The 55,132-nt window shown below is 64.9% G+C and carries 55 protein-coding genes and 1 riboswitch (2 of these 56 only partly in view); of the genes, 41 read left to right on the plus strand and 14 right to left on the minus strand.

Translation table 11 applies throughout. The features are described 5' to 3' along the window. Nucleotides 1-2,012: the 3' portion of a bifunctional diguanylate cyclase/phosphodiesterase gene (locus KW832_RS07495; RefSeq protein ID WP_218299412.1), read on the plus strand. It extends 433 nt beyond the left edge of the window; only the last 2,012 of its 2,445 coding nucleotides appear in the window; its start codon lies off the left edge, out of view; its stop codon occupies nt 2,010-2,012. Between the two features lie 53 nt (nt 2,013-2,065). Here the strand turns inward: KW832_RS07495 and KW832_RS07500 are convergent, their stop codons facing one another. From KW832_RS07500 to KW832_RS07510, 3 genes are all read right to left on the minus strand, one after another. Continuing rightward, nucleotides 2,066-2,881 carry a sulfite exporter TauE/SafE family protein gene (locus tag KW832_RS07500; protein WP_055395215.1) on the minus strand — a complete coding sequence of 272 codons (816 nt, stop codon included), beginning with the start codon at nt 2,879-2,881 and terminating at the stop codon, nt 2,066-2,068. Between the two features lie 399 nt (nt 2,882-3,280). After that, entirely contained in the window at nt 3,281-3,652 is a 372-nt protein-coding gene (locus KW832_RS07505; RefSeq protein ID WP_055395217.1) for a cell division protein ZapA, read from the minus strand. Beyond that, a complete protein-coding gene (locus tag KW832_RS07510) occupies nt 3,649-3,879 on the minus strand; it encodes a DUF904 domain-containing protein (RefSeq protein WP_218299413.1) in 231 nt (76 codons plus the stop codon). Before KW832_RS07510 ends, KW832_RS07505 begins: the two co-directional genes overlap by 4 nt. Nucleotides 3,880-3,915: 36 nt before the next feature. Then, nucleotides 3,916-4,154, plus strand: a riboswitch (cobalamin riboswitch). A gap of 81 nt (nt 4,155-4,235) precedes the next feature. Between KW832_RS07510 and KW832_RS07515 the strand changes: the two genes are divergently transcribed. The 16 genes from KW832_RS07515 (at nt 4,236) to cobT (ending at nt 22,512) form a co-directional block, all read left to right on the plus strand. Next, nucleotides 4,236-6,119 (plus strand): TonB-dependent receptor domain-containing protein, encoded by a 1,884-nt coding sequence (locus tag KW832_RS07515; RefSeq protein WP_218299414.1) that lies wholly within the window; start codon nt 4,236-4,238, stop codon nt 6,117-6,119. Nucleotides 6,120-6,261: 142 nt separating this feature from the next. After that, a complete protein-coding gene (locus KW832_RS07520; protein WP_218299415.1) occupies nt 6,262-7,620 on the plus strand; it encodes a cobyrinate a,c-diamide synthase in 1,359 nt (452 codons plus the stop codon). Beyond that, entirely contained in the window at nt 7,617-8,204 is a 588-nt protein-coding gene (locus tag KW832_RS07525; protein ID WP_218299416.1) for a bifunctional adenosylcobinamide kinase/adenosylcobinamide-phosphate guanylyltransferase, read from the plus strand. Before KW832_RS07520 ends, KW832_RS07525 begins: the two co-directional genes overlap by 4 nt. Next, complete coding sequence (locus KW832_RS07530; RefSeq protein WP_218299417.1) at nt 8,204-9,106, plus strand: ABC transporter substrate-binding protein; 903 nt, start codon at nt 8,204-8,206, stop codon at nt 9,104-9,106. The genes KW832_RS07525 and KW832_RS07530 overlap by 1 nt, the downstream gene beginning before the upstream one ends. Beyond that, on the plus strand, nt 9,103-10,137 hold the full coding sequence (locus KW832_RS07535; RefSeq protein WP_218299418.1) for an iron ABC transporter permease: 1,035 nt from the start codon (nt 9,103-9,105) through the stop codon (nt 10,135-10,137). The genes KW832_RS07530 and KW832_RS07535 overlap by 4 nt, the downstream gene beginning before the upstream one ends. After that, entirely contained in the window at nt 10,134-10,952 is an 819-nt protein-coding gene (locus tag KW832_RS07540) for an ABC transporter ATP-binding protein (protein ID WP_218299419.1), read from the plus strand. Before KW832_RS07535 ends, KW832_RS07540 begins: the two co-directional genes overlap by 4 nt. After that, entirely contained in the window at nt 10,949-11,416 is a 468-nt protein-coding gene (locus tag KW832_RS07545) for a hypothetical protein (RefSeq protein ID WP_008906167.1), read from the plus strand. Before KW832_RS07540 ends, KW832_RS07545 begins: the two co-directional genes overlap by 4 nt. Then, complete coding sequence (locus tag KW832_RS07550) at nt 11,413-11,799, plus strand: DUF2149 domain-containing protein (RefSeq protein WP_218299420.1); 387 nt, start codon at nt 11,413-11,415, stop codon at nt 11,797-11,799. Before KW832_RS07545 ends, KW832_RS07550 begins: the two co-directional genes overlap by 4 nt. Continuing rightward, complete coding sequence (cobN, locus tag KW832_RS07555) at nt 11,796-16,013, plus strand: cobaltochelatase subunit CobN (RefSeq protein ID WP_218299421.1); 4,218 nt, start codon at nt 11,796-11,798, stop codon at nt 16,011-16,013. Before KW832_RS07550 ends, cobN begins: the two co-directional genes overlap by 4 nt. A 29-nt stretch (nt 16,014-16,042) precedes the next feature. Beyond that, on the plus strand, nt 16,043-16,612 hold the full coding sequence (gene cobO, locus KW832_RS07560) for a cob(I)yrinic acid a,c-diamide adenosyltransferase (RefSeq protein WP_121508745.1): 570 nt from the start codon (nt 16,043-16,045) through the stop codon (nt 16,610-16,612). A gap of 58 nt (nt 16,613-16,670) precedes the next feature. Then, complete coding sequence (cbiB, locus tag KW832_RS07565) at nt 16,671-17,627, plus strand: adenosylcobinamide-phosphate synthase CbiB (RefSeq protein WP_218299755.1); 957 nt, start codon at nt 16,671-16,673, stop codon at nt 17,625-17,627. Beyond that, nucleotides 17,624-18,691 (plus strand): aminotransferase class I/II-fold pyridoxal phosphate-dependent enzyme, encoded by a 1,068-nt coding sequence (locus KW832_RS07570; RefSeq protein WP_218299422.1) that lies wholly within the window; start codon nt 17,624-17,626, stop codon nt 18,689-18,691. The genes cbiB and KW832_RS07570 overlap by 4 nt, the downstream gene beginning before the upstream one ends. Then, nucleotides 18,688-19,482 (plus strand): HipA family kinase, encoded by a 795-nt coding sequence (locus KW832_RS07575; RefSeq protein WP_218299423.1) that lies wholly within the window; start codon nt 18,688-18,690, stop codon nt 19,480-19,482. Before KW832_RS07570 ends, KW832_RS07575 begins: the two co-directional genes overlap by 4 nt. Next, nucleotides 19,469-19,861, plus strand: coding sequence for a DUF3037 domain-containing protein (locus tag KW832_RS07580; protein ID WP_055395250.1), 393 nt, complete (start codon nt 19,469-19,471; stop codon nt 19,859-19,861). The genes KW832_RS07575 and KW832_RS07580 overlap by 14 nt, the downstream gene beginning before the upstream one ends. 35 nt (nt 19,862-19,896) lie before the next feature. Next, a complete protein-coding gene (locus KW832_RS07585; RefSeq protein ID WP_218299756.1) occupies nt 19,897-21,378 on the plus strand; it encodes a cobyric acid synthase in 1,482 nt (493 codons plus the stop codon). 63 nt (nt 21,379-21,441) lie between these two features. Further along, on the plus strand, nt 21,442-22,512 hold the full coding sequence (cobT, locus tag KW832_RS07590) for a nicotinate-nucleotide--dimethylbenzimidazole phosphoribosyltransferase (RefSeq protein ID WP_218299424.1): 1,071 nt from the start codon (nt 21,442-21,444) through the stop codon (nt 22,510-22,512). Nucleotides 22,513-22,537: 25 nt separating this feature from the next. Here cobT and KW832_RS07595 read toward each other — a convergent pair whose 3' ends face one another. Next, nucleotides 22,538-23,647: a GGDEF domain-containing protein gene (locus KW832_RS07595; protein WP_218299757.1), complete on the minus strand. Its 1,110-nt coding sequence runs from the start codon at nt 23,645-23,647 to the stop codon at nt 22,538-22,540. A 284-nt stretch (nt 23,648-23,931) separates the two neighbouring features. On the opposite strand from KW832_RS07595, the gene KW832_RS07600 reads away from it, so the two are divergent. The 8 genes from KW832_RS07600 to KW832_RS07635 all read left to right on the plus strand — a co-directional run bounded on the left by KW832_RS07600 (nt 23,932) and on the right by KW832_RS07635 (nt 30,545). Further along, nucleotides 23,932-25,002 carry an ABC transporter ATP-binding protein gene (locus KW832_RS07600; RefSeq protein ID WP_218299425.1) on the plus strand — a complete coding sequence of 357 codons (1,071 nt, stop codon included), beginning with the start codon at nt 23,932-23,934 and terminating at the stop codon, nt 25,000-25,002. A 60-nt stretch (nt 25,003-25,062) separates the two neighbouring features. Then, complete coding sequence (locus tag KW832_RS07605; protein WP_176885539.1) at nt 25,063-26,355, plus strand: PotD/PotF family extracellular solute-binding protein; 1,293 nt, start codon at nt 25,063-25,065, stop codon at nt 26,353-26,355. A gap of 184 nt (nt 26,356-26,539) precedes the next feature. Beyond that, nucleotides 26,540-27,451 (plus strand): ABC transporter permease, encoded by a 912-nt coding sequence (locus tag KW832_RS07610; protein ID WP_218299426.1) that lies wholly within the window; start codon nt 26,540-26,542, stop codon nt 27,449-27,451. 1 nt (nt 27,452) lies between these two features. Then, nucleotides 27,453-28,340: an ABC transporter permease gene (locus KW832_RS07615; RefSeq protein WP_218299427.1), complete on the plus strand. Its 888-nt coding sequence runs from the start codon at nt 27,453-27,455 to the stop codon at nt 28,338-28,340. Between the two features lie 13 nt (nt 28,341-28,353). After that, entirely contained in the window at nt 28,354-29,115 is a 762-nt protein-coding gene (locus tag KW832_RS07620; RefSeq protein ID WP_218299428.1) for a GntR family transcriptional regulator, read from the plus strand. 16 nt (nt 29,116-29,131) lie between these two features. Beyond that, nucleotides 29,132-29,878: an aspartate/glutamate racemase family protein gene (locus KW832_RS07625; RefSeq protein WP_218299429.1), complete on the plus strand. Its 747-nt coding sequence runs from the start codon at nt 29,132-29,134 to the stop codon at nt 29,876-29,878. Between the two features lie 53 nt (nt 29,879-29,931). After that, nucleotides 29,932-30,156: an AbrB/MazE/SpoVT family DNA-binding domain-containing protein gene (locus KW832_RS07630; protein ID WP_056169497.1), complete on the plus strand. Its 225-nt coding sequence runs from the start codon at nt 29,932-29,934 to the stop codon at nt 30,154-30,156. Next, complete coding sequence (locus tag KW832_RS07635; RefSeq protein ID WP_121419644.1) at nt 30,153-30,545, plus strand: type II toxin-antitoxin system death-on-curing family toxin; 393 nt, start codon at nt 30,153-30,155, stop codon at nt 30,543-30,545. Before KW832_RS07630 ends, KW832_RS07635 begins: the two co-directional genes overlap by 4 nt. 87 nt (nt 30,546-30,632) lie before the next feature. Here KW832_RS07635 and nth read toward each other — a convergent pair whose 3' ends face one another. After that, the gene (nth, locus tag KW832_RS07640; RefSeq protein ID WP_055395271.1) at nt 30,633-31,271 is read right to left on the minus strand and encodes an endonuclease III; all 639 of its coding nucleotides are present in this window, start codon (nt 31,269-31,271) and stop codon (nt 30,633-30,635) included. Between the two features lie 87 nt (nt 31,272-31,358). Then, entirely contained in the window at nt 31,359-31,835 is a 477-nt protein-coding gene (locus tag KW832_RS07645) for a GyrI-like domain-containing protein (protein WP_218299430.1), read from the minus strand. A gap of 120 nt (nt 31,836-31,955) precedes the next feature. Between KW832_RS07645 and KW832_RS07650 the strand changes: the two genes are divergently transcribed. Both KW832_RS07650 and KW832_RS07655 read left to right on the plus strand, forming a co-directional pair. Next, on the plus strand, nt 31,956-33,146 hold the full coding sequence (locus KW832_RS07650; protein WP_218299431.1) for a PLP-dependent aminotransferase family protein: 1,191 nt from the start codon (nt 31,956-31,958) through the stop codon (nt 33,144-33,146). A gap of 7 nt (nt 33,147-33,153) precedes the next feature. Further along, a complete protein-coding gene (locus tag KW832_RS07655) occupies nt 33,154-33,381 on the plus strand; it encodes a SlyX family protein (RefSeq protein WP_015014770.1) in 228 nt (75 codons plus the stop codon). Between the two features lie 14 nt (nt 33,382-33,395). Here the strand turns inward: KW832_RS07655 and KW832_RS07660 are convergent, their stop codons facing one another. Beyond that, nucleotides 33,396-34,028 (minus strand): TetR/AcrR family transcriptional regulator, encoded by a 633-nt coding sequence (locus KW832_RS07660; RefSeq protein WP_218299432.1) that lies wholly within the window; start codon nt 34,026-34,028, stop codon nt 33,396-33,398. A gap of 97 nt (nt 34,029-34,125) precedes the next feature. Here KW832_RS07660 and KW832_RS07665 point away from each other — a divergent pair, with 97 nt between their 5' ends. Further along, a complete protein-coding gene (locus tag KW832_RS07665; RefSeq protein WP_218299758.1) occupies nt 34,126-36,180 on the plus strand; it encodes an NADPH-dependent 2,4-dienoyl-CoA reductase in 2,055 nt (684 codons plus the stop codon). Nucleotides 36,181-36,276: 96 nt separating this feature from the next. Here the strand turns inward: KW832_RS07665 and KW832_RS07670 are convergent, their stop codons facing one another. Continuing rightward, nucleotides 36,277-36,933, minus strand: coding sequence for a 3'-5' exonuclease (locus KW832_RS07670; RefSeq protein ID WP_218299433.1), 657 nt, complete (start codon nt 36,931-36,933; stop codon nt 36,277-36,279). A gap of 723 nt (nt 36,934-37,656) precedes the next feature. Here KW832_RS07670 and KW832_RS07675 point away from each other — a divergent pair. Genes KW832_RS07675 through KW832_RS07695 form a run of 5 tightly spaced genes read left to right on the plus strand, consistent with a single transcriptional unit; the run spans nt 37,657 to nt 43,517 of the window. Beyond that, nucleotides 37,657-38,928 (plus strand): KamA family radical SAM protein, encoded by a 1,272-nt coding sequence (locus KW832_RS07675; RefSeq protein ID WP_255577630.1) that lies wholly within the window; start codon nt 37,657-37,659, stop codon nt 38,926-38,928. Then, nucleotides 38,925-39,806 carry an N-acyl homoserine lactonase family protein gene (locus tag KW832_RS07680; protein WP_218299435.1) on the plus strand — a complete coding sequence of 294 codons (882 nt, stop codon included), beginning with the start codon at nt 38,925-38,927 and terminating at the stop codon, nt 39,804-39,806. The genes KW832_RS07675 and KW832_RS07680 overlap by 4 nt, the downstream gene beginning before the upstream one ends. Further along, nucleotides 39,803-41,662, plus strand: a complete 1,860-nt coding sequence (locus KW832_RS07685) for an FAD/NAD(P)-binding protein (RefSeq protein WP_218299436.1) — start codon at nt 39,803-39,805, stop codon at nt 41,660-41,662. Before KW832_RS07680 ends, KW832_RS07685 begins: the two co-directional genes overlap by 4 nt. Then, nucleotides 41,659-42,264, plus strand: a complete 606-nt coding sequence (locus KW832_RS07690; protein WP_218299437.1) for a cupin domain-containing protein — start codon at nt 41,659-41,661, stop codon at nt 42,262-42,264. Before KW832_RS07685 ends, KW832_RS07690 begins: the two co-directional genes overlap by 4 nt. Further along, a complete protein-coding gene (locus KW832_RS07695) occupies nt 42,261-43,517 on the plus strand; it encodes an MFS transporter (protein ID WP_218299438.1) in 1,257 nt (418 codons plus the stop codon). Before KW832_RS07690 ends, KW832_RS07695 begins: the two co-directional genes overlap by 4 nt. Before the next feature lie 21 nt (nt 43,518-43,538). On the opposite strand, the gene KW832_RS07700 is transcribed toward KW832_RS07695, so the two are convergent. The 3 genes from KW832_RS07700 to pstS all read right to left on the minus strand — a co-directional run bounded on the left by KW832_RS07700 (nt 43,539) and on the right by pstS (nt 47,394). Further along, nucleotides 43,539-44,390 (minus strand): LysR family transcriptional regulator, encoded by an 852-nt coding sequence (locus KW832_RS07700; RefSeq protein WP_218299439.1) that lies wholly within the window; start codon nt 44,388-44,390, stop codon nt 43,539-43,541. A 346-nt stretch (nt 44,391-44,736) separates the two neighbouring features. Beyond that, nucleotides 44,737-46,248: a CYTH and CHAD domain-containing protein gene (locus KW832_RS07705; RefSeq protein WP_218299440.1), complete on the minus strand. Its 1,512-nt coding sequence runs from the start codon at nt 46,246-46,248 to the stop codon at nt 44,737-44,739. 99 nt (nt 46,249-46,347) lie between these two features. Then, nucleotides 46,348-47,394: a phosphate ABC transporter substrate-binding protein PstS gene (gene pstS / locus KW832_RS07710; RefSeq protein ID WP_255577569.1), complete on the minus strand. Its 1,047-nt coding sequence runs from the start codon at nt 47,392-47,394 to the stop codon at nt 46,348-46,350. A 320-nt stretch (nt 47,395-47,714) separates the two neighbouring features. Between pstS and KW832_RS07715 the strand changes: the two genes are divergently transcribed. After that, the gene (locus tag KW832_RS07715) at nt 47,715-49,367 is read left to right on the plus strand and encodes a methyl-accepting chemotaxis protein (protein WP_218299442.1); all 1,653 of its coding nucleotides are present in this window, start codon (nt 47,715-47,717) and stop codon (nt 49,365-49,367) included. Nucleotides 49,368-49,430: 63 nt separating this feature from the next. Further along, nucleotides 49,431-49,634: a hypothetical protein gene (locus KW832_RS07720; RefSeq protein ID WP_055402288.1), complete on the plus strand. Its 204-nt coding sequence runs from the start codon at nt 49,431-49,433 to the stop codon at nt 49,632-49,634. A gap of 18 nt (nt 49,635-49,652) precedes the next feature. On the opposite strand, the gene KW832_RS07725 is transcribed toward KW832_RS07720, so the two are convergent. Then, on the minus strand, nt 49,653-50,939 hold the full coding sequence (locus tag KW832_RS07725) for a sensor domain-containing diguanylate cyclase (RefSeq protein ID WP_121506893.1): 1,287 nt from the start codon (nt 50,937-50,939) through the stop codon (nt 49,653-49,655). Between the two features lie 91 nt (nt 50,940-51,030). Here KW832_RS07725 and KW832_RS07730 point away from each other — a divergent pair, with 91 nt between their 5' ends. Beyond that, nucleotides 51,031-51,375, plus strand: coding sequence for a DUF6172 family protein (locus KW832_RS07730; protein ID WP_218299443.1), 345 nt, complete (start codon nt 51,031-51,033; stop codon nt 51,373-51,375). 51 nt (nt 51,376-51,426) lie between these two features. On the opposite strand, the gene KW832_RS07735 is transcribed toward KW832_RS07730, so the two are convergent. Then, nucleotides 51,427-52,707 carry a DEAD/DEAH box helicase gene (locus KW832_RS07735; protein ID WP_218299444.1) on the minus strand — a complete coding sequence of 427 codons (1,281 nt, stop codon included), beginning with the start codon at nt 52,705-52,707 and terminating at the stop codon, nt 51,427-51,429. A 214-nt stretch (nt 52,708-52,921) separates the two neighbouring features. Between KW832_RS07735 and KW832_RS07740 the strand changes: the two genes are divergently transcribed. From KW832_RS07740 to KW832_RS07760, 5 genes are all read left to right on the plus strand, one after another. Further along, entirely contained in the window at nt 52,922-53,392 is a 471-nt protein-coding gene (locus KW832_RS07740; RefSeq protein ID WP_121419656.1) for a DUF2721 domain-containing protein, read from the plus strand. Next, nucleotides 53,389-53,751, plus strand: a complete 363-nt coding sequence (locus KW832_RS07745) for a translation initiation factor Sui1 (RefSeq protein ID WP_218299445.1) — start codon at nt 53,389-53,391, stop codon at nt 53,749-53,751. Before KW832_RS07740 ends, KW832_RS07745 begins: the two co-directional genes overlap by 4 nt. Nucleotides 53,752-53,764: 13 nt before the next feature. Next, entirely contained in the window at nt 53,765-54,019 is a 255-nt protein-coding gene (locus tag KW832_RS07750; protein ID WP_218299446.1) for a DUF3820 family protein, read from the plus strand. Further along, nucleotides 54,016-54,552, plus strand: a complete 537-nt coding sequence (locus KW832_RS07755; RefSeq protein WP_218299447.1) for a hypothetical protein — start codon at nt 54,016-54,018, stop codon at nt 54,550-54,552. The genes KW832_RS07750 and KW832_RS07755 overlap by 4 nt, the downstream gene beginning before the upstream one ends. Nucleotides 54,553-54,641: 89 nt before the next feature. Continuing rightward, nucleotides 54,642-54,815, plus strand: a complete 174-nt coding sequence (locus KW832_RS07760) for a LiaI-LiaF-like domain-containing protein (protein ID WP_171012331.1) — start codon at nt 54,642-54,644, stop codon at nt 54,813-54,815. 37 nt (nt 54,816-54,852) lie between these two features. Here the strand turns inward: KW832_RS07760 and KW832_RS07765 are convergent, their stop codons facing one another. Next, on the minus strand, nt 54,853-55,132 hold the 3' portion of the coding sequence (locus KW832_RS07765) for a group III truncated hemoglobin (RefSeq protein WP_218299448.1). 170 nt of this gene lie beyond the right edge of the window; 280 of the gene's 450 nt are visible here — the last part of the coding sequence; the start codon falls outside the window, past its right edge — the gene reads right to left on this strand; the stop codon is at nt 54,853-54,855.

Here is a 55,132-nt window from a genome sequence, read left to right on the forward strand (position 1 = left end):
GCAGCCTCGATGGCCGGGTGCGGGCTTTCAATCAGCGGCTTGCGCAACTGTGGAATATTCCGCGCGATTTGCTGGTGCGGCGCGACGATGCGGCTGTCTATGCGCACATGGAGGCCCAGGTTGAGAACGCACGTGCCTATGCGGAGCGTTTGGCTGCCATCGCCCGAGAGCCGATGCAGGAGAGCACCGACATTCTGGTGTTGCGAAATGGCTTGGTGCTGGAGTTGCGCACCGTGCCGCAGTTCAGCCAGGGGCGGCCCGTGGGGCGGGTGTATTCGTACCGGGACATCACCCGCCAGACCGAGATACAGGCCAGCCTGAGACTGGCCGCACGGGTGTTCGAGTCCAGCCTGGACGCCATCTTCATCGCCGACAGCCAGCACCGGGTCTTGCGCATGAACCCAGGCTGCGAGCGGCTGGTGGGGCCGTCTGCCAAATCGTTTGAAGGGTGCCTGGCGGCGTCGTTGTTCGGTGGCGGGTCGGACGCGGCTTTCATGGAGCAGGTGCTGCAGGGGTGGGCCAAGGAGGGTTTCTGGGAAGGCGAGCTGTGGCTGCCCCGTGACAACGGCACCTATTGCGCAGTGCAGTTGTCATGGGTGGCGCTGCGCGACGACGAAGAGCGTCTGGTGCAGAGCATCGGCTTCATGCGGGATCTGACGCTGCAGCACGCCGCCCAGAAGCGCATTGAGGAGCTGGCCTACAGCGACGTACTCACGGGCCTGCCCAACCGTCTGCTGCTGTCGCAGCGTGTGGACACTGCCATCCAGGGGGCGCGCCAGAGCGACACGGGCTTTGCCATCCTGTTTCTGGATCTCGACCGCTTCAAGATCATCAATGACTCCCTCGGCCACCCTTTCGGTGACCGCGTGCTGCAACTGGTGGCCGAGCGCCTGCAGGCCTGCCTGCGCCAGACGGACATGTTGTGTCGACTGGGTGGCGATGAATTTGTCATCTACCTGCATGGCGGTGATGCCGTGGTGGCTGAGAGCGTGGCGCGCCGCATCCTGGACGACATGCTCAAGCCCTTCATGCTTGACGGCATGGGCTTCTCCATCCAGTGCAGCATTGGCATGGCGCTGTACCCACAGGATGGTGCGACGCTGGACGATCTCATCAAGCAGGCTGACACGGCCATGTACCGTGTCAAAGAGCGCGGCCGGGGCAGCTATGGCTTTTACCAGCCGCAGATGAATGCCAATCTGCTGTCGCGCATGCAGATGGAGCATGCGATGCGCCAGGCGCTGGGGCTTGACCGCATGGCGGTGCACTACCAACCGCAGGTCAACATGGTCACCGGGCGCATCACGGGGGCCGAAGCGCTGATCCGCTGGACCGACCCGGAGTTCGGTGCAGTATCACCCGGGCAGTTCATCCCCCTGGCGGAGGAGTCTGGCTACATCGTGACGCTGGGCGCGTGGGTCATGGAGCAGGCCGTGCGTGAGGCTGCGGTGTGGATGCACAGTGGCATGCCGATCATGATTTCGGTGAACGTGTCGGCGCTGGAGTTCCGGCAGCCTGATTTCGTGGACCGCATCACCCGGCTGCTGGCGGTGCACCAGCTGCCGCCCACGCTGCTGGAGCTGGAGCTGACGGAAACCATCCTGCTGCAGGATGCACAGGAAATGGAGCAGCGCCTGCGTGTGCTCGCCGGGCTTGGCATCGGACTCGCTATCGACGATTTCGGCACCGGGTATTCCAGCCTGGCGTACCTGAAGAAGCTGCCGATCCACAAGCTCAAGATTGACCAGTCCTTTGTGCGTGGCCTGCCTGACGATGATGGAGACCGGGCCATCGTGAGTGCCATCATCAGCATGGGGCGTGCCATGCACATTGAGGTGGTGGCAGAGGGGGTGGAAACAGAAACCCAGCAGGCGGTGTTGCTGCAGATGCAGTGCGACCACTACCAGGGATTTCTCTGCGCGCCAGGGCTTCCTGCCCAGGAGTTTCGCGCCATGCTTGCCAGGCCCTTGCCTTTGAAAGCGCGGGGCCGGCGCAGTTCGGTCCAGAACTAAGGCAACCTGGTGCTACGGCACCCCCCGGTAGTATGGAGGTCGACCAGAGACGCTTAAAACGCCGCGATGCCCTTCCAGAGCATGTACGCCGCCAGTCCGAACAACAGCGATGCGAATACACGCTTGAGCTGCTTGACTGGCAGGCTGTGTGCTGCTTTGGCGCCCAGTGGCGCGGTGAGCACGCTGCAGGTCGCTATCACGGCCAGGGCTGGGAGCCAGATGTAGCCCAGCGAGGCGGTTGGCAATCCCTCCACGTTCTGCCCTCCGATCACATAGCCCACCACGTTGGCCAGTGCGATGGGAAAACCCAGCGCCGCACTGGTGGCTACCGCATTGTGGATGGGCACGTTGCACCAGGTCATGAACGGCACGCTCACGAACCCGCCACCAGCACCCACCAGGCCCGACAGGAATCCGATTACGCCACCTGCCGCCACCTGGCCTGCACCACCGGGCATCTGGCGCGTGGGGGCGGGTTTTTTGTCCAGAAACATCTGTGTGGCCGAAAAACTCACGAACAAGGCGAAGAAGATGGCAAGGAACGAACCCTTGAGCAGCGCAAACACGCCCAGGCTCGCAATGAAACCACCGAGCACGATGCCAGGCGCCAGCCGCTTGACGATGTCCCAGCGCACGGCGCCGCGCTGGTGGTGGGCCCGCACACTGGAGATCGACGTGAACATGATGGTGGCCATCGAGGTGGCAATCGCCATCTTCACCGCCAGATCGGGTGCGACCTTTTGCGCGCCCAGGATGTAGGTCAAGAACGGGACCAGCAGCATCCCGCCGCCAATGCCCAGTAGGCCCGCCAGAAAACCTGTGGCCAAGCCCAGGACACCGAGTTCAACAATCAGCAGGGGATCGAGCATGGCGCGACGTCAGACAAAGTGGTGGAAAGAGGGGAGGGAAGGCGGGGAGATGCCCTGTCGGAGATGCTGCAGCGTGGGGTTGCGTGGACAGGGGCATGGAGAAGAAGGTGTCTGCGAATGCCACCGGACTCTCATCCTGAACCGGGGGTTCAGGTGGGCGAGGGCAGCCAAGCGTTGGGTTCATCTGACGCGAGATGATCACGCTCACCGGGCAATGTACCAAGCCCGAGCTCGTTGAGCATTGGTTCAAGGAAATATAAAGCCCGGCGGCTTCGCAGACACCGCCATTGTAGGCGCTGCCTGCACGGGTTGAGTGTCTGGGGCCATGTAAAGCCCGTAAGCCTTGAGGGGTGCAGATCGGGGGCAATCCGTTAGGCTTGGCGCTGTGCTGGGGGGCTGTCAAAGAAGGCGGCCGTCGTCGCCCAATGCCTGATCCAGGCGCTGCACCAGGGCATGAAGGCGCTGCTGGTCTTCGTCGGGTAGGAGGGTTTCCTGCGTACCCGTGCTGGCAGCGGTTGCGATGGTGGTGCTGGCTGTTTTGGCGGCGGCACCTGCTGCCAGGTCGGCAGCCTCGCGGTCGGCGATTTCGAAAGCCAGGTTCAAGGCCGCCAGCACCGCAATGCGTTCGCGGGCGCGGACCTTGCCCGCATCGCGGATGCGGATCATCGCGGTATCGACACGCTCCACAGCATCCAGCAGGCGGCTTTCGTGGCCCTCGGGGCAGGTCAGCAGGTAGCTTTGCTGCAGGATCTGCACCTCGATTTGCTTCATTCGACTTCCTTGGTGACAGCGGCAGGGGCTGCGGCGGGCAGGCGCTCCAGCAGTGCATCCACGCGGGCGCGGGCGGCACTGAGGCGGGATTTGAGGGAGTCCCGTTCTTGCGTCAGCGCGGCCACCTGATCGGTCAGCAGCGCGTTGGTGCGTTGCAGTTCTGCGTGGCGCAGCAGCAGGCGGTCGACGCGCTCGGCGATCTGGTCAGTGGGGGACGGTGTTGCCATACAGCCCCCGATTGTAGGGTTGCAGGCTGTAAACAGCCGTAAAATCGCGCGGTTGGTGCTCGCGGTGTGGTTCACATGCCGCAGTTCAACGGGAAGCAGGGAGGCGCAGTACCACCGGTACACGCCCAGCCTGCGCTGCCCCCGCAACGGTCAGCGGACGAGTCTTTCGACTCTCTCTCCATCCATACGCCACTGAGCGCCTTGAACAAGCGCATGGGAAGGCATTGGGGGGTGTTCCGCCAGCCCGGATACCGGCCAACACGGTGGCTGCGTGCGCCCTTTTTTGGAGCTGCGCGGCTGTATCACCCACATGCTGGCGGGAGGCCGGCCCGGGTTGTTTGTTGACGATGATCCCCATGAAAATCCGTACCCTTCGTGCGCGCCCTGTGGCGCTGCTGCGCCTGCCTGCCCACCGTGTGGCCCTGTTGACCCTGGCGGTGGGCAGCGCCTGCAGTGCGCTGGCCCAGAGTGCCCCGGCAACCGGCGAACTGCTGGCCCAGAACCTGCGCGCGCCCTCGCTCGCCGAAACCGTGGTGGCCGCCACGCGCACGCCGCAGCCGCTGTCCGACCTGGTGGCCGACATCTCCATCGTGGACCGCGAAACCATCGAAAGCAGCGGCGCCACCGGCCTGGCCGACCTGCTGGCCCGTCTGCCGGGTGTGGAGTTCTCGCGCAATGGCGGCCCGGGTGCCACCACGGGTGTATTCCTGCGCGGTGCTGAATCGCGCTTCACAGCGGTGTATATCGACGGGGTGCGCATCGATTCGCAGTCCACCGGGGGGGCGCCGTGGGAGAGCATTCCACTCGGCCTCATCGATCGCATCGAAGTGCTGCGCGGCCCCGCAGGCGCCGTATACGGATCGGATGCCATGGGCGGCGTGGTGCAGATTTTCACCAAGCGCGGCGAGAACGGCACGGCGCCGTATGTGGGCGTGGGCATTGGCAACCACAACACCACCAAGGTGGAGGCCGGCATCAGCGGGGCCAGCGGCACCGTGGACTACGCGCTGGGCTTTGCGCGCGATGACAGCAAGGGCTTCAACGCCCGCACGGTGGCCACCCAGAACCCTGACCGCGACGGCTACCGCACCACGGCAGGCCATGCCCGAGTGGGCCTGCAGGTCGATGCGGCGCACCGGCTGGAGGGAACGCTCATGGTCAATGACTCCAACAGCGGCTACGACAGCGGGCTGGGCAAGGACGACCGCAACTTGCACACCATGCACGCCCTGGGCCTCAACTGGATTGCCCAGTGGAGCAGCGCTTACAAGACGCGCTTGTCCATCACCGACTCGCGCGATGAATACGAAACCCGCCCCTCGCCCTACCTGAGCGACACGCGCCTGCGTGGCTACTACTTCCAGAACGAATGGCGCCAGGGCGCGCAGTTGGTCACGGCCGCGCTGGAGCGCCGCGAAGACCGTCTCGAAAACGCCCCCATCGATGCCAAGCGCTCGCAAGACGCGCTGGCCCTGGGCTACGGCTACAACGCTGCAGGCCACACCGTGCAGCTCAATCTGCGCCACGACTCGGACAGCGAATTCGGTGGCAAGAGCACTGGCAGCGTGGCCTACGGCTACGCCATCACCCCGCAGTGGCGCGCTACGGCGTCGGTGGGCACGGCCTTCCGTGCGCCCACGCTGTACCACCGCTTCAGCGAATATGGCGTGGCCACGCTGCGCCCCGAAAGCAGCCGCAATGCCGAAGTGGCGCTGCGCTACGCCCAGGGCAACAGCACGTTCTCGGCCACGCTGTTTCGCAACCGTGTGAGCAACCTGATTTCGTTCTCTGGCCCCGGCACCTGCCTGTCGGACTTTGGCTGCTACGCCAACACGGCCCGGGCCGAATACAAGGGCGTGACGTTTGCGGGATCGCACCGCCTGGGCGATGTGCAGCTGCACGGCTCCATCGACCTGCAGCGCCCGCGTGACCTGGACACCGGCAAGCAGCTGGCGCGCCGTGCCAAGCAGCACGCTACCTTCGGCGCGGACACCCGCCTGGCGGGGTGGACCGTGGGCGCCGAAGTGCAGGCATCCGGCCGCCGCTTCGACACCGTGGCCAACACCAATGTGCTGGGTGGCTACACGCTGGTCAACCTGTACGCCAGCACCCGCATTGCGCGCGACTACACACTGCTGGCCCGCATCGACAACCTGGCCGACAAGGACTACCAGCTGGCCCGCACCTACGCTACCGCAGGCCGCACGGTGTACGTCGGTGTGAAGTGGGCACCGCAGTGAAGCCCCCCCTGAGTCGCTGCGCGCCTTCCCCCCGGAGGGGGGACGCCACCCGTGGCCTGGCGGAGCCAGTTCCACGGTGGCACTGGCTTGGGGCGCGCCAGTTTCGTCGGCCGCTGGGTGAGTACCGCACTGGGGGTGGGGTGTGACACGCTGTCCCGCGCTGCTGATTGCAGCCCCGGCCTCCGGACAGGGCAAGACCACCGTCACCGCCGCCCTGGCGCGCCTGCACACACGCCAGGGGCGGCACGTGCGGGTTTTCAAGTGCGGGCCGGATTTTCTGGACCCGCACTGGCACCTGCTGGCCAGCGGGGCGCCGGTGCACCAGCTCGATTTGTGGATGAACGGTGAGGCCGACTGCGCGCAGCGACTGCGCGACGCCGCCGTCGAGTCGGACCTGATCCTCATCGAAGGCGTGATGGGCCTGTTTGACGGCAGCCCCAGCGCAGCCGACCTGGCCCGGCACTTTGCGGTGCCGGTGCTGGCGGTGGTCGATGCCTCTGCCATGGCGGGCACGTTTGGCGCGCTGGCCTATGGCCTGCGCCACTACCGCCCGGGCCTGCCCTGGGCGGGGGTGCTGGCCAATCGCGTAGGCAGCGCGCGCCATGCCGACATGTTGCGTGACGGCTTGCACGATGCCGACGACTGGATGGGCGCGCTGATGCGGGTGCAGCCAGGCAATGCGCCTTTAGCCGCCAAGGCCGGTGCGGCGCTGCTGCCCGAGCGCCACCTGGGCCTGGTGGCTGCGCACGAGCTGGACGACAGCCTGCAGCGGCTGGACGCAGCGGCCGATGCGCTGGCTGCTACGCCGCTGGGCCAAATGACGCTGGAGGACCTGCAGCGCTGGGGCGTGGACTTTCCGGCGCCTGCATCCACGGTTGCCGTGCCTGCGTTGCTCGCAGGCCGTACGGTGGCCGTGGGGCGTGATGCGGCGTTCTGCTTCATCTACGCTGCCAACGTGCAATGCTTGGAGCAGATGGGCGCGAGCGTGGTGTTCTTCTCGCCCTTGCACGATGCGGTGCTGCCCGATTGCGACGCGGTGTGGCTGCCCGGCGGTTACCCCGAGCTGTACACCGCGAAGATCGCGGCCAACACCGGGATGCAAGCCAGCCTGCGCGCCCATGTGGCCGCAGGTAAACCGCTGTGGGCCGAGTGCGGCGGCATGATGGCGCTGTTTGAATCCATCACCCTGGCCGATGGCAGCACGGCCACTTTGTGGGGCCTGCTGCTCGGTCACGTCACCATGCAAAAGCGCCTGGCAGCGCTGGGGCCGCAGCAACTGACCGTGGCAGGACACACGTTGCGCGGCCACACCTTCCACTATTCGACCAGCGACAGCAGCGCCGCCGTGGTGGCCCGCACGGCGCGCCCGAACGAGGCGGTTGCGCGGGATGCGGGCGAGGCGCTGTACCAGCAGGGCAGCATCCACGCGAGCTATTTCCACGCATGGTTTCCGTCCAGCCCCGAAGCCGTGGCCCACCTGCTGGGGGGCGCATCGGTATGACCATCACCACCGAACTGATTCTGGGCGGCCAGAAAAGCGGCAAGTCCCGCCGCGCCGAGCTGCTGGCGCGCGACTGGCTGGCGCAATCCAGCGACCACCGCGCCGTGCTGATCGCCACGGGCCAGGCCTGGGACGACGAAATGCGTGAGCGCATTGCCCGCCACCAGCGCGACCGTGCCGAGCGCGTGCCCGGCCTGCAGACGGTGGAAGAGCCGCACGACGTGGTCGCAGCCCTCACGCGCCTCAGCACGCCGCACACCCTGCTGGTGGTGGACTGCCTCACGCTGTGGCTCACCCGCTGGACCATGCCCGTGGGTGTGGAAGCCATGAGTTTTGAACAAAAACAGGGTCTAGCGCTTGATTGGCAAGCGCAGGCAGCTATGTTTTTGGTAGCGATTCGGAAATCCCCTGGCCCCGTTGTTCTGGTAGGCAACGAAATTGGCCTGGGGGTCATCCCGATGGGGCGCGAGGTGCGCGCCTTTGTGGATGCACTCGGCACCCTCAACCAGCAGGTGGCGCAGGTGTGCCCCCGGGTCACGCTGATGGCCGCAGGCATGCCTCTCACTTTGAAAGAACCCTGCTGATGAAACCAACCCCCGTGCGCCGCATCCTCTGGGTGATCGCCATCCTCATCGGGCTGGGTCTGCTCATGGCCGGGCTGGCCCAGGCGCAGCCCGTGCAGATCAAGGACGACAAGGGCCGCGAGATCTCGTTGCCGCGCCCGCCGCAGCGCATCGTGAGCCTGTTGCCGTCGTTGACCGAAAGCGTGTGCGAGCTGGAGCAATGCCACCGGATCGTGGGGGTGGACCGCTATTCCAACTGGCCGGAGGCCGTGATTGCCAAGCTGCCCAAGGTGGGCGGCGGGCTGGACCCGAGCATCGAGGCCATCGTAGCGCTCAAGCCGGACCTGGTGCTCATGTCCGTCAGCTCGCGTGCCAGCGACCGGCTGGAGGCGCTGGGCCTCACGGTGGTGCAGCTCGAGCCCAAGACCCACGCTGACGTGCGCCGCGTACTGGGCACCGTGAGCGACCTGCTGGGCGTGCCTCGCGCACAAGGCTCTGACCGCCTCTGGCGGGTGATCGATGCGGGCGTGCTGGCGGCGGCGCAGTCCCTGCCACCCAAGGCCAAAAATGCGCGCGTGTACTTCGAGGTGAGCCGGGGGCCCTATGCGGCGGGCGAGGCGTCGTTCATCGGCGAATCGCTCACCCGGCTGGGGGTGCGCAATGTGGTGCCCGCATCGCTGGGCCCGTTTCCGCGCCTGAACCCCGAGTTCGTCGTGCGCGCCAACCCCGACATCATCATGATCGGCAACCGCAGCATGCAGGCTATGGTGCCGTACCCCGGCTGGGCCACCATGCGCGCAATCCGCGAGAACCGGCTGTGCGTGTTTGGTCCTGGCGACTCCGATGTGGTGGTGCGCCCTGGGCCGCGCATGGCCGAAGCCGCGCGCATCATGGCACGCTGCCTGGTGGAAAAGGCCCCATGACCGGCGCTTCCATCGGTGTGCCCACCAGTTCCGCCACCCGCCGCGCTGCGTGGTGCGCTGCCTGGTTGCTGCTGGCCAGCGTCTTGCTGGCCCTGTGTGGCGCCAGCGTGGGCAGCACGGGCTTTGACAGCGTGCTGCGCATGCACGGCGATCCCGTGGCCTGGCAGATCGTGTGGGACATCCGCCTGCCGCGCACGCTGGGCGCCTGGCTGGCGGGCGCGCTGCTGGGCTTGTCGGGCGCAGTGGCGCAGGGGTTGTTTCGCAACCCGCTGGCCGACCCGTACCTGCTGGGCAGCGCCTCGGGCGCAGCGCTGGGCGGGGCTGTCGCCATGGCGCTCTTCGGGGTGTCGCCGGTGGCGGCGCAGTGGATGGCCCGCATCGGCATCACGGGCATGGCATTTTTGGGCGCGGCGGGGGCGGTAGTGCTCACGCTGCTGCTCGCCAAGGGCGTGCAGCACACGCTGCGCTTGTTGCTGGCGGGGGTTATTGTGGGCGTGGTGCTGGGTGCGCTGCGTGACCTGGTGGAACTGGCCTCGCCCGACATCCTGCAGGCCATGCAGGCCTTCACGCTGGGCAGTACGGCTTTTGTGGGCTGGGCGGCCTGCTTGCTCATGGCCGTGGCCTGGGCGCTGTGCTCGGTGGTTGCCTGGATGCTGGCACGTGCGCTGGACGGCCTCACGCTAGGCGAGGCCACGGCCGCCAGCCTGGGCCTGCCGCTCATGCCCATGCGTGTGGGGCTGGTGGCTGCCATGGCGCTGGCCACGGGCACGGCGGTGGCGCAAACGGGGCTCATCGCCTTTGTGGGGCTGGCCGCGCCGCATCTGGTGCGCTCCATCGTGCGCGTGACACACGAGCGGCACATCGTGCTGTCCAGCCTGATGGGCGCGGTGCTACTCATGGCGGCCGACATCCTCGCGCGCTGGGTGCTCGCGCCGCAGGAGCTGCCCGTGGGCGTGCTCACGGCGGCCCTGGGCGGCACCTATCTGCTGTGGCTCATGCACCGGCGCACCTCGCAAGGAGGCGCGCTATGAAATCAATAGCTATCAGCGCAAATGGAATAAGCGCCAGCATCGGGAATCGCTCAATATTGCAGGGCATTGACCTGCAATTGCCCGCCGGGCGCTGGACGAGCATCGTCGGCCCCAACGGCGCGGGCAAGTCCACCCTGCTCAAGGTGCTGGCGGGCCTGCTGCCACGTGTGGCGGTGCAGGGCGACGTGTTGCTGCTGGGCCGCCCGCTGGTACAGATTCCTGCACGCGAACGCGCCCGCCAGCTCGCCTGGCTGGGCCAGAACGAAGGCTCGGCCGACGACCTGACCAGTTATGACGTGGCCATGCTCGGCCGCCTGCCGCACCAGGCCTGGCTGGCACCGCCGGGTGCGGCCGACCACGCAGCGGTCGAGCAGGCGCTGCGCACCACGCAGGCCTGGGACTGGCGCCACCGCCCGCTGTCGCAGCTGTCGGGTGGCGAACGCCAGCGCGTGCTGCTGGCCCGCGCCCTGGCCGTGCAGGCGCAGGTGCTGCTGATGGACGAGCCCCTGGCCAACCTCGACCCGCCGCACCAGACCGACTGGCTGCACACCATGCGTGCACTGGTCGATGCGGGGGGCACGGTGGTCAGCGTGCTGCACGAGGTGTCGCTGGCGCTGCAGGCCGATGACATGGTGGTGATGGCACAGGGCCGCGTGCTGCACCAGGGCGCTTGTGATGCACCCGCCACGCATGCGGCGCTGGAAAGCGTGTTTGACCACCGCATCCACGTGCGGCATCTGGATGGCATGTGGATGGCGCTGCCCTCCCTGCAACGCAAGAACAACAACCAGGGAATGAAGGAAGTGCAAGCATGAACATCGAATCGGGTTTTTCGCAGGTTGCGCAGTCGTTGTTGTGGCCGGTGTTGGTGCTGGTGGGGCTGGCGTTTGTCTACGCGCTGTGGTCGGGCGGCGCCACGCTCATGGAGGCGTGGCAACGCTGGCGCCAGCCGCAGTACCGCTCGCTGCGCGTGGCGCCGGGCCTGTCGATGGAAGAGCTGGAGCTGCAACTGGTGCGCCAGGTGGAGCCCGTGCGCCTGCTCAGCCGCCTGTCGCCCATGCTGGGGCTGATCGCCACGATGATCCCGCTGGGCCCTGCGCTGCAGAGCGTGGCGGCGGGCAACGGCCAGCAGGCCCTCGCCGTTTTCAGCGGCGCCTTTGCGGGCGTGGTGCTGGCGCTGGCTGCCGCGTCGGTGGGCCTGGTGGTGTATTCGGTGCGCCGCCGCTGGCTGTTGGCCGAGCTGCTGGTGGTGCGCAAGGAGCGCGGGGTGGCGCAATGAGCTTGCGCCACTTGCACGTCCTGGCAGAGGACGACGACGACCCGATGCTGTCTGCCGTGAACCTGGTGGATGTGTTCCTGGTGCTGGTGGTGGCGCTGCTGACGGCCGTGGCCGTGCAGACCCAGACCAGCGCTCATGAGAGCGTCACCATCATCCGCAACGCGGGCCAGCCCGACATGGAAGTGGTCGTGCGCGAGCAGGGCAAGGAAGTGCGCTTCAAGGGCGCTGGCAGCGCAGCGCAAGGGCAGGGCGTGCGCGCGGGCGTGGCCTACAAGCTGGAAGACGGCAACATCGTCTACATCCCTGAAACGGGCGCTGCTCCTGCCAGCGCTTCGGCCGGTGGCGCGGGTGGCGCCGCCACGCCGGCACCCGCCAAGCCATGAAGGCGCTGATCTTGCGTGCGGCACTGTGGTGCCTGCTGCTGGCTGCGCCGCTCGTGCATGCCGTCCAGGCTGAGAAAGCCTTGCCAGCGGGCGGCGCTGATAAAACAGCGCCGGTGCTGCTCTGGCTCACGTCCGACATCACCACCGCCCCGCGCACGGCCATGGTGCAACGCCTGGCTGGCGAGGCGGGCCTGGGCTTTGTGCACATCGATTACCCGCTGGCCGGCCCGGCGGTACTGGACGCGGCCCAGGCCCTGAAGCTGGAGCGCGCACTGGCAGGCGCCGCCGTGGTGTGGGTGGATGCACCGCATGCCAGCGTGGAGGCACGCTTGCGCCGCATGGTCGGCGCGCAGCTCGATGCCCGCGCCACACGCGCCCCGGGCCGCGTGGTCTGGGTGCCTGCGGGCACGCCTGCTGTGGACCTGTCTGCGCTGGAGGCTCCCGCCCGCATGGTGGCTTACCTGCAGGCGGGCGGCCCGCGCAATCTCAAGAACGCCGTCGCGCTGGCGCGCGCCACGGTGGCAGGTGTTGGGATGCCGACCTTGCCCGCGCCCGATATCCTGCCCCCCCGGGGCATCTACCACCCCGACGCGCCCCGCCTGCTGCCCCATGCCGCCGCGCTGGAGGCCTGGCGCCAGGGCCAGCCCGCGCTGCGGAGCCTGCCCGCCGTGGCCGTGCTGGTGCACCGCCACCATTTTGTCGATGGCAGCACCGAATGGCTCGATGCCTGGCTGCGCACCTTCCGCCAGCAAGGCCTGTTCGCCTATGCGGCCTTTGGCCAGCAGGTCACGGTGCAGACCCTGGCCGAGGTGCTGGAGATGCCCCCCGAGAAAGGCAGCGGCCCCGGCCGCCTGAACGCCTCGGCCCTGGTGCTGCACCAGCTCGTGCCCCAGGCTGCCGCGCTGCAGCCGCTGCTGGCGCGCTGGGGCGTGCCGCTGTTGGGCACGCAGCCCTACCGCGCGGGCGATGCCGCCGCGTGGGAGGCCAGCGACATGGGCCTCTCGCTGTCCGATGTGCCGTTTTACCTAGCGCAGCCGGAGGCGGCCGGCGCCATCGACCCGGTGCTGGTGGCCGCGCACGGCGCCGATGGCAAGGATTTCCGTATCATCGAACGCCAGGCCCAGGCCGTGGCCGCCAAGGCGCGGCGCCTGATCGCGCTGCAGACGAAGCCCGCCGCCGACAAACGCCTGGTGGCCATGGTCTACAACTACCCGCCGGGCGGCACCAACTTCGGCGCGTCGTTCCTCAACGTGCCGCGCAGCCTGGAGCAGGTGTCGGGCGGCCTGGCCCAGGCGGGCTACCGCACCGAGCGCGTGCCCGAGCAGGGCTGGATCGATGGGCTCAAACCGCTGCTGGCCGCCTACTACCCCGGCGCCGATGTGCACGCGCTGCTGCAAAACGGGCAGGCCGCTGCGCTGCCGTTGGCGCGCTATGAGCAGCACCTGGCCACGCTGCCGAAGGCCGTGCGCGAGCGCATGAACGCGCACTGGGGCACGCCCGAAAAGAGCCGCTACGTGGTCGAGTGGCAGGGCGAAAAAGTGTTCGCCATCCCGCGTCTGCAGGTGGGCCAGCTCTCGGTATTGCCCCAGCCCCCGCGCGAAGAAACGCTGCGCCTGGGCCAGAACCCGTTCATGCACAAGTCCAAGGCGCCGTTGTCGCACCACTACCTGGCCGTGTACCTGTGGGCGCAGCTGGAGGCCGATGCGCTCATCCACTTCGGCACCCACGGCACGCAGGAATGGGCCGGTGGCAAGGCGCGTGCGCTGGATATGCACGACGACGCGCTGCTGCCCCTGGGCGACCTGCCCGTGGTCTATCCCTACATCGTGGACAACTTGGGCGAGGCCCTTACGGCCAAGCGCCGGGGCCGCGCTGTGCTGGTGAGCCACCGCACGCCGGTGTTCGCCCCGGCCGGGTTCGAGGCGCGCATGGCCCACATGCACGAGGTGATGCATGAGTGGGAAACCGTGGACGAAGGCCCCACGCGCCGCGCGCTCGAAAAGCAGCTGGTGGCGCAGTTTGTAGAGCACCAGTTGCACCGCGACCTGGGCTGGAGCGCCGAGCGCATCGCGGCCGATTTCCACGGCTTTCTTGAAATCCTGCACCCCTACCTGGACCAGCTCGCGCAAAGCTCGCAGCCCAAGGGCCTGGCCGTGTTCGGCCGCGTGCCCGCGCCCGAGCAGCGGCGCGAGACCATCCTGCAGGCGCTGCGCAAGCCGCTGATCGAGGCGCTGGGCGAAGACATCGACGAAGCCTTCCTGATCAAGCACGACGCGGTGCTGGCTGCACGCCCTGCACGCTGGCTGGAAGTGGCGTTGACCGACGCGCAGGCTGCCAGCGTGCTGGACCTGCGCCCCGTGCTGCCTGACGCGCCACCATCACAGGACGGCCTGGTGCGCGCCGAAGACCATGTGCCCAACCGCGCAGCGCGCCAACCCATCGACACGCCCGCGCTGCTGCAACTGGCACAGCGCGCGCAGGAGCTGGAGCGCCTGCTGGCGACCGAAGGCGAGATGCCCGGTCTGCTGGCCGCGCTGGAGGGCCGCTACCTGTCCGCAGCCTACGGCGGAGACCCCATCCGCAACCCCGACAGCCTGCCGACGGGCCGCAACCTCACAGGGCTCGACCCAAGCCGCCTGCCCACGCGCCAGGCCTATGCCGTGGCGCAGACCTTGTTCAACGACTGGTTCAAGGACTACCAGGCGCGCCACAACGGCCGGGCGCCAGAGCGCATGGCGCTGTCGCTGTGGGCGGGCGAAACGCTGCGCCACCAGGGCATCATGGAAGCGCAGGCGCTCGTGGCGCTGGGCATGCGCCCGGTGTGGGACGACGCGGGCCGCCCGGTGCGCGTGGAGACCATTGCCGCCGATGAGCTCAAGCGCCCGCGCGTCGATGTGCTCATGAGCATCACCGGCTCGTACCGTGACCAGTTCCCCGCGCTGATGGCGCTGCTCGATCGCGCCGTGGCCCAGGCCGCCACGGCCGAGCCCGGCAATGTGATTGCGCGCAATACCGAGCAGATCGGCCAGGAGCTGCGCAAACAAGGCGTGCCCCGCGCACAGGCTGAGCAACTGGCACGCGTGCGCTCGTTCGGCAATGCGGTGGGCGACTACGGCACCGGCCTGTCCGACGCGGTGCAAAGCGACGGCCTGCAAACCAACGATGCGCGCCTGGGCCAGATGTTCCTCGAGCGGATGAGCCAGCCTTATCTGGAGGGCGAGCCGGTGACGGGGGTTGCGGGCGGCACGGCGGCGAAGGCGCTGGGAGCGCACCTGCGCCGCACCGACGCAGCCATCCTGTCGCGCAGCTCGAACCTGTACGCTATGGTCAGCTCGGACGACCCGTTCCAGTACCTGGGTGGCCTGTCGGCCGCAGCCCGTGTGGCCGGCCGGCCGCAGGGGCTGGAGCTGCATGTGGCCCAGCTGCAGGATGTGAGTGAGCCCACCACCGAAACTGCACAGCGCGCCATTGCGCTGGAGATGCAGTCGCGCTACCTGCACCCGGGTTGGCTCCAGGCGCAGAAGGCCGAGGGCTATTCGGGCACGCTGCAGGTGCTCAAGGCCGTGCAGTTCGCCTGGGGCTGGCAGGCCGTGGCGCCCGACACGGTGCGCAGCGACCATTGGCAAAGCTTCTACGACGTGCTGGTGCGCGACAAGCACCAGCTGGGCCTGCCCGAGTGGCTGAAAGAACATCCACAGGCCTACGCCCAGTCGCTGGAGCGCCTGGTGCAGGCGCAGCGCCAGGGCTATTGGCAGGCCGATGCCGACACGCAAAAACAACTGGCACAGATGTACCAGGAACTGACGCGTGCCGCGCCGCTGGCGGCCGAACTGCCCAGCGTGGCCCGCTGGGTGGAGCGAGCGGCACGTGGTGAGTCCGTAGAGCTGACCCCGCCTGCTGGCATGGCCATTGCCGCGCCGCAGTCGCCAGCCCTGGCAGCGCCACAGCCTGCGCCCCCCACCGCTGACCTGCCCGCGCCGCCCGCCCAGGCAGAAGCACCACCCTCCGCGCCCGCCGTGCCTACCATGGGCGTGTTGCTGGAGCGGCAGCCCGAGCCAGCCCCTTCTGACAGCGCCACCGAGCCCAGCCCCGTGGAGCGCATGGCGGGCATCGTGGCCCTGCTGGTCATGGCCCTGGTGGCGATGGCGGGCGCCGCGTGGCAGGCGCGCCGTCCGTCCTCGTTGTCTTCCCCGTTGCAACCGGCCGGCGTGTGATGCCTGGCCTCTCTGAAAGAATCGACACCATGCAGATCGAAACCCCGCCGACCGAAAAACGCTACGAAAAGCCCGAGGGCGAACGCCGGGGCCTCATCATCGTCAACACCGGCGACGGCAAGGGCAAAAGCACGGCCGCCTTTGGCCTCGCGCTGCGCGCCCACGGCCGGGGCAAGGCTGTGAAGATCTTCCAGTTCATGAAGGTGCCCACCGCGCGTTTTGGCGAGCACCGCATGTTCGAGCAGATTGGCCTGCCCATCGAGGGGCTGGGCGACGGCTTCAGCTGGAAGAGCAAAGACCTGGAGCACTCGGCCCAGCTCGCGCGCGACGGCTGGGAAAAGGCGCGCGCCGCCATCCTGTCGGGCGAGCATTTCCTGGTGGTGCTGGACGAGATCACCTACCCGCTGATCTACGGCTGGCTGCCGCTCGACGGCGTGTTGCAGACCCTGCGCGATCGCCCCAAGGACGTGCACGTGTGCCTCACCGGCCGTCGCTGCCCGCCCGAGATCATTGAGCTGGCCGACACCGTGACCGAGATGCAGCTGATCAAGCACGCGTTCAAGGCGGGCATTCCCGCGCAGCGCGGCATCGAAGATTAGTGAGGCCGCCGTGTCCGACCACTGGCTTTTGTTGCTCACACCCGCCGGGGGCTGGCCCATGGTGGCGGTGTGGATCGGCGTGCCGCTGCTGGCGCTGGCGGTGGACTGGTGGCTGGGCGAGCCGCCCGCTGCTGGGCACCCGGTGGTCTGGATGGGGCGGGCGCTGCAGTGGTGGGGTGAGCGCCTGGCGCCCCGGATGCCAGTGGCCCGAGATTTCAAGCTATTTTGGCGCGCAGCGCTTGTCTGGTGTGCGCTGGCTGCTATTGTTTTTATACTCGGTTGGGCGGCGCAGAAGCTGGTGCTGATGCTGCACGGTTTTGTGGCGGCGGCGTTGCTGGCACTTCTGCTCAAGCCCCTGCTGGCCTGGCGCATGCTGCACGATGAAGTGCTGGCGGTGGAGGTGGCGCTAGGCCAATCGCTGCCTGCCGGGCGTGCGCAGCTGGCCCGGCTGGTGAGCCGGGATGTAAGCGCGCTCACCGCCGTTCAAGTGCGCGAATCGGCCATCGAGTCGCTGGCCGAGAACCTCAACGACTCCGTGGTGGCGCCGTTGTTCTGGTTTGCGCTGCTGGGCCTGCCGGGCGCTGCGCTGTACCGCTTTGCCAATACGGCCGATGCCATGTGGGGTTACCCGGGCATGCGCGGCGGGCGGTACTGGCAATGGGCGGGCAAGTGGGCGGCGAGGGCGGACGACGTGCTGTCGTGGGTGCCTGCACGCATCACCGCCTTGTTGTTGTCGGTGGTCGCCAAGGGCCTGCCTTTTTCCACTCTCGCCCGCCAGGCGCGCAAGACGCGATCCCCCAACAGCGGCTGGCCCATGGCGGCCATGGCACTGGCGTTGAACGTGCGCCTGGCCAAGCCGGGTGTGTACACGCTGCACAGCAAGGGCCACCGGGTTGGGCCACTCGATACGCGGCGTGCCGCGCGCCTGGGCACGCAGGTGGTGCTGGCGATGGTGCCGGTGGCGGCTGCCCTTCAGCTGCTGGTCCTGGTTGCCTTTGCCTGGGTGCATGCATGACATTCCCAGGTCCTTTTTGCTTGCCTGTGCAATTGCATGGTGGGCCGGACGCTGCGGGCATCCCGGTGTTTGATTTTTCGACCAACAGCAACGCCTGCGGGCCCAGCCCGGAGGCGCTGCGCGCCCTCCAGTCGGCCGATGCCACGCGCTACCCCGACCCGGCCTACACGGCCCTGCGCGAGGCCCTCGGCGCCTTCCATGGCGTGGTGCCGGGGCGCATCGTGCTGGCTGCGAGTGCCAGCGAGTTCATCCACCGCATCACCGCGCTGGCCGCACAGCAGGGCGCCGTGCAGGTGGCGGTGCCGCCGCACAGCTATGGCGACTATGCCCAGGCTGCGCAGGTGCGGGGGCTGGATGTGCTGCGCAGCGGCGGTGCTGCGGCGGGTTTGCAATGGGCGTGCGAGCCGTCGAGCCCTTTGGGGCAAGAAGATCCCGCGCTGGGCGCTTGGCGGCCGGGCGATGCTGCTGCCTGGCGTGTGCTCGACTGCGCGTATGTCCCTCTGAGGTTGGACCCCGAGGGCGCATGGACGGGCGCACCGCAGCCGTACCTGCCATCGGCCTGCTGGCAGCTCTGGACCCCCAACAAGGCCCTGGGGCTGACGGGCGTGCGCGCGGCCTATGCGATTGCGCCGCCAGACTCTGAAGGGCAGGCGCTGGGCCTGACGGCCCTGGCGTCTTCCTGGCCCGTGGGTGCCCACGGCGTGGCACTGCTGCAGGCGTGGACGCAGGCCACCGTGCAGCAATGGCTGGTGCACAGCCTGCGCACCCTGCGCGACTGGAAGGCTCGCCAGCAGGCTCTGTGTATCGATCTGGGCTGGGCCTTGCACGCAGGCAGCCTGGCCAACTATTTCTGCGCGCAGCCCGCCACCAACACGTTGCAAAGCGATCTGGCCGCGCTGCGAGCCAGCGGCATCAAGCTGCGGGATGCGACGTCGTTCGGCCTCCCCGGCACCGTGCGCCTGGGGGTGCTGGCGCCCGCGGCACAAGATGCGCTGCAGGCCGCATGGCAGGCGCTGCCGGGCCGTACCATCCCGCATTCCATCGGATCGAGGGAGACCTTGTGAGAACCATCACCGTCAATCGCTACGTCACGCCGCTGCGTGAAGGTGGCTCCATGCCCGCCATCGTCGAAGGCGACGACCTGGGCACCTACGTGCTCAAGTTCCGTGGCGCAGGGCAGGGCGTGCGCGCACTGCTGGCCGAGATCATTGCGGGCGGCATCGCCCGTGCGCTGGGCCTGCCCGTGCCCGAGATCGTGCTGGCCCAGCTCGACCCCGCCTTGGCGCAGACCGAGCCCGACCCCGAGATCCAGGACCTGGTGCGCGCCAGTGGTGGCCTGAACGTGGGGCTGGACTACCTCTCGGGCGCGCTCAACTTCGACCCGGCGGTGGATACGGTGTCAGATGACTTCGCCTCGCGCCTCGTGTGGTTCGATGCCTTGGTGGGCAATGTGGACCGCACTGCGCGCAACACCAATCTGCTCATGTGGCACCGCCAGCCCTGGCTCATCGACCATGGCGCGGCGCTGACCTTTCACCATGCGTGGAACGGCACCGTGGCGCAGCCCGCCAAGCCCTTCGCGCCGATTGCCGACCATGTACTGCTGGCGCGCGCCACGCTCCTCGCGCAGGTGGATGCCGAGCTGGCCGCGCGCCTCACGCCCGGGGTGGTGGCCGGCATCCTGGCCGAGGTGCCCGACGAGTTTTTGGTGCTGGCCGGTGCCGACCACGAAGAAGGCCTGCTGACCGCAGCCGCTACCCACCGCCAAGCCTATGTGGACTACTTCTGCGCGCGCATTGCCGGGCGCACCACTTGGGTGAATGCGCTGAAGGAGGCCGTCGATGCACGCGCCTGAGGTGTACGACTACGCCATCGTGCGCGTGGTACCGCGCGTGGAGCGCGAAGAGTTCATCAACGCCGGCGTGATCCTGTCGTGCCAGCGCACCGGCTTTCTCCAGGCTGCCATCGCGCTCGATGAAGCGCGCCTGCTGGCCATGGACCCGCACGCCGACATCGACACCGTGCGCCGCCATCTGGCCGCCATCGTGGCCATCTGTGCGGGCGACGAAGGCTGTGGCCCCATCGCCCGCCTGCCGTACCGCCAGCGCTTTCACTGGCTCACCGCCAAACGCAGCGCCATCATCCAGACCTCTCCCGTGCACACGGGCCGCTGCACCGATGCGGCTGCAGCACTTGAACACATCATGGACCGCATGGTCCGCCCACTGCCTTGACTGAAAACTCTGCTCCCCAATTGGCCCGTTGTGTGATGGTGCTGGGCACCACCAGCGGCGCCGGCAAAAGCTGGCTCACCACCGCGCTGTGCCGCTACTACAGCAACCTGGGCCTCAAGGTGGCGCCGTTCAAGGCGCAGAACATGAGCAACAACGCACGTGTGGTGCCTGGCCCTGCTGGTGTGATGGGTGAAATCGGCAGCGCCCAGTATTTCCAGGCCCTGGCTGCGCGCGCCGAGCCTGAGGTGCGCATGAACCCGCTGCTACTAAAGCCCGAGGCCGACACGCACAGCCAGGTCGTGCTGATGGGGCAGGTGAGTGCAGAACTCACGGCCATGCCCTGGCGCGGCCGCAGCGAAAGGGTGTGGCCGCAGATCGCTGCAGCGCTGGATGCACTGCGTGCCGAGAACGACGTGGTGGTGATCGAGGGCGCCGGTTCGCCCGCAGAGATCAACCTGCACGCCAGCGACATCGTGAACATGCGCGTGGCCCGCCATGCCGATGCACGCTGCCTGCTGGTGACGGACATAGACCGGGGCGGCGCGTTTGCCCATCTGTACGGCACCTGGGCGCTGCTGCCCGAGGACGAGCGTGCGCTGATCCAAGGTTTTGTGCTCAACAAGTTTCGCGGCGATGCCAGCCTGCTGGCGCCTGCGCCGCAGATGCTGCAAGACCTCACTGGTGTGCCCACCGTGGCCACCATCCCCATGCAATGGCGCCACGGCCTGCCCGAGGAAGACGGCGTGTTCGATGACCGCACGCTGTCAGCGGGCGCGGTGCACACCACGGTGGCCGTGGTGGCCTACCCGCGCATCAGCAACCTCGATGAGTTCCAGCCGCTCAAGAACGTGCCCGGCGTGCGCCTGCTGTGGGCGCGCAGCCCGGCCGACCTGGGCGGGCTGAAGCCCACCGATTGGGTGGTGCTGCCCGGCTCCAAGGCCACCGCCGCCGACCTGGCCTGGCTGCGCACGCAGGGTTTGGATCAGGCCATTGCCCATCACGCGGGCCAGGGTGGCACGGTGCTGGGCGTGTGTGGCGGCCTGCAGATGCTGGGCGAGGCGCTCATCGACACCGCGGGCATCGACGGCAATGCGCCGGGCCTGGGCCTGCTGCCGCTGGTCACCACCTTCGAGGTTGCCAAGACCGTGCAACGCACCCAGGCGCAGTTTGGCGCGGTGTGGGGTGCCTGGGCCGCGCTGGCGGGTGTGTCCGCCACAGGCTACGAAATCCACCACGGACAAACCGCCCAGCACCCGGCCATGGCTGCCAAGGGCGATGTGGCGCGCGAGGTTATCCCCGGCATCGCTTGGCAGAACCCGGCGGGCAACGTGCTGGGCGTGTACCTGCATGGCTTGCTGGAAGACCCCGCTGCGCTGCAGGCCCTGTTTGGCCGCGTGGGTGCGGCACCCGTGCCCACGCTCGATGCGGTGTTTGAAGGGCTGGCCCGCATGGCGGACGCCAGCTTTGCGCCCGGTGCGCTGCGAGCGTTGATCGCCCCAGATCCGGCCACCGCCTGAGTGCTGTTGCCCACGGCCTTCAGCCCTTCCTGTTTCCTTTTTCATTCTGTTGTCTCACACACCATGCACTCCCTGGCCCAGTTCACCGTCCCCGCCATCGCCGATATTTCCGACGCTCCGTTGACCGCCCGTCTGCAGCACCTGCTCGACAACAAGACCAAACCGCTCGGTTCACTGGGTCGGCTGGAGTCGCTGGCCCTGCGCATCGGCCAGGTGCTGGGCACCGAGGCTCCAGCGCTGCTGCAGCCGCAAATGCTGGTGTGCGCGGGCGACCATGGCCTGGCGGCCAAGGGGGTGTCGGCCTTCCCCAGTGACGTGACTTGGCAGATGGTGGAGAACTTTCTGGCCGGTGGCGCTGCCGTGAGCGTGCTGGCTCGCCAACACGACCTGGCCCTCACCGTGGTGGACTGCGGCGTGGCCAAGCCCATCGCGCCGCGCGATGCCGCCCCGGGCGCGCCCCAGTTGCTGCTGCGCAAGGTGGCGCCCGGCACGGCCGACGCGTCGGTCGGCCCAGCCATGACTGCGGAGCAATGCGCTCAAGCGATCACCAACGGTATAGAGGTGGTGCGCGCCTTGCCCGGCAATGCGCTGCTGCTCGGCGAGATGGGCATTGCCAACACCTCGGTCGCATCGCTGCTGCTGGCGCGCCTGGCGGGCCTGCCCCTGGCGGACGTCACGGGCGCTGGCACGGGCCTGGATGCTGCAGGCATCGAGCGCAAACGCGCCGTGTTGCAGCAGGCGCTGGACGCGAATGCCGAGGCCACCACGCCGCTGGCCGCATTGGCCGCGCTGGGCGGCTATGAGGTGGCCACGCTAGTGGGCGCTGTGTTGCAGGCAGCCCTGGAGCGGCGCGTGATTGTGGTGGATGGCTTTATCACCAGTGTTGCCGTGCTGGTAGCCAGCCGTCTGCAGCCTGCGGTGCTGCAGCGCTGCGTGTTTGCGCACCGCTCGGGCGAGCGCGGCCACAGCCTCATGCTGGCGCAAATGCAGGCCGAACCGCTGTTGGACCTGGGCCTGCGCCTGGGCGAGGGTTCGGGCGCTGCGTTGGTGTGGCCGCTGTTGCAGTCGTCCTGCGCGGTGCTGGCGGAAATGGCGAGCTTTGAATCGGCCGGTGTGGCCACGCAGACGGCTTGAACCTGCTGGACTTCCCTGCGTTGTATCAAGCGACGCAGGTCCGGTTGCGCCCCTCGTTCTTGGCGCGGTACAGCGCCGCATCGGCACGCGACAGCATGGCATCCAGCGTTTCGTGGGGGCCGGTCCAGCTGGTCAGCCCGATGCTGACCTCGCAGTCCAGGGGATGGCCGGCGGACAGCGTGGCGTGGATGCGCTGGGCCACGCCCTGGGCGGCGGCAGTGTCTGCGTCGGGTAGCAGCACCAGAAACTCCTCGCCGCCGTAGCGCCCTAGCCGGTCCGCGCGGCGCAGCACCTGGCGGGTGCATTCTGCAAAATGCACCAGCACCGCATCGCCATGCTGGTGGCCTCGGGTGTCGTTCACAGCCTTGAAGTTGTCCAGGTCCACCATCATGATGGACGGCCCGTTGCCGTAGCGCTGTGCGCGCTCCAGCTCTTCATCGCAGCGCTGCAGCAGCGCTCGGCGGTTCAGGGTGTTGGTAAGGGAGTCGTGGGTGGCCAGGTGTTCCAGCTCGGTACGCAGGCGGTCTGTGGCCATGAGCACCGCGCCGATGGACAGCATGAGCACTGTGATCACATAGGCCCCGATGTACAGCGTCTGGAACAGCGAAGGCTCCATCAGGTCGGCACCGGCATTCCCGGTCACGATCGAGATCAGCCGCACGGCCAGCACCGCCATGTGCAGGGCCAGCACCACCTCCACCAGCCGCACGGGGAAGTTGCGCCCACCGTGGCGCAGCATGAAGCGCATCTGTGCGATGTAGATCACCTCCATGACCACCGTGAAGAAGCCGACCCGCATGGCGTAGTTGGGCGCCCAGTAAGTGAGCACGATGAACACCAGGGTGGTGCCCACCATCAGCCAGTTCCATGGCCGCCAGACGGTTGGCTGCCCCATGAAGCTGCGCGTGCCCATGTAGTAAGTGACGGTGCCCAGCACCAGCAGTTGGTTGGCGAGCACTAGGCTGAGCCAGTCTGGGATGAGCCCGCGTGCGCCGAACAGCACGGTGGACACCAGCCACAGCAGCGGCGCTGCGGCCCAGGCGCCCACGCCGCGGATGGAGGGCGGGTAGTAGCGCCGCATGAACAGCAGCACGATGGCCATGATGGCGGACATGAAGCCCGCCATGGCAATCATCGAGCGTGGGTCGAGGTTCATGCGGCGAGCGCGGAAGGGCTGTACGTAAGAAATTGTTTCTTGATGCCGAGGCCAGTATAGCCACGCACCTGCGTGCGGACGTAGGGTGATTTACTAAATCCCGCAGTGCACCGTGTGCACCACAACGAGCTGCGTGTGGGCCGACTGTGGTGCACAAGCGCTTTGGTGCAGGTGCGATCGCGCACAGTGCTGGTGCATTTTGTATGCAAAACAAATAAAACATTGTGTACAAAGTTGGCACAGGCTTTGCGTACGGCAAGTTCATGCAAAGCCTCACCCCCGAGCCGACTCCGGCCGCCATCGAGATCGTCGCCCTGACCAAACGCTACGCCCAGGGCAAGCCGGCGGTGGATGCGATCAACCTGCGCATTGCCAGCGGGAGCTACTGCTGCCTGCTGGGCCCCTCGGGCTGCGGCAAGAGCACCACGCTGCGCATGATCGCAGGGCATGAGTCGGTGACCAGCGGAGATATCCTGCTGGAGAACCGCAACATCACTGACCTGCCCGCCGCCGCGCGCGGCACGGCCATGATGTTCCAGAGCTTTGCGCTGTTCCCGCACCTGTCTGCGCTGGACAACGTGGCCTTTAGCCTGAAGATGAAGGGCGTAGCCAAGGCCGAGCGCCAGGCCAAGGCGCGTGACCTGCTGGAGCGCGTCGCGATGGGCCACCTGGCCGAGCGAAAGCCCGCCGAACTCTCTGGCGGGCAGCAGCAGCGCGTAGCGCTGGCGCGGGCCCTCATCACCCAGCCGCGTGTCTTGCTGCTGGACGAACCTTTGTCGGCACTCGACCCCTTCCTGCGCATCCAGATGCGCGCCGAGCTGCGTCGCTGGCAGAAGGAACTGGGCCTGACGTTTATCCATGTGACCCACAGCCAGGAAGAAGCCATGGCCCTGGCCGACACCATGGTGGTGATGAACCACGGCGTGATCGAGCAAGTGGGCAGCCCGCATGAGGTCTACAACCGGCCCGCCAGCGAATTCGTGGCGCGCTTCATGGGGGGGCACAACGTGATCGACACGCCCGAAGGCAAGGTGGGCGTGCGCACCGACCACCTGCAGATTGCCCCCGCCAGTGCCGAATTGCCCGGGGGTGCCCAGCGCATGCAGGCCGTGGTGACCGACGTGGAGTACCAGGGCACCTATGTGCTGCTGGGCTTGCAAAAGCAGGGCGTGGCCCTATCGGCCAACGCCACGGCGGCGTATTCGGTGATGGTGTCCGAGGCCGCCTTTGCCGCGCAGCCCTACCAGGTGGGGCAGGGCGTGCAACTGCACTGGACGCTTGACCAGGCGCACCCGCTGTCTGTGCCCGCTCCCGCAATGGCCGTAGCCGCCTGACCGCGTCGCCACGCTCCTCTTTTTTCACCCGTCCCCTTCCGCAACCCAAGGAGTTTTCCCATGTCCGATGCTTCCCGTGCTGATTCCCCTGTTGTTGTCCCTGAAGCCACTGGTGTGGCGCGCCGCTCGCTGCTCAAGGGCACGGCGGGCATCCTGGCCGCTGGCATGTTCCCGGCCGTGCATGCGCAAGAGAAGATCGTGCTGCGCTACTTGGGCACGGCGGTGAACCAGGACAAGGCGATTGCCGAGAAGTTCAAGGCCGACACCGGCATCGAGATCCAGTACGTGGCCGTGACCACGGACGACGTGACCAAGCGCGCCGTCACCGCGCCCAACAGCTTTGACCTGATCGACACCGAGTACTTCTCGCTCAAGAAGATCGTGCCCACGGGCAACCTCAAGGGCATCGATACCAAGAAGATCAAGAACGCCGACAAGATCACCACGCTGTTCACCACCGGCATGGTGGCGGGCAAGGCCGTGGGCGACCAGGGCACCGCGCCCAAGAAAGTGATCTACCTGGAAGGCGAGAAGTCCAAGAAGTTCGCGACTGCGCCCACGCAGTTCATGAGCCTGATCCCCACCGTGTACAACGCCGACACCCTGGGCATCCGCCCCGACCTGATCAAGCGCCCCATCAACTCCTGGGCCGAGCTGCTCAACCCCGAGTTCAAGGGCAAGACCGCGATCCTGAACATTCCTTCGATCGGCATCATGGACGCCGCCATGGTGGTCGAGGCCATGGGCATCTACAAGTACCCCGACAAGGGCAACATGACCAAGAAGGAGATTGATCTCACGATCAAGACCCTGATCGAAGCCAAGAAGCAGGGCCAGTTCCGTGCGCTGTGGAAGGACTTCAACGAGTCGGTGAACCTGATGGCTTCGGGCGAAGTGGTGATCCAGTCGATGTGGAGCCCGGCCGTCACCGCCGTGCGCACCAAGGGCATCGCCTGCAACTTCCAGCCCCTGAAGGAAGGCTACCGCGCCTGGGCCGCAGGCTTTGGCCTGCCCGCCACGCTGAGTGGCCGCAAGCTCGATGGCGCGTACGAGTTCATCAACTGGTTCCTCGACGGCTGGGCCGGTGCCTACCTGAACCGCCAGGGCTACTACAGCGCCGTGCTGGAGACCGCCAAGTCCAAGATGGAAGCCTACGAGTGGGCCTACTGGATGGAAGGCAAGCCCGCCACGCAGGACATCAAGAGCCCCAATGGCGACGTGCTGGCCAAGGCTGGCGCGGTGCGCGACGGCGGCAGTTATGAGTCGCGCATGGGCGGCATCGCTTGCTGGAACGCGTTGATGGACGAGAACAACTACATGGTGCAGAAGTGGAATGAGTTCGTTGCGGCGTAGTAGAGGTTTCACCGCCTGAGGCGCTGCGCGCCTTCCCCCTCTCTCGACCCGCTGCGCGGGTCGGGAGGGGGACGCCCCCGGTGCGGCGGGGCGGCCCTTGCACGGGGGCACTGGCCTTGGGCAGCGCCAGTCTCAAGAGCAAGCGCCGAACGGTAGACCTTTGGATTCATTGATTGCAAACACCATGAGCACCACCACCCCGTCCTTACCTGCTGCAGCCGTCCCCGGTCGTAGCATTGCCGCCTGGTGGCAGGCCGCGCCGTTCACGCTGGTGTTCGCGCTGTTCTTCCTTGTCCCACTCGCGCTGATCGTGATGGTCAGTTTTTGGGACTTCAATGAGTACGAGCTGCTGCCCGGCTTCACGTTCAAGAACTATGTGTCGATTTTTGCGGGCTGTGGCGATGCGTCGGAGGGGCTGTGCGTCACGCTCAAGACGTATTACTCCACGCTCAAGTTCAGCTTCCTCGTGTGGCTGATCACGCTGGTGATTGGCTTCACTGTGGCCTATTTTTTGGCCTTCCATGTGCGCTCTTCGGGCATGCAGACGCTGCTGTTCGTGCTGTGCACCATTCCGTTCTGGACATCGAATGTGATCCGCATGATCTCGTGGGTGCCGCTGCTGGGGCGCAATGGGCTGGTCAACCAGACGCTGATGGGCATGAACCTGATCGAGACGCCCGTGGAGTGGCTGCTGTTCTCGGACTTCTCGGTGGTGCTGGCCTTTGTGCACCTGTACACCATGTTCATGATCGTGCCCATCTTCAACAGCATGATGCGCATCGACCGCAGCCTGATCGAGGCTGCCAGCGACAGCGGCGCCAGTGGCTGGCAGACGCTGTGGAACGTGATCGTGCCGCTCTCTCGCACCGGCATCATCATCGGCTCGATCTTTGTGATCACCATCGTCATGGGCGATTTCGTGACCATCGGCGTGATGGGCGGGCAGCAGATCGCATCGATTGGCAAGATCATCCAGGTGCAGACGTCCTACTTGCAGTTCCCGCTGGCGGCGGCCAATGCCGTGATCCTGCTGGCCGTGGTGCTGATGATCATCTGGGGCCTCACACGCCTCGTCGACATTCGCAAGGAGCTGTGAGATGAAAGTCCGAGAATCTCGTCCCGCCAGCTTCTGGCCCCTGGCCATCTTCTTTGCGCTGTTCGTGCTGTTCATGTACGGGCCGATGTTCGTCATCTTCATCCTGAGCTTCCAGGGCCCCGAGGGCGGGCTCACCTTCCCCATGCGCGGCGTGTCGCTGCACTGGTTCTCCAAGCTGGCCGAAGGGCTGGGCGTGGTGGACATCGGCGCGGCGCTGTGGCGCTCGCTGGGCCTGGGCGTGGCGGTGATGCTGTGCACGGTGGTGCTGTCGGTGCTGGCCGGTCTGGCGTTTCGCAAGCGGCTGGCGGGCGGCAACACGTTGTTCTTCATCGTCGTGGCCAGCCTCATCATGCCGTCCATCATCGTCTCGCTGGGCATCGGGCTGGAGTTCCGGCTCATCGACAACGGCATCAAGGCGGCCCTTGAATGGCTGGGCATGGAGAGCGCGCTGGAGGGCTATGGCACCTCGCTGGGCCTGTTCACCTCGGCCCTGGGCGCGCACCTGACCTGGACGCTGCCGTTCGGCCTGCTCATCATGTTTGCGGTGTTCAACCGCTTCAACCCTGCGTACGAAGAAGCCGCACGCGACCTGGGCGCCACGCCCTGGCAGGGCTTTGCGCATGTGGTGCTGCCGCTGATCGCTCCCTCGGTCGTGGGCATTGGCATGTTCGGCTTCACGCTGAGCTGGGACGAGATCGCCCGCACCTCGCAGGCCATTGGCGACGTGAACACGCTGCCGCTGGAGCTGCAGGGCCTGACCAGCACGGTGACCACGCCGTCGATCTACGCGCTGGGCACGCTGACTACGGTGGTGTCGTTCATCGTCATGGGTATCACGCTGGCGCTGGTGTGGGCCTTGGGCCGCAGGCGCAAGGGCCGCACGGGTTAAAAACGGCACCGTTATGACGACCACTATTCCCAGACCTCGGCGCGCACGCGCTGCAGCCCCCGAACCGACCGTTGCGCTCGAGGCCCCAGGCCAGCTCAGCGACAATGACATGTACGACCGCATGGTCTCGGCCATCCTCGATCACCGCCTGCCACCCGGCACCAAGCTGGTGGAGGACAAGCTAGCGGCGGCCTTTGGCGTGTCGCGCACACGCGTACGGCCTGTGCTGGTGCGGCTGGCCAACGAGCAGGTCGTCACGCTCACACCCAACCGGGGCGCATCGATAGCGCAGCCCACGCCGCAAGAGGCGCTGGAGGTGTTCGAGGCCCGCCGCCTGCTGGAGCCGCGCCTGGTGGAGCTGTTCATCGCCAACGCCACCGATGCCGACATTGCTGCGCTGCGCACCTGCATCGACGACGAAGAGGCCGCCCGCGCCAGCGGCGACATGCGCCGCGCCATCCGCCTCTCCGGCGACTTTCACCTGCACATCGCGCAGGCCGCAGGGCACCAGACGCTGGGCCGTATCCTGCGCGAGCTGGTCTCGCGCACCTCGCTCATCCTCATGACCTACAGCCCCAGCCATGCGCGCGAACGCGAAGAGGCCACCGCCTGCGGCTGCCGCGAGCACCGGGCGCTGATTGACGCCATCCGCCTGCGCGATGCGCGTGAGGCCGCGCGCCTGATGCTTGCGCACTTGGCGCGCATTGAAACGCAGCTGGAGTTCACGCCACCGGCTGCTGACGCGCCCGACCTGGCGCAACTGCTGGGCGCCTGAATCCTGCCACCTTGTTATGCGCCAACTGCTCGTCATCAACCCCAATACATCGGCCAGCGTCAGCGCCTTGCTTCAGCGGCATGTGCAGGCTGCTGCGGGCTTGCATGTAGCGGTGCGCACGGCCACGGCGCGTTTCGGCGCCCCCTACATCGCCTGCGAGGCCAGCTATGCAGTGGCGGCCCACGCCGCGCTAGATGCCTGGGCGAATGAACTGTCACAACACCAGCCGCAGCCTGATGCCGTGCTGATAGGCTGTTTTGGCGACCCGGGCCTGATGGCGCTGCGCGAAAGCAGCCCCGTGCCTGTGACTGGGCTGGCCGAAGCGTCTTTCATCGAAGCCGCTCGCCACGGGCGCTATGCCATCGTTACGGGCGGCGAGCGCTGGGGACCCATGCTGCAGCGCCTGGCGCAGGCGCTGGGCCACGCGCACGCGCTGGCTGGAATCCACACCGTGGCACCCACCGGCGCTCAACTGGCCGCCGACCCCGAAGCCGCCCGCACGCTGCTCGCCCAGGCCTGCCGCGACGTGGTGCGGCAAATGGGTGTGCAGGCCGTCATCCTGGGCGGGGCGGGGCTGGCCGGCATGGCTGCTCTGGTGCAGCCGCAGGTGACGGTACCGGTGATCGATAGTGTGGTGGCTGGTGCCACCTGGGCGCTGCGTGCGCACCCCGTGCCTCCAGAGCGAAAAGTGCCGGGATTCGATGTGGCGTGGGCGGGGGTGTCGGGGGAGATGACAGCGCTGGGAGTGGCCGGGGTGGTTTGACGCGGGGTGGTAGAAAGTCTAGTATTACGTTTGTAATTACTCGGAGGTTTCCCATGCACACTCTCAAACTCACCCAGGTGGGCAACTCTGTCGGCGCGATTTTCCCAAAGGAACTGCTGGCGCGGTTGCAGCTGGAAAAGGGAGACGAGCTGTATGTGACGGAATCGCCTGACGGTTTGCGGATCACCACCCACAACCCCGAATTTGAAGCGCAGATGCGCGTGGCGCGCGAGATCATGAAAGAGCGCCGGGCCGTACTGCACGAGCTGGCCAAATGAGCGAATGGGTCTGGCTGAACCGCGCCGTCATCATTGCCATCCACGAAGTGCAGCTGGCCGAACATGGGGGCGGGACAGGCGTCCGCGATGCGGGTTTGCTGGATTCGGCCCTGGGCAAGCCGCAGCAGCTGAACAACTATGGCGAGCCGCCGCCTGATGCAGCCGCGCTGGCAGCCTCGTATGGCTATGGAATTTCGCGCAACCATCCGTTTATTGATGGAAACAAGCGAACGGGCTATGTGGCGGCCGAATTGTTTCTGCGGCTCAATGGCTGGAGGCTTAACGCTGACGATGCATCGTGTGTGGTCACCATGCTCGCTGTTGCCGCTGGCGATATCACCGAAGAGGCCTTCGCCGCCTGGCTGCGGGCACATGCCGTCGCTTGCTAACGGAGGTTCCAAGCATTTTCTGTTCTAGCGCTTGACCAATAAGCGCTAGTTGCTATAAAAAAAAGCAATTTGCCTGGTTCGTTCAACTCAAGGCGCCAACGTCTTCGGCTGGTAGTCGCAATACCTGCTCACCGCACACTCCCAGCAGCGCGGCTTGCGTGCCTGGCACACGTAGCGGCCGTGCAGGATGAGCCAGTGGTGCGAATCCACCGCATACTCGGCGGGCACGCGCTTCATCAGCTGCAGTTCCACCGCCAGCGGGTTCTTGCCGGGCGCGAGGCCCGTGCGGTTGCTTACGCGAAAGATGTGCGTGTCCACCGCCATGGTCGGCTCGCCGAAGGCCACGTTCAGCACCACATTGGCCGTCTTGCGGCCCACACCGGGCAGGGCTTCCAGGGCTTCGCGCGTGCGCGGCACCTGGCCCCCATGCTGCTCCACCAGGATGCGGCAGGTCTCCATCAGGTTCTTGGCCTTGGTGCGGTACAGGCCGATGGTCTTGACATAGCCCTCCAGTCGCTCAAGCCCCAGGTCCAGGATGGCCTGCGGCGTGCCCGCCACCGGGAACAGCTTGCGCGTGGCCTTGTTCACGCCCACGTCCGTGGCCTGGGCCGACAGCAGCACGGCAGCCAGCAGCTCGAACGGCGTCGTGTATTCGAGCTCCGTGTTGGGCATGGGGTTGGCGGCCTTCAAGGTGGCAAAGAAAGGCTCGATGTCAGACGTCTTCATGGGGGCGGGGTGTGTCGTTTATGTACTGGGGCATGCGGGGCTGCGCCCGCGCCTGCATCGTTTTCGCGAGGGTTAGAACGAACTGCCTCAGTGGGTGCGCTGCACCGCCAGGCACAGCCAGCAGGGGAACGCGCCGGTGGCGGGGTTGACGGCAAAGACTTCGTCGTAGACCTCGATGGCGGGCCGAGGGGCAGCTTCCCAACCTGCGGGGATCTGGCCCGGGGCCATCATGCTGGCCCAGGCCGCGCCAATCTCCGGCCCGGTACCGACGAAACGCAGGCAGGCGTAATCGCCACCGGCAAAGTCCTGGATCATGGCCTCGGTGCCGGTGCGCAGGCCCACGCCCACCTGCACGCAGGCGTCGTAGCGGCATTGCGCGGGCGGGGTGCATGCGGGGTTGTCCAGGCTGATGCCGTAGTACTTGGGGCGTGGCTCGCTCAAACGATTTGCTTCGCACCAGCGGCCGAACCGCTCCCAAAGTTGCGTGAGCGAGGGGCCATAAGGGCCTGTCTGGCGCATATAGGCAAGGCGCATGCGGGGCAACTGACGGATTTCGAGGGGCATAGTTGGTCTCGGTAGTTGTGCGGTGGGCCAGGTTTTTGCCCCCGCAGTCTAAGCCGCAGGAAACCTGCACGCCAATTGGCGACAATGCGGAATCATTTGCCACCAACTCCTGCCCACGCCATGCAATTCGCCGACCGCCTGAACAACGTAGAAACCTCCGCCATCCGCGAACTCTTCAAGCTGCTGGGCAAGCCCGGCATCATCAGCTTTGCAGGTGGCTTTCCGGACAGCGCGATGTTCGACGTTGAGGGCATCCGCGCTGCCAGCAACGCCGCCCTGGCCGAAGAACCTGGCGCCGCGCTGCAATACGGTGCGACCGAAGGCTACAACCCATTGCGCGAGCAACTGGCCGCCTTCATGGCCAGCAAGGGCGCGAAGGACGTGGCAGCCGACAACCTCATCGTCACCACCGGCAGCCAGCAGGCGCTGGACCTGCTGGGCAAGACGCTCATCAGCCCCGGCGACAAGGTCATTGTGGAAGGCCCGACCTTCCTGGCCACCATTCAGTGCTTTCGCCTGTATGGCGCCGAACTCATCAGCGCGCCCATCGATGGCAACGGCGTGAAGACCGACGAGCTGGAAAAGCTCATCGCCGAGCACAAGCCGAAATTCGTTTACCTGATCCCCACCTTTGGCAACCCCAGCGGCGCCATGCTGAGCCTGGAGCGCCGCAAGGCCGTGCTGGAGATGGCCGTCAAGCACAACACCTTGATCGTCGAAGACGACCCCTATGGCGACCTGTACTTTGGCGACGCGCCGCCCCCCAGTCTGCTGAACCTGTCGGCCACCGTACCCGGCAGCCGCGATCTGCTGGTGCACTGCGGCAGCTTGAGCAAGGTGCTGTCGCCCGGCCTGCGTGTGGGCTGGATGATTGCCCCGGCCGAGCTGCTGGGCAAAGCCACCATGTGCAAGCAGTTCAGCGACGCGCACACCAGCACCTTTGCCCAGGCCACGGCCGCGCAGTACCTCAAGGCCGGCCGCATGCCTGGCACGCTGGCCCATGTGCGCAAGGTGTACGCCGAGCGCGCACAGGCCATGGGCGATGCGCTGCGCAAGGAGCTGGGGGACGCCATCGAGTTTGTGCAGCCCCAGGGCGGCCTGTTTGTGTGGGCGCGCCTGACGGGTGCTGGCGGCAAGATGGCTGACGGCAATGTGCTGGCCAAGCGCGCGATTGAAAAGGGTGTGGCCTTTGTGCCCGGCACGCCGTTCTTCTGCGCCAACCCCGACCACGCCACCTTCCGCCTGTCGTTCGCCACGGCCGATGTGGACAAGATCCGCGAAGGCGTGGCGCGCCTGGGCCAGGCCATCTGAAGCGTCGATGTCTGACGCCAACGATCTCGCCAACGTTCTCCAGCGCCTGGAAAGCCTGGAGATCAAGGCCAGCTTTACCGAAGACCTGCTGGACCAGCTGAACATGACCATCTACCAGCAGCAGCAACTGATCGACCGGTTGACGCACGAGGTCATCCAGTTGCGCCAGCAGGCGCCCGAAGGTGGCTCGAACGGCCCGCGCAACCTGCGCGACGAGCTGCCGCCGCATTACTGATCGGATCGCTCGGTCTACGCCCTGACGGACCGCCACGCTGCGTCCGCCAGCTCTGCGCGGTACGTGGTGGGCGAGGGCAGGCCGCCCTGGCCTGCATTGCCTGACAGCCACGCCCTGCAATAGCTCTGCACCGGCCCCATCACCAGCGACGGCATCAGCTCGCACGGCAGGTTGCGCAGCGCGCCCGATTGGCGGTGGGGCTCGAACCAGGCCACCAGCGCCTGGTTGCGGCGCCGCGCGGCTTCGGCAAGGTCGGGCGTGCGCTGGCCAGCGGCCACGGCGCCCCGGGACTGGAACATGAACCGGGCCCGCTCTGGCTGCGCCACCACCCAGTCCAGATAGCCGGTGACCAGGGCGTGCACGCCCGCCTCTACGCCCTGGGCGGCATCGAGCTGCGCCTGCACGCTGCGAGACTGGTCGTGAAAGATGTCAAAGAACAGCGCCGCCACGATGCCGTCGCGGTTGCCAAAGTGGTGATAAATGCTGCCCACGCTGGCCCCGCAGCGCGCACGCACGCCGTCGATGGTCACCGCGTCCACGCCCCCTTCGGCCGCGCAGGCCAGGGCGGCGTTCAGGATGTCCTGGCGGCGGTCGGTGGGGGCTTCGGCAGAGGATGAAGTGGGAGGCGGGGAATTGCGGCTTGCCATGGAACTGGATTCTAGAATAAAGTTCTAGAAAATACTTCTAGCCCACGCTCCTTCCATGCATTCTTCCTCCATTGCCGCCCCTGCGGCCGCTGCCTTTATGCCCGGCGCCGCTTTGTACCCGCACCTGCTCGCCCCCCTGGACCTGGGGTTCACTACCCTCAAGAACCGCGTGCTCATGGGCTCCATGCACACGGGCCTGGAGGACGGACGCGACCTCTCGCGCATGGCGGCGTACTTCCGTGAGCGGGCCGAGGGCGATGTGGGGCTGATCGTGACGGGCGGCTTTGCGCCCAACATCGCGGGCTGGGCCAAGCCGTTTGCGGGCACGCTGGCGACCTCGGGCGCCGCCAAACGCCACCGCGTGGTGACGGACGCGGTGCACGTTGCGGGCGGCAAGATCGCGCTGCAGATCCTGCACACGGGGCGCTACGCCTACCATCCGCTGGCGGTGGCGCCCTCGCGGCTGCAGTCGCCCATCTCGCCGTTCACACCGTTCGCGCTGTCGGCGCGCGGGGTGGAGCGGCAAATTCGTGCGTTTGTGAACTGTGCCGTGAAAGCGCGCGAGGCGGGCTACGACGGCGTGGAGGTGATGGGATCGGAGGGCTATTTCATCAACCAGTTCCTGTCGCAAACCACCAACCTGCGCACCGACGCCTGGGGCGGTGACTACAGCCACCGCATGCGCCTGCCGGTGGAGATCCTGGCCCGCATGCGCGAGGCCGTTGGCAAGGACTTCATCATCATCTACCGCCTGTCGATGATCGACCTGGTGCCCGGCGGCAGTGCGTGGGACGAGATCGTCACCCTGGGCAAGGCCGTCGCTACGGGCGGGGCCAACATCGTCAATACCGGCATCGGCTGGCACGAGGCGCGGGTGCCCACTATTGCCACCAGCGTGCCGCGCGCAGCGTTTGCCTGGGTCACGCAAAAGATGAAGGCCGAGTTCGCGGCGGCGGGCATCACCACGCCGCTGGTCACATCCAACCGCATCAACACGCCCGAGGTGGCCGAGCAGGTGCTGGCCGATGGCTGTGCTGACATGGTGTCGATGGCGCGGCCACTGCTGGCTGATGCGGCGTTTGTGAAAAAGGCTGCGCAAGGCCGGGCCGACCGCATCAACACCTGCATCGCCTGCAACCAGGCCTGCCTGGACCATGTGTTCCAGAACAAGACCAGCAGCTGTCTGGTGAACCCGCGCGCTTGCCACGAGACCGAACTGGTGTACCGCCCGGTTTCGTCACGCAAGCGCATCGCCGTGGTGGGCGCGGGGCCTGCGGGCCTGACCGCCGCCACCGTGGCCGCCGAACGCGGGCACGAGGTGCATCTGTTCGACGCCGCGCCCGTTATCGGTGGTCAGCTCAACATGGCCAAGGTGATTCCGGGCAAGGAAGAGTTCCACGAAATGCTGCGCTACCTGGCCACGCGGGTGGAGGACACAGGCGTGCAATTGCACCTGAACCAGCGCGTGTTGGCCACCGACCTGGCGGGCTATGACGAGGTGGTGATTGCCACTGGTGTGGAGCCACGCGACCCGAAGATCCCCGGCCAGGACCACCCCAAGGTGCTGAGCTACATCGACGTGCTGCGCCATGGCAAGCCGGTGGGTGAGCGCGTGGCCATCATCGGCGCGGGCGGCATCGGCTTTGACGTGGCGGAATTCTTGACACATGGCGACCACCCTTCCACCACGCTCGATCTGCTCGCCTGGAAGGCCGAGTGGGGCATCACCGACCCGGCCGAGGCGCGCGGTGGTCTGGCGCCCAGCGGCCCGCGCGTCACGCCCCCCGCACGGCAGGTGACGCTGCTGCAGCGCAAGAAGGGCAAGCTCGGCGCGGGCCTGGGCAAGACAACGGGCTGGATCCACCGCACCACGCTCAAGATGAAACAGGTGCAGATGGTGAGCGGCGTGAACTACGAGCGCATTGCCGACGAGGGCCTGCTGGTGTCATACGGCGACAAGCGCGAAGACCCCACCTGGATTGCGTGCGATACCGTGGTGCTCTGCGCCGGGCAGGTGCCCCTCTTCAGCCTGGCGCAGGAACTGGAGGCTGCCGGCCGCAAGCCGCACCGAATTGGTGGCGCGCTGGAAGCGGGCGAGCTGGATGCCAAGCGTGCTATCGATCAGGCGGCGAGGCTGGCGGCGCGTTTGTGAGGTGAGTGCGGCCAGAATCTAAGAAAAATTGGCTGCTAGCGCTTGATAGGTAAGCGCTAGAAGCTATTATTTTGATAGTAAATGGCTGCTGCCTGGCTATACGCCTTGATGCGTGGCAGAGCCCTCCAGCGCGTTGAACACCCGCAGCGCTGCCCACGCATCGTTGGCTGCGTAGACCAGTTGGGCCTCAGTCAGCCGGGCGTTGGCCCAGTTCGATGTCGCGGCTTTCTTGGACTTGATGAAGCGCTTGTTGAACAGCACGGCCACGGCGCCTTTCACGCCCATGTCTTTGCGGTAACCACGCTGGCGGAACACGGTGTTGAGCTCCAGCACATCGGCTGGTTGCACACCCAGTTTGTGCTGGATGCGTTTGGTGTCATCCCCCAGCCCAAAGCCCGCCTTGGTCACGCCGCGCAGGGCCAGCAGCTCGGCCACGCGGGCACGGCAACCGGGGTCGTGCAGCTGGAACACCCAGGCGGTTTCCAGCGTGGCCAGCTGCACGATGTGGGGCCCGTCGGACTGTTCGCCCTGCACAAAGGTGGGTTTGGATTCGGTGTCGAACCCCCAGGCGCTGGCCGCTGCCAGGGCATCACAGGCCTTGTCGGCCTGTTCTGGGGTGGCAACGAGGCTGATGCGGTCCGTGCCCAGGCGCTCGAAAGGTTCCAGCAGGGCGATCTGGTCTTTGTCGGGGGTGCTGCGGTGGGCGGTGCGCGAAGGCGGGTGGGGGCGCTGGGAAGGGGGAGATACCGTCATGGACCCATTGTGCCGTGCCAGCTTGGGAACCCCGCTGTGCCCCGCGATGGGGGTACGGCGCGTCTACTGCAGCCACCGCTCTCAACGCTTGCCCGCTTTGCGCAGGCGGGGCATGTCGGCAAGGTGCCTCAAGGCTTTCTTGCAGGCCTTCATGGTCAATGGCTCCGGTGTCAATGTCTCGTATGTCCGGCGCAATCCCAGATCTTCCACTTCTTCATCTGTTGGACCGCGCGGGTCCGCTGTCTTCCTTGGCGCGCTTGGCCCGTCCCTACAGTCTTTGGGGCACGCATCTGATCTTCTGGGTGATGGACTCGACCGTCGCCTGCAACGATGGTGTTCTCCCGAGGTTTCCCGTCGCATCGAATATTGCGCGATTGGCAGTGAGATTCGCTCTGGGCATCCCTCGCGACGGCTTGTCATATTCCTTTGGCTGATTTGCTTATTGCTAAATTCATTCATTTCCATCAGTTATCACAGAAATCGTGCCAATGGGCTGTTCATATTTTTGTGCACATATAAAGTTGCGAAACTAATCGGCAGCGATGTGATTTTTGCTGCGGCTGAGAGGTTGAAAATATTGTGACAACTTGATGAGGAGGGGCTACAGTGGGAGAGACTTGCAGCAAATTCAAACCGTACACGCGGCAGACTATTCGCCAGGCACCCGAGTGGGAGAGGTTATCGGCAGAGCAGCGTGAGGCGATTGATGTGGTGGGACGGGTGATGCCCTTCAGGGTGAATCAATATGTCCTGAGTGAATTGATAGATTGGAATAATTCGAATGATGATCCAATATTTAGATTGACATTTCCCCACAGGGATATGTTGAGTCAGGCTGAGTATGAGTCATTGCACAGCTTGATATGTGCAAACCAAGCTGAAGAAAGGATTTCTGAACTTGTCAGGAGCATTCGGCTACGTATGAATCCCCATCCTGCTGGACAGATGACGCACAATGTCCCGTATCTTGAAGGGGTCCCATTACAAGGAATTCAGCACAAGTACCGTGAAACGGTACTGTTTTTCCCCAGTTCTGGGCAGACCTGTCACGCTTATTGCACGTTTTGTTTTCGTTGGCCTCAGTTCGTCGGTATGGATGAATTCAAGTTCGATGCCAGGGAAAGCCATCAACTCGTTGAATATCTCAAGCGGCACCGCGAAGTCACTGACGTGCTCATCACCGGTGGCGATCCGTTGGTCATGAATGCGCGTTCGCTTGCCGAATACATCACGCCTTTGCTGAGTCCAGAGCTTGCTCACATTCAGAATATTCGAATCGGTACCAAATCTGTTTCGTATTGGCCACAGCGGTTTGTCAGCGACAAAGACTCGGATGACCTGCTGCGGGTATTCGAGTCCGTAGTTGCCTCGGGTCGCAATCTTGCGCTCATGGCGCATTACAACCATCCCAATGAACTGGAGCCAGAGATTGCTCAGAAAGCGTTGCGGCGAATCATTGGCACCGGTGCAACAGTGCGAATCCAGGCACCGCTCATTCGCCACATCAATACGGACCCAGCGGCTTGGGTGCGGCTGTGGACCTTGGGTGTAAAGCTGGGCGCGATCCCTTACTACATGTTCGTAGAGCGCGATACAGGGCCGAGCGACTATTTCAAGCTGCCGCTCGCCACCGCATACGAGGTGTTTCAGGCGGCCTACCGCCAGGTCTCTGGCCTCGCCAGAACGGTACGTGGCCCTTCCATGAGCGCTTTTCCTGGCAAGGTGCTGGTCAACGGAATCCTTGAACTGGCGGGTGAAAAGGTCTTTGCCTTGCAGTTTCTCCAAGCGCGGAATGCTAGTTGGGTAGGGCGTCAGTTCTTCGCAAAGTTCGATCCACAAGCTACGTGGCTTGATCATCTGGTTCCTGCATTTGGCGAGCGCAAATTCTTTTTCGAGGCGGGAGCTGAGGACTCGACAGGACGGCGTGTGATTCCTCTTGCATCTCATGCTGAAACTTCCCGGCATTCAGTGGTTGAGGAGGGCTCCATCCTATGAGCCAGGGTAGCAAGACGACAGGCGAGGTTTACGAGATCTATGCGTTGCGCTACGCAACACATGAGGCACGCCGCAGTTCTGAAAACTACCTCGCCCATGATCCTCATGACAACAAGGGCATGCCACTGGATTTTTACTTTTGGGTGATTCGCAACGGTCAGCGAACCGTTGTTGTGGATACGGGCTTCAAGCCCGCACTGGCGCACAAGCGAGGTCGTACGTACTTTGATGAGCCTGCCACGCTGTTGAAGAAGCTGGATATAGATATCGATTCGGTGAAGGATGTGGTCCTTACCCACATGCACTATGACCACGCCGGGAATCTCGATGCGTTTCCCGCTGCGAAATTTCATGTTCAAGAGGAGGAGATGGCGTTTTGCACGGGGCGCTGCATGTGCCATAGCGCTATGCGCGGGCCTTTCGAACCGCAAGATGTGTCTCAGGCCATCTTCCGTCTTTTTGAGGGGCGCCTTTGCTTTGTCAAGGGGAGTAAACAGCTCTTCCCTGGCATTGAACTTCACCAGGCAGGTGGGCATACGCCTGGGCTTCAGGTGGTGCGGGTGGCGACTCAGAGAGGGTGGGTCGTGTTGGCCAGCGACGCATCGCATTACTGGGACAACTTGCGATCCAGGCGGCCGTTTCCGATTGTTGTCAGTGTGCCGGACATGATTCAGTCGCACGAACGGATCGAGCAGTTGGCCGACGGTCCTTTCCACATCATTCCCGGCCACGACCCCCTCGTGCGGGCGGTCTTCAACACGGTGGAAGGTGAGCCGAATATCGTTGCTCTTCATCTTGCACCAACCCGTTTCCGTTGGGATAGCCAAAGTGAACCGCATGACTCTGAGCATCTGCGCGCTAAAGGACTAGTGAAATGAAAAAATTGATCATTGTCGGAATGGGTCCGCGTGGCCTTGCCATGCTTGAGCGGCTGCTGGAGCATTCAGGAATACTGCCCGACACCACCCATCTTCACATCGACATCGTTGATCCGAATCCCTGTGGGGAGGGCGCGCACCCTGCCCATCAGCCAGAACACTTGCTGGTGAATACCGTAGCTTCGCAGATCACCATGTTTACCGCAGGAAGCAAGGTCGCCGTGAACGGAGCGCCCTCGTTGACGGAGTGGTGCAGGGCCAATGGGTATCGCCGTCATGACCGCCAGTTTCTTTGTCTGGGCGACAGCATTGGCGCGCATATCACGGATGCAGATCACTTGCCTCGCAGGCTGCTAGGAGGTTACCTGGGTTGGTTCTACGATCAAGTGGTGTCCAGGTTCCCGGCCAACATCACACTGCGGCACCATCGTGCTGTGGCGAGAGATGTTGAGGAGGTGGATGGAGTATTTCGGGTTCACCTGGCCGATGGCTCGCAGCTTTCCAGCGACTTTCTGTTTCTAACGACCGGGCATGGGCGGCGCATTCCTACTGCGGGCGATGTGTCGGCTGCCAACTTCGTAGCAGCCAACCAGCCCCGCAATAGCCGGCTCGCTTTTTTTGCGTCCCCTTATCCCGTCGAGCGATTGGACTCAATCTCTGCGGATGCCACCGTTGGCATCCAGGGCTTGGGGCTGACCGCACATGATGTGATTTCCGCATTGACAACCGGAAGGGGCGGACGTTATTTGGAACATGAGGGGGAACTTGTCTACCAACCCTCGGGATCGGAGCCTGGAATCAAGCTGTTCTCCCGATCATGCTTGCCCTTTGCAGCCCGAGGCATCAACCAAAAGGGGTTGACCGGCAAACACCAAGCCGCATTCTTCACCGCCGCCGCGGTCAAAGAGATCCAAGAGCGAGCGGCGCGGGATACCGGTGATCGCCGCATCGACTTTGAGCGACAGGTCCTGCCACTGGTAACCAAAGAAATGGCATACGCATACCGTTGTGTGGTTGAAAAGCAGTGCGTCGACCCTGCCACCTTTGTTCCAAGCGAGGCCGAAACGCAGGCCATCAACGATATCTTGTGGCCTCTTCGGAGCAGGGTGTTTGATAACCCGGATCAGTTCAAGCAATTTTTCTGGAGTTGGCTCGAAAATGATCTTGAGCACGCTCGCATGGGCAACCTGACCAGTCCGATCAAGGCGGCTACGGATGTGCTTCGCGATGCTCGGGAGGCGTTGCGAACGGCGGTTGAATTTGCGGGGCTTTCTCCGGCATCCCATAGGTTCTTCAACAACGAGTTCAACGCCATCGCCAATCGTATTTCCTTTGGTCCGCCGCTTCGCCGGAATATCGAACTCTTTGCTCTCGCGAAGTCCGGAATTCTGGACGTGGGCGGTGGTCCTGGAGCACGCGTGGTGTTGAATGTTGACGCTGCGAAGTTTGAGATTGAAACGCCCTATGAAACCGGCGTGGTACGCGTACCCTTCGATGTGCTGGTGTCTGCACGTTTGGACAGCTACTCACCACTTACCGACACTTCGCTGCTCAGTTCTAACCTGCTGCGCCGGGGACTGGTGCGTCCGTTCTTGAATGGTGCCTACCATCCCGGCGGTATCGACATCGACAGGCTTCTCAGACCGCTACGGCGAGCGGGTTCTGTCCACGAGCGCATGTGGGCCGCTGGCTTCCTGGTCGAGGGAGCGCATTTCTACACGCATGCGCTCCCTCGGCCCGGTATGGCTTCCCGTCAGGCCGCAGATGCCGAAACATGTGTGTTGCAGCTGTTGAAAATCCTCGTCGGTTCCGAGGCTGACAGTTCATCGGACCTTCCCGAGGCCGAGACAGCATGACGTCCGGCAGTGCATGCCCTTCGGTGGCAGATGAAAAGACCATGCCGTTCGATGCCTACCTGGCAGCCGCTGCGAGACCACGGCAGTCATATACCCATTGGCCATGGACATCTTTGGAAGAGCAGGCGGCAAGCAGCCCTTGCAGCGAGAGGGGGGTGGTCGCTCTTGTCACGGATGCAGGAAAAGGGGAAGTTGCACCCGGACTTTCCATGGTGGTGCAGGTGGTGCTGCAAAAAGGCAGCACCTCGCCCCATCGCCACTCGTTTTGGCATATCTATGTGGTGAAGTCGGGGGCTGGTAAGTGTTGTCTCGACGACGGAATTGTCCAGCCATTGGCGTCGGGCGATGTTCTTTTTGTCCCTGCTTGGGAGACCCATGGTTTCGAAAATGCAAGCGAAGATCAGCCGTTGGTGCTGCTTGCGTTGCAAAATCTGCCTCAACTGGCCGGAATGGGCGCGTTGATGCGTGACTCCGGCGCAGGGGAAATCACTCATGTGTACCGAGCGGCCAGCGCATCTGGCGAGGCTGTCGTTCAGGCTTTCGCTTCGCGGGAGCTTTGCCATGGCCGGGCCGTCCATCCAAACGCAAAGGAGGCCCTGTGAGCAGCAACCCTTCCCTACATCGGCTGAGCAGTCCAGCACTCTACCTCACGGTGTTCGCTCCATTCGCTTTGGGGCACTATGTTTCATTTCTCTTCCGATCCATCAACGCGGTACTCTCCCCGTATCTGGTGGACTCCATGAGTTTGAACGCAGCGCAGTTGGGTTTGTTGTCGAGCGCCTACTTCGTTGCTTTTGGCTTGGCGCAGTTGCCTATCGGAATTGCGCTGGACAGATATGGGCCTAAGCGGATGCAACCGATTCTTCTGTGCGTGGCTGCTTCGGGTGCGCTGCTCTTTGCTCTGGGTCAATCATTTACCAGCCTTTTTCTCGCGCGGGTCCTGATAGGGCTTGGACTGTCCGCCTGCTTCATGGGCGCAATCAAAGCGTTGGCGGGCTGGGTTGCATCGGAGAGACGCCCCACGATGAATGGCTATCTGCTTGCCGTGGGGGGAATCGGCGCCATGTCAGCTACGCTTCCTGTGGAGATGGCGCTGGGCGCCATGTCTTGGCGCGAGCTGTTCCTGGTGCTGGCAGGCCTGACCATAGTCCCGGCGCTGCTTATCTGGTTGATAGCGCCGCACGACCGGATTCAAAATGGCCTGTCGGCTTGGCAGTCGGTGAAGTCGCTTCCCGAGGTCTATAGAAACAAGGCATTCCAGCGGGCGGTGGCGCTTCTTCTCCCATCGCACGCAGTGGCTTTTGGGCTGCAAGGGCTTTGGATGGGGCAATGGATGCAGGATGCCGGCGGCCTCAGCCCGAGGACGGCAGCGGTGTATCTTTTCTGGGGTATGGGAGCGATCGTGGCTGGATCGCTTTTGGTCGGTCACTTGACCGAGTGGTTGGGACGTCGCTACCGAATGCGACCTATGGATGTTGCGGGTGTCGGAATTGGTCTTTTCCTCATGGTTCAGGTACTCGCTGCCTTGAGTATCGTGCCACTGATTCCTGCAATCACGATTGCATTTACTTTTGTAGGAGCTGTTGCGGGCTTGGACTACACCATCGTCTCGCAGAGTGTCCCGTCATCGATGACTGGCCGGGCGGCGACTAGTCTGAATGTGTTGATCTTCATGGGCGCGTTTGCTGTACAGAGTGGATTTGGTCTCATTGTCGAATTCTGGGGGGCCGATAGCCTGAATCGCTATCCAGTGATCGCGTATCAAATTGCCTTTGGTGCCATTGCCTCGCTGCAGTTGCCGGGATTTCTGCACTGGATGGTTGTGACCCGCCTGCAGAAGGGGGAAACCGCATAAGGCAAAAGTTACTTTCGGTGCTCAGGTGAGCGGCGACCGCACGGCCGTCACGAGTGTTTTGAGGACTGCACGCACCTGTCTATCGGTGGTGGAGGAATACAGAATCACTTCACGTCTTGGAAGCGCGGGTAGGCCCAGGCGTGGGCCGACGTCCTCGGTACCGACGGGTGCAACGCGATGGGCCAGTGCCGCCACAGCCAACCCCGCTTGAGCGGCTGCACCGATGGTGGCAATGCCTCCTCCGACGAACACTTCTACCCAGGGAACGGACGCTTCCTCCAGCGCGCCTATCGCCATTGCGCGTACCCTGCAAGGGTGGGCTTGAGTGGCGATGTGAAGGGGTTCATCTTTGTGCCATGTCCATTCAGGTGCCGCCATCCAGCCGAAGCTTTCTGCGAATAGTGTTTCTCCGTCCCTGCGTCCCTCATCGTGTCTCAACACAAGTGCGGCATCGAGTTCACCGCAGTCAAAGGCTGCTTCGATGTCCCGCGAGCTGGAAATCCTCATTTCCACCAGAAGGCCAGGATGTGCGGAATGCATGTGTCGCAACAGTACGGCGAGTTCGCTGCCGACGATGTGGTGGCTAATGCCTACCTTCAATATTGTCCGATCACGTGACAACACCACTAGGGCTTCTTCATGGACGTCTAGAAGCCTGCGAGCCACAGAAAGGAATATTTCGCCTTTGGCGGACAGCTTGACCATCCGCGGCGTTCGCTCAACCAGTTTGTGGCCGAGCCGTTTCTCTAACCTTTTCAACTTCAGGCTGACGGCTGACTGTGTGGTGTTCAGCATGTCGGCCGCCCGGGTAAAGCTGCGTAGGTCTGCGATCAAGACAAATGCCTGCAGCGAATCTATCTCGAGTGAATTCATCGTACTCCCATGCTTCATCAGCTTCATCCCCTAGCGATGGGCTTTGAAACTGAGTCTACTTGACGACCGTACAGGCTGTTGGTGTCGATGCAAGGCGGACCATCGCGGCTACGTCAGGGGATAGCCTGAAAGTTTTGGGTGGTAAGTGGTTGTTCTTTCATTTTGACGAAACTGAATTTAAGCAGTGCGGCCTAGTGGGAGGGGCGGGAATGCGGGGAGGGCCGTGGTCGGCAGGAGAGGTCGCTACGGAGCCACGACGCCTTGACAGGTTTGGACCATCTATGCGCCGTGTATGGGGAAGGAGCGCGTGCATATCTGTCACTGTCTCTCAGTGCTTACCGCTCTTTTACAGGCGAGGCGCTTCGGCAATGTGGTCCAGCGCCGCTTGGCAGTCAGCCACCGTCAACGCCTCCCGTGCAGTCAGCCAGCCCATGCCAAACCAGGCCCGCGGGTCCATGGCAGCGATGTCGCTGTACAGCGCGCGGGCCACCCGTTCATCGCCCAGCCGGCCCAGAGCCTTCAGCGCAGGCTGCAGGCTGGCGAGGAACGATTCCCCCTCGGCGTCCAGTGCAGGCGCGACAAATTCCGTCAGGTAGCGCAAACGCTTCAAGCGCTTGCGCAGGCGGTGTTGTTCCTCCACCGGCAGGGCGGCAAAGTCTTGGGAGCCTTGGCGCACCTTGGCGTGCAGGCGGCGCAATCGCTTGTGCAGCAGGCGGCGGGTGTCCTTCGCGTCCAGGGCTTCTTCTGCGGCTGCCGGCGGGGCGTCCTCGCCCTGGGCCGTGAACGCCATGAGGGCGATCAACGCTGCCTGAAACGCTGGCATGCGCACGATGGCGGCGGCGGATGGGGCGGGGGCGTGCCCCGCCGCCACAATCACATCCAGGGCAGGCGCACCCGCATCGCGCAGATCGGCAACGATGGACTGCAGGGCTTGGCCCTGGTCGCGCAGTTGGCCCAGGTGCTGGAACACCTCCACCAGCGGCGGCTCCCAGGCGGGGTCGAATGCGCCGGGTGCCAACGGCGCCAACTCGCGCAAGGCGGTGCGTAAGCGGCGGATGCCGATGCGCAACTGGTGCACATGCTCTTCATCGCCCCCGCCTTCGACGATCTCGCTGGCGTTGGCCAGGATCTGGTGGAGGCAATGGGCCACTGCCGCGCGCTGCAACGCGCGCCCGTTCAGGAAGTGCTTTGGGAGGCCACTGGCCTTCATCGGGGTGGCCTTGGTGGCGGGCCGGGCCCACTGCGGGGCCAGCAGACGCTCGCCTCGCTCTGCCTTGGACACCGTACTCAGAAACAGCCTATGCCGCGTGGCCCACCGGGTGGCGATGGCCGCCAGGCCCGCCAGCGGGCCGGCCTTGAGTTCCAGCTCCAGTTCGCAGATGCGGGCCTCTTTCTGCTGCGGCGTGCCGCGATGGGCGATGACCCGGCCGGTGTCCAGAGCCAACTCCACCACACCGCCCTTGAAGGCGATGTCCCGTGTCACGCGGTCCATCTCGGTGCCGTAGGTTTCGGTCAGAGGGCCGCTGGCGGCCTGCAGAGCACCCAGCAGCCGTGTGCCCGCCACGGTGCCTGCGTGCAACTCAGGCTGGGGCTCTGGGGCAGGGCCTGTGGCGTGGCCCCGGTCCACGTTGTGCTCCTCGCGGTCCAGCGGTCCGTTGCCCAGGGCCTTGACGGTCTGCACCCACTGGTCGCCCTCGCGGCGCAGCCGAAAAGCAATGCCACGCGATGACAGCGCTGCATCGGGCGTATCGAAGTAGCGGGCCTCCATACGGATGTGCGCGTGTGTGCCTCTGCGCGCGGCGGCCTGCACCGCAGCCAGGCGCTCTGGGGGGATGCAGAACTTGAACTCGATTTCCATGAAGACGGCGCCTGGTGATGGGGGCGGCAGAGCCTGCCGGTGAAAGATTAATAGAAATCCTAATGATTGATTTTAAGGGCGGAAATCATGAGTGCCGGATTATTGCTGCAAGGGTGCGGACGATGAAATCAGGCTCATACCCAGCGGAGTGCCATTTTTATCGCGGATGGAGGTAATTGCCTTGAAAGCCGATGCCTGAACCCGGTCTGGTAATCGAATAAAATTGTTTTCATGGACGAGAGTATCGCCATTGAGAAACGACCAGATGATGAATTTGAGGGCCAGGGTGGTTTGCTCTGGATTTTGAGTGACTTTGGGGAACACCACAAACGTGCCCATGGTGATGGGCCACACGGCTTTGCCGGGTTTTTGTGTCAGCGTATTGTGGAAGGCCCCGGTGGCTGGCCACTCGCTGTTGGCCAGTGCGGATTTGAAAGCGTCGATGGAGGGTTTCACAAAAACACCCTCGGCATTTTTCATCTGCACCGATGCCAGGCCATATTCGGCCACATACCCAAAATCCACATAGCCGATGGCACCCGCCGTGTCGCGCACACCCTTGGCCACCCCATCGCTCCCCTTGAACGCCAGAAATCCTTCGGGCCATTGGATGCTGGTCTTGGCACCGTGGGAAGCCTTCCATTTCGGGCTGACCTTGCCCAGATAATCGGCGAAGTTGTAGGTGGTGCCCGAGCCGTCGGCACGCACCACCACCTTGATGGGCAGGTCGGGCAGCGGAGTCTCGGGGTTCAGCGCGGTGATCTCGGGGGCATTCCAGCGGCTGATTTCACCCAGGAAGATGCGGCTGAGCACCTCGCCCGTCAGGCGCAGCTGTGCGTTTTGGACTTTGGGCAGGTTGACTATGGGGCTGATGCCGGTGATGGCCACGGGCAGTGCCAGCAAGCCGTGTTCGATGAGGTCCTTGTCAGGTGGGTAGACATCGGTGGCGCCGAAGCCCACGGCCTGTTGCTGGATCTTTTTCATGCCTGCGCTGGAGCCCACCGGGTCGTAGTCCACCCTGGAACCGGTGGCTCTGGCGTAGGCCTTGGCCCAACTGCGGTAGATGGGGGCTGCGGCCGACGAGCCCGCGCCCGTTACGGCTTGTGCACTGGCCTGGTGCGCCTGTAGCAGTGTAAGTGCCAGCATGAATACGGTATAGATATATTTCATGGATTTTTGTGTATTGGTTTTAATTAATAAGGATGTGGCTGTGAAATTCTGACCATAGGCCTATGCCCGGCAGGGGCATTGGAGTGATTTATGAAGTCTCAGCTTGTCAATGCGGCGCCGATTTTAACCACTGGAATGAATGGGGAATGTTTATCCCATCGTCATTATTTTGTCACTTGAAACAATTAGTATCAGCCGCGGCAGACGTGGGCCCTTGCTGGCAAGGCGTGCGCGCCAGCTGATGCGGTGGCAATGAACCCGGCTGCCCACCCAGTGAACCTTCATGAGAGATTCAGATGCTTCAAAAAATCAAGATTGGCACCCGGCTGGCGCTGGCGTTTGCAGTGCTTTTGCTGCTGATTTCTGCACTGGCTGCGGGGGGCATCAGCGGTGCCAAGCGCCTGACCGAGCGCAGCGCGGCGCTGTATGGTGACCGCACGGTGCCCCTGGGCGTGCTGGCAGAGATCAGCCACCTGACGCAGCGCAACCGGGTGCTGGTGATGGACATGCTGATGGACCCGGGTACCAGCAACCTGCAGGCCAGCCACGCCGCGTTGACTGCCAACGTGGAGCGCATCCACGCGCTGTGGACGGCGTATTCCGGCAAGGCGCTGGGTGCTGAGGAGCACGGTCTGGCGCAGGCCTTTGCCGATGCCAATGCCACCTACCTGGACAAGGGTCTCATCCCGGCTGCCTCGGCATTGGTGGCAGGCAAGTACGACGATGGTTCCGAGCTTTATATCAACCAGATCCGCCCCAATGCGGCCAAGGTGCAGGACGCCATCGAGAAGCTGGTAGCCCTGCAGATCAACGTGGCGGCGGCAGAGTTTGCCGGCGCACGGGAGATGAGCAACACCATTCACTGGTGGATGCTGGCGGCCACCGGGCTGGCCCTGGTGGCGGGCGCTGCGATGGCGTGGGTCATCACCCGCTCCATCTCGCGCCCTTTGCGCCAGGCGGTGGTGCTGGCCCGCACGGTGGCGGGTGGCGATCTGAGCGCACAGATCGATGTGCGCGGCACGGATGAAACCGCAGAATTGCTGGGCGCCCTGCGGGAGATGAACCACCAGCTGGTGCGCGTGATCACCGAGGTGCGCTCCAGCACCGAGACGGTGGCGCAGGAGGCCGTGCTGATTGCGGGCGGCACCGAAGACCTGGCGCGCCGTACCGAGGTGCAGGCGTCCAATCTCCAGGAGACGGCCGCCTCGATGGAGCAGCTCACCATCACCGTGCAACACAACACGGACAACGCCCACCGCGCCACCGAGCTGGCCCAAGAGGCCGCCAAGGTGGCCAACGAGGGCGGCAGTGTGATGCGCGACGTGATCACCACCATGCAGGAGATCAGCGTGCAGTCGCAAAAGGTCACCGACATCATCAAGGTGATTGATGACATCGCGTTCCAGACCAACCTGCTGGCCCTCAATGCGGCGGTGGAGGCGGCCCGCGCGGGCGAGCAGGGACGCGGCTTTGCCGTGGTGGCGGGCGAGGTGCGTGGACTGTCCCAGCGCAGCAGCACGGCCGCCCGCGAGATTCGGGGCCTGATTGCTGCCAGTGTGCGTGGTGTGGAGCGCGGGTCCACCCTGGTCGGCCAGGCGGGCGAGCGGGTGGCCAGCACCGTGCAGCGTGTGGACGAGGTGATGGAACTCATCAGCGAGATCAAGGATGCGGGGCAGGAGCAGGCCCGCGGCATTGCGCAGATCGGCGAAGCCGTGCGGCAGCTGGACGCCGCCACGCAGAAAAATGCCGCGCTGGTGGACGACAGTTCGTCGGCATCCACCGGCATGAAGAACCAGGTCCGGCGCCTGCTGGAGGTCGTTCACCAGTTCAGGCTGGCGCCTGACGGCGCTGGGGATGCCTTCGAAGGAGGCTACCGAGGTACGCAGCCACTGCCTGCCCTGCCAGCAAGGGCTTCATCCCCCAAGCAATTGTCCCTGGCACCCCGCTGACTGGACGCACAGGACCGGTGCGGTGCAGGTCATCAGATTCTTTTGCTATGGGGAAGATGCTCCATGAACCGCACGGATGTACTCATCGCCATTGCCGAGATTGCGCGGACGGGCGGTGCCTCTGCGCCCGAAGACGCCATCTCGCAACTGGCCGTGATCATCGATGGCCTGGAGCTGTCGAGCAGCGGCTCTGAACAGGTGATGGAGATGCTGCTGCGGATTGCCGCCTGCCTGTGGAACCTGCAGCAGGAACGCATGCGTTGGTAAGGCGCAACCGCAGATAGGTTACTGGGCTACTTGGCCATTCGGCTGATCGCCCAAGGGTTCCTGCGAAGCGATCTGGTCGCGCCCCTGGTTTTTGGCCAGGTACAGAGCCTGGTCGGCGCGGTCGAGCATGTCGCGCAGGCTGCGGTCTGCCTGGCGGAAGGTGCTCAGGCCCAGGCTGGCCGTGATGCCGTAGGCGTGGCCTGCCTCGTCGCTCAGCTGCAGGGCGCGAACGCCATGCAGGATGCGTTTCGCCACTTCCAGGCCCTCGTCCATGCTGGTCAGCGGCAGCAGCACGCCAAACTCTTCGCCGCCCAGTCGGCCCACGGTGTCGCTGGCGCGCAGCTGGTTTTTGACGGCCTGTGCAAACGCCACCAGGGCGCGGTCGCCTTCCAGGTGGCCAAAACGGTCGTTGATGGATTTGAAATGGTCCAGGTCCAGCATCAGCAGCGTGAGCGGCTCGCCATTGCTGCGTGAATGGGCATACACCGACTCCGCACATTCCAGAAATGCGCGGCGGTTGGCCATGCCGGTGAGCATGTCGGTGGTGGCCAGGCGCTGCAGCTCGCGCTCCAGATTCTTGCGCTGCGTCACGTCGCGGTAAATGCCCTCCACCCCTGCGAAATTGCCAGCATGGTCGTACAAGGCGTGGCTGCTGATGGAGATGTCGATCACGGTGCCGTCGCGCCGCACCATCTGGCCCGGAAAATCCGACACCTCGCCATGCTCCATGATGGCGGCCTTGAACGCGTCGCGGTCAGTGCTTTGCGGGTAGTACGACTCGGCCGTGCGGCCCTCGATTTCGTGGGGCTCGTAGCCCAGCACCCGGCGCACGCCAGGGCCCACATGCTGCACGATGCCCTGGGCATCGGTGCGGTAGTAGACGTCCTGCATGTTCTCAAAAAGGCGACGGAAGTTCTGCTCGCTCTCGCGCAGCTGGGCCTCGATCTCGCTCTGGTGGGTCATGTCCAGACCACACATCAGCACGGCGGGGGCTCCGTTCCACTCCACAGCCACGCTGCTGATGAGCACCATGCGCAGGTTGCCCTGCAGTGTGCGGATGCGAAATTCAGACGATTTGTTGGGCCGGCCGCCCTGTTCGGGCACAGCGACCTGCTGGATGCGGTTGGTAGAGCGCACCTGGTCCATGGGATGCACAAAATCGCCCGAGAGGCGGCCTATCAGGCTATCGGTGCTGGGCGCTTCCAGCAGCGCCATGCTGGCAGCGTTGGCAAAGCGGATGGCGCCCTCCTGCGTGACGAGCACGGCCGCTGGCAGTGTGTGCAGCAGACTGAGGTCGTGGAACATCGGGCTTGGCGGTAACCAAAAGTAATGCACCATTGTGGCACTGGGGTGCCCGGCTGGGAATCCATATCTGTCACAGGCGGTACCATCACCCATGAGAAAAACTTTCCAACTCCATGTTGAAGGCAAGAACCGGGACCGCGTTCTGGATGCCGTCAAGCACGAAATCCGCAAGTACATCAAGCGCGAACGGCGCCGCGACCTGCCCGAAGGCGCTGATTTTTGGGACTTTGACTGCCAGTTTGGTCCCACCAAGGAAGACGCCACCGTGGCGCACCTGTCGGCCTTGACCGGGCTGATCAACGGTGTGGCCGCTGAGGGCGGCGCGCAGTTCTATGTCGAGATTCTGGCCAAGCCCGCCAAGCGCACGCCACGGGCGCCGGGCGAGCCGCAAGGCGCTGATGAGGATGGTATGGACGAGGGCGACGAAGAGGTCTGAAACTCAGGCTGCTTGGGCGGCCGCCCTTCACGGCGCTTCCAAAGGCTCCTTTCAGGAGCCTTTTTTGTGGGCGGCGGGGGGCGATTCCGGAGCTGCCGCTGCTGCTGCGCGCAGTTTGTCCTTTTTGCTGGGCCGCTTGCCCTTGATGCCGCCAGTGCCCAGGGGATCTGTGGATGAAGCGGGCGCAGGGGCCTCGGTGGGTTCAAAACCCGCAATGTGTTCGCGCGGGATGGTGAGGTGCTGACGTTTTTCGATGAGGCGGAAATGTGCTTCGGCATCGGCCGTCACAAAGCTCACGGCCACACCGCTCTCGCCCGCGCGGCCCGTGCGGCCGATGCGGTGCACATAGTCCACGGCCGAGCGTGGCAGGTCGTAATTGACCACCGCAGGCAACTGCGCAATGTCGATGCCGCGTGCGGCCAGGTCGGTTGTCACCACTACCTGCCAGCGTTCATCCTTGAACTCCTGCAGCACCTGTTTGCGCGCGCCCTGGCTCAGGCCGCCGTGGAAGGGCGTGGCAAAGATACCCGCTTTGTAGAGCTTTTCGGCCACATGCTCGGCCGCGTATTGCGTGGCCACGAACACCAGCACGCGCGACCAGTTGTGTTCCTTGACCAGATGGCGCAGCAGCTGGGTGCGGCGGCTGGCGTCCACTGCAATGGCCCGTTGCTCGATGGCGGGCTCGTTGCCCGGGGTGTGGGGCACCTCCACGCGCACGGGGTTCTTCAGCAGGCCATCGGCCAGCGCCTGCACCGCCGCAGGGAAGGTGGCCGAGAAGAACAGGTTCTGCCGCTGCGCAGGCAGCAGCGCCAGCACGCGCTGCAGTTCTTCGGCAAAGCCCAGGTCCAGCAGGCGGTCGGCCTCGTCCAGCACCAGGTGCGCCACGGCCGACAGGCGCAGCGCGTTGTGGTCTACCAGATCCAGCAGGCGGCCCGGCGTGGCCACCACAATGTCTGCGCCGCCACGCAGGCCCAGCATCTGCGGGTTGATCGAGACGCCGCCGAACACAATGGCGATTTTGAGCGGATGCTGCAGGTGCTGGGCCAGGCTGCGCAGCACCTCGCCCACCTGGGCGGCCAGCTCGCGCGTGGGCACCAGCACCAGGGCGCGCACCCGGCGTGGGCCGCCGGTGGCGCTCAGCTGCAACTGCTGCAGCAAGGGCAGGGCGAAAGCAGCTGTCTTGCCCGAACCCGTCTGGGCGGCTCCCAGCAGGTCAGCCCCCTGCAGGATGGCCGGGATGGCCCCCGCCTGGATGGGGGTGGGCGCTACAAAACCCGCTTTTTCTGCAGCGTGGACAAGGGCAGGGGACAAACCGAGGGAGGCAAAGGGCATGGAGGCAGCGTTGGAGCGGCGTTGAAAGGGGGACGCACAACAGCGCGAATGGGGGGAAAGGGATGGGGCGATTGTCGCCGCAGTTGCTGCCTAAGCCCCTGCACGCGCGTCAGGCAGTCAAGGCCGTGCGCCGCTGAGCCTGGCTGCGCGCGCCATCACCCTGATAATTGGGCCACCGGCGGTTCGCCGGTTTTTCCTTTGTTTCCCAAGCACCATGGCCCTCACCCTTGACTCCTCTGCCATCACCCACGGCATCCAGCTGGCGGTGGCCCCCGTGTTTTTGCTCACGGCCGTGTCCGGCATGATTGGCGCTGTGGCGGGCCGGTTGGCCCGCATCATCGACCGGGCCCGCGTGGTGGAAGACCGCGCCCGCGCCAACACCGAGCCCGAGTTTCTGGCCCGCGCCTACAACGAACTGGCCGACCTGCGGCTGCGTGGGCGGCTGGCCAATGGCTGCATCGGGCTGCTCACGTTCTGTGCGTTCCTGATCGGCATCACCATCATCCTGCTGTTCCTCGGCGAGACCACCAACTTCCAGTCCAACCGCCTGGCCGTGGCGGGTTTTCTGGCGGGGGTGGTGTCGTTTTTGCTGGCGCTGGTGTGTTTTCTGACCGAGACCATGCTGGCCACCCGGCTGCTCAACTTTCACATGCTGCAGCAAGAGGTGGAAGGAAAAAAGCCATGAAGTCGTTGGCTGACCTGGGCGGCCTGGTGTATTCCACCGAGTCCGGCCGCATGTGCCCCGACTGCCGCCAGCCCGTGGCGCAGTGCACCTGCAAGCAGAACAAGCCTTTGCCCACCGGCGACGGCATCGTGCGCGTATCCCGTGAAACCAAAGGCCGGGGCGGCAAGGCTGTGACCCTGGTCAAGGGCGTGCTGGTGGACGCGGCCGCACTGGAGCAGCTGGGCAAGCAGCTCAAAGCCGCCTGCGGCAGTGGCGGCACGGTGAAAGACGGCGTGATCGAAGTGCAGGGCGACCATGTGGAGCGCGTGATGGCCGCACTGCAAAAGCTGGGCCACAAGGTCAAGCGGGCAGGCGGCTGAGGAGGGCTGTCCGATGGACTCGGAAAAATTGCAGCGCCTGGTCACCACCGAGATGCCCTACGGCAAATACAAAGGCACGCTGTTGGCCGACCTGCCGGGCAACTACCTGAACTGGTTTGCGCGCGAGGGCTTCCCCAAAGGCGAGCTGGGGCAATTGCTGGCGCTGATGCACGAGATTGACCACAATGGGCTGTCGGACCTGCTCGCGCCATTGCGCGCGGTAGGCGGTGTCGCGTCGACCCAGCCACTGAAAAAGGAAATCCCATGAAGGCCACGCCGGTTGTTGTCACGTTGTGTGTGATGGCGCATGTGGGGGCCGCGCAAGCAGCCTTTTGCACCTTTCCTATCTTCGATGGCCCCTATCGCAACGTTTCTGCGGCGGGATACGCATCGGCGGATCGGCCCGTGATCGCTTGCACCATGGTGCAGAGCGATTCCGCCCAGTACGGAGCCACGGCTGTGATGGCCGAGACGCTGGAGGGTGACGCGAAGCTGGAGGTCCGGTATACCGACAAGCCCTATCCCGTCCGGATTGCCGACGACTGGCGGCAAGACCTGTCGCCCTATTACCAGGACGTGCTGAGAGTGCGACTTCGCGCCCCTGCGCGCGAGACCGATGCGGCCCTGGCGCTGACTGCCGCACCCGGCGCACCCCTCGGCATGGGGTTCGGCATGTGTGTCTACGGCTATCCAAAGGCCGGCACGGCCTGGACCAGCGTGTCCATTAGCAGCCTGGGCAAATATGTTGCCGCCAGCGACACCTGCTACGAGCCTCCCCCGCTTTACTTCGAGCGCAACTGATGGCGGCGGCCCAGCGGTCTCCTGCCATGGGCAGGCGTGGGCAGGCATGTGATACTGACTCCAGTCACAACAACTCCGAGGGAATGCACATGAAAGGCCATATCGCAGCTATCGTCCTGGTCGTTTTGGGCGTGTTTTTTTTGCTGACCAATCTGGGGCTGATCAGCATCAGCCTGCGCGAGCTGCTGCGGGTGTGGTGGCCTGTGGCGCTGATTGCGGTGGGCTTGGCGCTGTTCTTCACGCCTGGCGACAAGAAGAAGTAGCTGGCCCTGGCGCAAAGGCCCAGGCCAGGGCCTTGATTCAGTGCCCGCCGTGCCCCGTGTGTCCGCTGCACGGCGTCACAAACGCCGGGTCGCTGCCAAAGTAGCCCCGAAACAGGTTGCGCGCAATGCCATGCGCCGCCACCTGCAGGTCGTGCGCCACCTCGGGCGCAAACAGGCCGCTGGTGTGGCGCTGCCACAGCCCCACCCAGGCGGCAAAGTGGGCGGGAGTCACGCCCTCCAGCGCCATGTGTTTGCCAAACACGTCGCCCTTGAAGCTGCGCGTGCCCAGTGCCACCGTGCTCCAGAAGTCCACGAGC

This window comes from Acidovorax sp. sif0632, from assembly GCF_019218805.1.
GTDB classification, from domain to species: domain Bacteria; phylum Pseudomonadota; class Gammaproteobacteria; order Burkholderiales; family Burkholderiaceae_C; genus Acidovorax; species Acidovorax facilis.

Bases quoted from the DNA above. Each gene is read 5' to 3' on its own strand.
- KW832_RS07550 (WP_218299420.1), top strand. From the start codon at position 11,413: ATGAGCTTGCGCCACTTGCACGTCCTGGCAGAGGACGACGACGACCCG.
- KW832_RS07685 (WP_218299436.1), top strand. From the start codon at position 39,803: ATGAAAAAATTGATCATTGTCGGAATGGGTCCGCGTGGCCTTGCCATG.
- cobT (WP_218299424.1), top strand. From the start codon at position 21,442: ATGCACTCCCTGGCCCAGTTCACCGTCCCCGCCATCGCCGATATTTCC.
- KW832_RS07740 (WP_121419656.1), top strand. From the start codon at position 52,922: ATGGCCCTCACCCTTGACTCCTCTGCCATCACCCACGGCATCCAGCTG.
- KW832_RS07675 (WP_255577630.1), top strand. From the start codon at position 37,657: ATGCCCTTCAGGGTGAATCAATATGTCCTGAGTGAATTGATAGATTGG.
- KW832_RS07730 (WP_218299443.1), top strand. From the start codon at position 51,031: ATGAGAAAAACTTTCCAACTCCATGTTGAAGGCAAGAACCGGGACCGC.
- cobO (WP_121508745.1), top strand. From the start codon at position 16,043: ATGCAGATCGAAACCCCGCCGACCGAAAAACGCTACGAAAAGCCCGAG.
- KW832_RS07715 (WP_218299442.1), top strand. From the start codon at position 47,715: ATGCTTCAAAAAATCAAGATTGGCACCCGGCTGGCGCTGGCGTTTGCA.
- KW832_RS07535 (WP_218299418.1), top strand. From the start codon at position 9,103: ATGACCGGCGCTTCCATCGGTGTGCCCACCAGTTCCGCCACCCGCCGC.
- KW832_RS07580 (WP_055395250.1), top strand. From the start codon at position 19,469: ATGCACGCGCCTGAGGTGTACGACTACGCCATCGTGCGCGTGGTACCG.
- KW832_RS07625 (WP_218299429.1), top strand. From the start codon at position 29,132: ATGCGCCAACTGCTCGTCATCAACCCCAATACATCGGCCAGCGTCAGC.
- KW832_RS07650 (WP_218299431.1), top strand. From the start codon at position 31,956: ATGCAATTCGCCGACCGCCTGAACAACGTAGAAACCTCCGCCATCCGC.
- KW832_RS07540 (WP_218299419.1), top strand. From the start codon at position 10,134: ATGAAATCAATAGCTATCAGCGCAAATGGAATAAGCGCCAGCATCGGG.
- KW832_RS07705 (WP_218299440.1), bottom strand. From the start codon at position 46,248: ATGGAAATCGAGTTCAAGTTCTGCATCCCCCCAGAGCGCCTGGCTGCG.
- KW832_RS07610 (WP_218299426.1), top strand. From the start codon at position 26,540: ATGAGCACCACCACCCCGTCCTTACCTGCTGCAGCCGTCCCCGGTCGT.
- KW832_RS07680 (WP_218299435.1), top strand. From the start codon at position 38,925: ATGAGCCAGGGTAGCAAGACGACAGGCGAGGTTTACGAGATCTATGCG.
- cobN (WP_218299421.1), top strand. From the start codon at position 11,796: ATGAAGGCGCTGATCTTGCGTGCGGCACTGTGGTGCCTGCTGCTGGCT.
- KW832_RS07635 (WP_121419644.1), top strand. From the start codon at position 30,153: ATGAGCGAATGGGTCTGGCTGAACCGCGCCGTCATCATTGCCATCCAC.
- KW832_RS07510 (WP_218299413.1), bottom strand. From the start codon at position 3,879: ATGGCAACACCGTCCCCCACTGACCAGATCGCCGAGCGCGTCGACCGC.
- KW832_RS07700 (WP_218299439.1), bottom strand. From the start codon at position 44,390: ATGAATTCACTCGAGATAGATTCGCTGCAGGCATTTGTCTTGATCGCA.
- KW832_RS07750 (WP_218299446.1), top strand. From the start codon at position 53,765: ATGGACTCGGAAAAATTGCAGCGCCTGGTCACCACCGAGATGCCCTAC.
- nth (WP_055395271.1), bottom strand. From the start codon at position 31,271: ATGAAGACGTCTGACATCGAGCCTTTCTTTGCCACCTTGAAGGCCGCC.
- KW832_RS07500 (WP_055395215.1), bottom strand. From the start codon at position 2,881: ATGCTCGATCCCCTGCTGATTGTTGAACTCGGTGTCCTGGGCTTGGCC.
- KW832_RS07735 (WP_218299444.1), bottom strand. From the start codon at position 52,707: ATGCCCTTTGCCTCCCTCGGTTTGTCCCCTGCCCTTGTCCACGCTGCA.
- KW832_RS07725 (WP_121506893.1), bottom strand. From the start codon at position 50,939: ATGTTCCACGACCTCAGTCTGCTGCACACACTGCCAGCGGCCGTGCTC.
- KW832_RS07525 (WP_218299416.1), top strand. From the start codon at position 7,617: ATGACCATCACCACCGAACTGATTCTGGGCGGCCAGAAAAGCGGCAAG.
- KW832_RS07760 (WP_171012331.1), top strand. From the start codon at position 54,642: ATGAAAGGCCATATCGCAGCTATCGTCCTGGTCGTTTTGGGCGTGTTT.
- KW832_RS07545 (WP_008906167.1), top strand. From the start codon at position 10,949: ATGAACATCGAATCGGGTTTTTCGCAGGTTGCGCAGTCGTTGTTGTGG.
- KW832_RS07595 (WP_218299757.1), bottom strand. From the start codon at position 23,647: ATGATTGCCATGGCGGGCTTCATGTCCGCCATCATGGCCATCGTGCTG.
- KW832_RS07670 (WP_218299433.1), bottom strand. From the start codon at position 36,933: ATGACGGTATCTCCCCCTTCCCAGCGCCCCCACCCGCCTTCGCGCACC.
- KW832_RS07655 (WP_015014770.1), top strand. From the start codon at position 33,154: ATGTCTGACGCCAACGATCTCGCCAACGTTCTCCAGCGCCTGGAAAGC.
- pstS (WP_255577569.1), bottom strand. From the start codon at position 47,394: ATGCTGGCACTTACACTGCTACAGGCGCACCAGGCCAGTGCACAAGCC.
- KW832_RS07585 (WP_218299756.1), top strand. From the start codon at position 19,897: ATGGTGCTGGGCACCACCAGCGGCGCCGGCAAAAGCTGGCTCACCACC.
- KW832_RS07660 (WP_218299432.1), bottom strand. From the start codon at position 34,028: ATGGCAAGCCGCAATTCCCCGCCTCCCACTTCATCCTCTGCCGAAGCC.
- KW832_RS07645 (WP_218299430.1), bottom strand. From the start codon at position 31,835: ATGCCCCTCGAAATCCGTCAGTTGCCCCGCATGCGCCTTGCCTATATG.
- KW832_RS07720 (WP_055402288.1), top strand. From the start codon at position 49,431: ATGAACCGCACGGATGTACTCATCGCCATTGCCGAGATTGCGCGGACG.
- KW832_RS07755 (WP_218299447.1), top strand. From the start codon at position 54,016: ATGAAGGCCACGCCGGTTGTTGTCACGTTGTGTGTGATGGCGCATGTG.
- cbiB (WP_218299755.1), top strand. From the start codon at position 16,671: ATGGTGGCGGTGTGGATCGGCGTGCCGCTGCTGGCGCTGGCGGTGGAC.
- KW832_RS07570 (WP_218299422.1), top strand. From the start codon at position 17,624: ATGACATTCCCAGGTCCTTTTTGCTTGCCTGTGCAATTGCATGGTGGG.
- KW832_RS07620 (WP_218299428.1), top strand. From the start codon at position 28,354: ATGACGACCACTATTCCCAGACCTCGGCGCGCACGCGCTGCAGCCCCC.
- KW832_RS07745 (WP_218299445.1), top strand. From the start codon at position 53,389: ATGAAGTCGTTGGCTGACCTGGGCGGCCTGGTGTATTCCACCGAGTCC.
- KW832_RS07665 (WP_218299758.1), top strand. From the start codon at position 34,126: ATGCCCGGCGCCGCTTTGTACCCGCACCTGCTCGCCCCCCTGGACCTG.
- KW832_RS07600 (WP_218299425.1), top strand. From the start codon at position 23,932: ATGCAAAGCCTCACCCCCGAGCCGACTCCGGCCGCCATCGAGATCGTC.
- KW832_RS07505 (WP_055395217.1), bottom strand. From the start codon at position 3,652: ATGAAGCAAATCGAGGTGCAGATCCTGCAGCAAAGCTACCTGCTGACC.
- KW832_RS07605 (WP_176885539.1), top strand. From the start codon at position 25,063: ATGTCCGATGCTTCCCGTGCTGATTCCCCTGTTGTTGTCCCTGAAGCC.
- KW832_RS07530 (WP_218299417.1), top strand. From the start codon at position 8,204: ATGAAACCAACCCCCGTGCGCCGCATCCTCTGGGTGATCGCCATCCTC.
- KW832_RS07690 (WP_218299437.1), top strand. From the start codon at position 41,659: ATGACGTCCGGCAGTGCATGCCCTTCGGTGGCAGATGAAAAGACCATG.
- KW832_RS07615 (WP_218299427.1), top strand. From the start codon at position 27,453: ATGAAAGTCCGAGAATCTCGTCCCGCCAGCTTCTGGCCCCTGGCCATC.
- KW832_RS07515 (WP_218299414.1), top strand. From the start codon at position 4,236: ATGAAAATCCGTACCCTTCGTGCGCGCCCTGTGGCGCTGCTGCGCCTG.
- KW832_RS07630 (WP_056169497.1), top strand. From the start codon at position 29,932: ATGCACACTCTCAAACTCACCCAGGTGGGCAACTCTGTCGGCGCGATT.